The 56736-nt window shown below is 62.9% G+C and carries 51 protein-coding genes and 1 tRNA gene (2 of these 52 running past the window's edge); 28 read left to right on the forward strand and 24 right to left on the reverse strand.

Features of this window, described 5'->3' with window-relative positions:
- From ACFOW7_RS12245 to ACFOW7_RS12265, 5 genes are all read left to right on the forward strand, one after another.
- On the forward strand, positions 1-269 hold the 3' end of the coding sequence (locus ACFOW7_RS12245) for a nucleotidyltransferase domain-containing protein (RefSeq protein ID WP_378164602.1). Its footprint begins 568 nt before the window's first position; 269 of the gene's 837 nt are visible here — the last part of the coding sequence; the start codon falls outside the window, past its left edge; its stop codon occupies positions 267-269.
- Entirely contained in the window at positions 263-1762 is a 1500-nt protein-coding gene (locus ACFOW7_RS12250) for a 3' terminal RNA ribose 2'-O-methyltransferase Hen1 (RefSeq protein ID WP_378164605.1), read from the forward strand. Before ACFOW7_RS12245 ends, ACFOW7_RS12250 begins: the two co-directional genes overlap by 7 nt.
- A 12-nt stretch (positions 1763-1774) precedes the next feature.
- Positions 1775-4321, forward strand: a complete 2547-nt coding sequence (locus ACFOW7_RS12255; protein ID WP_378164607.1) for a polynucleotide kinase-phosphatase — start codon at positions 1775-1777, stop codon at positions 4319-4321.
- Positions 4322-4626: 305 nt separating this feature from the next.
- Positions 4627-5658: an RNA 3'-terminal phosphate cyclase gene (gene rtcA / locus ACFOW7_RS12260; protein ID WP_378164609.1), complete on the forward strand. Its 1032-nt coding sequence runs from the start codon at positions 4627-4629 to the stop codon at positions 5656-5658.
- Between the two features lie 295 nt (positions 5659-5953).
- Positions 5954-7438 (forward strand): rhomboid family intramembrane serine protease, encoded by a 1485-nt coding sequence (locus tag ACFOW7_RS12265; protein WP_378164611.1) that lies wholly within the window; start codon positions 5954-5956, stop codon positions 7436-7438.
- Between the two features lie 209 nt (positions 7439-7647).
- Here the strand turns inward: ACFOW7_RS12265 and ACFOW7_RS12270 are convergent, their stop codons facing one another.
- Positions 7648-8925, reverse strand: a complete 1278-nt coding sequence (locus ACFOW7_RS12270; protein ID WP_378164613.1) for a tetratricopeptide repeat protein — start codon at positions 8923-8925, stop codon at positions 7648-7650.
- Between the two features lie 263 nt (positions 8926-9188).
- On the opposite strand from ACFOW7_RS12270, the gene ACFOW7_RS12275 reads away from it, so the two are divergent.
- The 8 genes from ACFOW7_RS12275 to ACFOW7_RS12310 all read left to right on the forward strand — a co-directional run bounded on the left by ACFOW7_RS12275 (position 9189) and on the right by ACFOW7_RS12310 (position 15934).
- The gene (locus ACFOW7_RS12275; protein ID WP_378164615.1) at positions 9189-10010 is read left to right on the forward strand and encodes a glycosyltransferase family A protein; all 822 of its coding nucleotides are present in this window, start codon (positions 9189-9191) and stop codon (positions 10008-10010) included.
- Positions 10011-10026: 16 nt separating this feature from the next.
- Complete coding sequence (locus ACFOW7_RS12280; protein WP_378164617.1) at positions 10027-11139, forward strand: DegT/DnrJ/EryC1/StrS family aminotransferase; 1113 nt, start codon at positions 10027-10029, stop codon at positions 11137-11139.
- Between the two features lie 61 nt (positions 11140-11200).
- On the forward strand, positions 11201-12208 hold the full coding sequence (locus ACFOW7_RS12285; RefSeq protein ID WP_378164619.1) for a 3-oxoacyl-ACP synthase III family protein: 1008 nt from the start codon (positions 11201-11203) through the stop codon (positions 12206-12208).
- A 15-nt stretch (positions 12209-12223) separates the two neighbouring features.
- Positions 12224-12442, forward strand: coding sequence for an acyl carrier protein (locus ACFOW7_RS12290; RefSeq protein WP_378164621.1), 219 nt, complete (start codon positions 12224-12226; stop codon positions 12440-12442).
- 9 nt (positions 12443-12451) lie between these two features.
- The gene (locus ACFOW7_RS12295) at positions 12452-13486 is read left to right on the forward strand and encodes a ketoacyl-ACP synthase III (RefSeq protein WP_378164623.1); all 1035 of its coding nucleotides are present in this window, start codon (positions 12452-12454) and stop codon (positions 13484-13486) included.
- A gap of 8 nt (positions 13487-13494) precedes the next feature.
- Complete coding sequence (locus ACFOW7_RS12300) at positions 13495-14256, forward strand: SDR family NAD(P)-dependent oxidoreductase (RefSeq protein ID WP_378164626.1); 762 nt, start codon at positions 13495-13497, stop codon at positions 14254-14256.
- Entirely contained in the window at positions 14253-14903 is a 651-nt protein-coding gene (locus tag ACFOW7_RS12305) for an acetyltransferase (protein ID WP_378164628.1), read from the forward strand. The genes ACFOW7_RS12300 and ACFOW7_RS12305 overlap by 4 nt, the downstream gene beginning before the upstream one ends.
- Positions 14904-14911: 8 nt before the next feature.
- Positions 14912-15934 (forward strand): aromatic ring-hydroxylating oxygenase subunit alpha, encoded by a 1023-nt coding sequence (locus ACFOW7_RS12310; protein ID WP_378164630.1) that lies wholly within the window; start codon positions 14912-14914, stop codon positions 15932-15934.
- A 289-nt stretch (positions 15935-16223) separates the two neighbouring features.
- Here the strand turns inward: ACFOW7_RS12310 and ACFOW7_RS12315 are convergent, their stop codons facing one another.
- Positions 16224-16424, reverse strand: coding sequence for a hypothetical protein (locus ACFOW7_RS12315; RefSeq protein ID WP_378164632.1), 201 nt, complete (start codon positions 16422-16424; stop codon positions 16224-16226).
- A gap of 491 nt (positions 16425-16915) precedes the next feature.
- On the opposite strand from ACFOW7_RS12315, the gene ACFOW7_RS12320 reads away from it, so the two are divergent.
- A complete protein-coding gene (locus ACFOW7_RS12320; protein WP_378164634.1) occupies positions 16916-19621 on the forward strand; it encodes a protein kinase domain-containing protein in 2706 nt (901 codons plus the stop codon).
- Positions 19622-20092: 471 nt separating this feature from the next.
- On the opposite strand, the gene ACFOW7_RS12325 is transcribed toward ACFOW7_RS12320, so the two are convergent.
- The 6 genes from ACFOW7_RS12325 to ACFOW7_RS12350 all read right to left on the reverse strand — a co-directional run bounded on the left by ACFOW7_RS12325 (position 20093) and on the right by ACFOW7_RS12350 (position 28894).
- A tRNA-Phe gene (locus ACFOW7_RS12325) sits at positions 20093-20168 on the reverse strand.
- Between the two features lie 123 nt (positions 20169-20291).
- Positions 20292-20762 carry a hypothetical protein gene (locus tag ACFOW7_RS12330; protein ID WP_378164636.1) on the reverse strand — a complete coding sequence of 157 codons (471 nt, stop codon included), beginning with the start codon at positions 20760-20762 and terminating at the stop codon, positions 20292-20294.
- Positions 20759-22207, reverse strand: coding sequence for a hypothetical protein (locus ACFOW7_RS12335; RefSeq protein ID WP_378164638.1), 1449 nt, complete (start codon positions 22205-22207; stop codon positions 20759-20761). The genes ACFOW7_RS12330 and ACFOW7_RS12335 overlap by 4 nt, the downstream gene beginning before the upstream one ends.
- A gap of 9 nt (positions 22208-22216) precedes the next feature.
- On the reverse strand, positions 22217-23377 hold the full coding sequence (locus tag ACFOW7_RS12340) for a type II secretion system F family protein (protein ID WP_378164640.1): 1161 nt from the start codon (positions 23375-23377) through the stop codon (positions 22217-22219).
- Between the two features lie 254 nt (positions 23378-23631).
- Entirely contained in the window at positions 23632-26013 is a 2382-nt protein-coding gene (locus tag ACFOW7_RS12345; protein ID WP_378164642.1) for an HzsA-related protein, read from the reverse strand.
- 1318 nt (positions 26014-27331) lie between these two features.
- The gene (locus ACFOW7_RS12350; protein WP_378164644.1) at positions 27332-28894 is read right to left on the reverse strand and encodes a TROVE domain-containing protein; all 1563 of its coding nucleotides are present in this window, start codon (positions 28892-28894) and stop codon (positions 27332-27334) included.
- A 222-nt stretch (positions 28895-29116) separates the two neighbouring features.
- On the opposite strand from ACFOW7_RS12350, the gene rtcR reads away from it, so the two are divergent.
- A complete protein-coding gene (rtcR, locus tag ACFOW7_RS12355) occupies positions 29117-30718 on the forward strand; it encodes an RNA repair transcriptional activator RtcR (protein ID WP_378164646.1) in 1602 nt (533 codons plus the stop codon).
- Between the two features lie 359 nt (positions 30719-31077).
- Here the strand turns inward: rtcR and ACFOW7_RS12360 are convergent, their stop codons facing one another.
- The 9 genes from ACFOW7_RS12360 to ACFOW7_RS12400 form a co-directional block, all read right to left on the reverse strand.
- A complete protein-coding gene (locus tag ACFOW7_RS12360; protein ID WP_378164648.1) occupies positions 31078-31458 on the reverse strand; it encodes a Rid family detoxifying hydrolase in 381 nt (126 codons plus the stop codon).
- Between the two features lie 79 nt (positions 31459-31537).
- Positions 31538-32713, reverse strand: a complete 1176-nt coding sequence (gene hemW, locus ACFOW7_RS12365; protein WP_378164650.1) for a radical SAM family heme chaperone HemW — start codon at positions 32711-32713, stop codon at positions 31538-31540.
- The gene (locus ACFOW7_RS12370; protein ID WP_378164652.1) at positions 32710-32925 is read right to left on the reverse strand and encodes a hypothetical protein; all 216 of its coding nucleotides are present in this window, start codon (positions 32923-32925) and stop codon (positions 32710-32712) included. Before ACFOW7_RS12370 ends, hemW begins: the two co-directional genes overlap by 4 nt.
- A complete protein-coding gene (gene rdgB, locus ACFOW7_RS12375) occupies positions 32922-33515 on the reverse strand; it encodes an RdgB/HAM1 family non-canonical purine NTP pyrophosphatase (RefSeq protein ID WP_378164654.1) in 594 nt (197 codons plus the stop codon). The genes ACFOW7_RS12370 and rdgB overlap by 4 nt, the downstream gene beginning before the upstream one ends.
- The gene (locus ACFOW7_RS12380; protein ID WP_378164656.1) at positions 33512-33970 is read right to left on the reverse strand and encodes a hypothetical protein; all 459 of its coding nucleotides are present in this window, start codon (positions 33968-33970) and stop codon (positions 33512-33514) included. The genes rdgB and ACFOW7_RS12380 overlap by 4 nt, the downstream gene beginning before the upstream one ends.
- A 4-nt stretch (positions 33971-33974) precedes the next feature.
- On the reverse strand, positions 33975-34967 hold the full coding sequence (dusA, locus tag ACFOW7_RS12385; protein ID WP_378164658.1) for a tRNA dihydrouridine(20/20a) synthase DusA: 993 nt from the start codon (positions 34965-34967) through the stop codon (positions 33975-33977).
- Between the two features lie 59 nt (positions 34968-35026).
- Positions 35027-35743, reverse strand: a complete 717-nt coding sequence (rph, locus tag ACFOW7_RS12390) for a ribonuclease PH (RefSeq protein WP_378164660.1) — start codon at positions 35741-35743, stop codon at positions 35027-35029.
- Between the two features lie 75 nt (positions 35744-35818).
- Positions 35819-36736, reverse strand: a complete 918-nt coding sequence (locus tag ACFOW7_RS12395; RefSeq protein ID WP_378164662.1) for a PP2C family protein-serine/threonine phosphatase — start codon at positions 36734-36736, stop codon at positions 35819-35821.
- A complete protein-coding gene (locus ACFOW7_RS12400; protein ID WP_378164664.1) occupies positions 36733-37707 on the reverse strand; it encodes a serine/threonine protein kinase in 975 nt (324 codons plus the stop codon). The genes ACFOW7_RS12395 and ACFOW7_RS12400 overlap by 4 nt, the downstream gene beginning before the upstream one ends.
- A gap of 195 nt (positions 37708-37902) precedes the next feature.
- Between ACFOW7_RS12400 and ACFOW7_RS12405 the strand changes: the two genes are divergently transcribed.
- The 12 genes from ACFOW7_RS12405 (at position 37903) to trpS (ending at position 49416) form a co-directional block, all read left to right on the forward strand.
- A complete protein-coding gene (locus tag ACFOW7_RS12405; protein WP_378164666.1) occupies positions 37903-38769 on the forward strand; it encodes a YicC/YloC family endoribonuclease in 867 nt (288 codons plus the stop codon).
- 90 nt (positions 38770-38859) lie between these two features.
- Positions 38860-39486: a LysE family translocator gene (locus ACFOW7_RS12410; protein WP_378164668.1), complete on the forward strand. Its 627-nt coding sequence runs from the start codon at positions 38860-38862 to the stop codon at positions 39484-39486.
- A gap of 90 nt (positions 39487-39576) precedes the next feature.
- Positions 39577-40194, forward strand: a complete 618-nt coding sequence (gene gmk / locus ACFOW7_RS12415; RefSeq protein WP_449252229.1) for a guanylate kinase — start codon at positions 39577-39579, stop codon at positions 40192-40194.
- Between the two features lie 24 nt (positions 40195-40218).
- Positions 40219-40428, forward strand: coding sequence for a DNA-directed RNA polymerase subunit omega (gene rpoZ / locus ACFOW7_RS12420; RefSeq protein WP_378164670.1), 210 nt, complete (start codon positions 40219-40221; stop codon positions 40426-40428).
- A gap of 55 nt (positions 40429-40483) precedes the next feature.
- Entirely contained in the window at positions 40484-42664 is a 2181-nt protein-coding gene (locus ACFOW7_RS12425; RefSeq protein ID WP_449252230.1) for a RelA/SpoT family protein, read from the forward strand.
- A gap of 626 nt (positions 42665-43290) precedes the next feature.
- Positions 43291-43755 (forward strand): type III secretion system chaperone, encoded by a 465-nt coding sequence (locus ACFOW7_RS12430; protein ID WP_378164672.1) that lies wholly within the window; start codon positions 43291-43293, stop codon positions 43753-43755.
- A 13-nt stretch (positions 43756-43768) separates the two neighbouring features.
- Positions 43769-44917 (forward strand): hypothetical protein, encoded by a 1149-nt coding sequence (locus ACFOW7_RS12435; protein WP_378164674.1) that lies wholly within the window; start codon positions 43769-43771, stop codon positions 44915-44917.
- Positions 44918-45266: 349 nt separating this feature from the next.
- Complete coding sequence (thiS, locus tag ACFOW7_RS12440; protein ID WP_378164675.1) at positions 45267-45512, forward strand: sulfur carrier protein ThiS; 246 nt, start codon at positions 45267-45269, stop codon at positions 45510-45512.
- Between the two features lie 32 nt (positions 45513-45544).
- Positions 45545-46333 carry a thiazole synthase gene (locus ACFOW7_RS12445; RefSeq protein ID WP_378164676.1) on the forward strand — a complete coding sequence of 263 codons (789 nt, stop codon included), beginning with the start codon at positions 45545-45547 and terminating at the stop codon, positions 46331-46333.
- 66 nt (positions 46334-46399) lie between these two features.
- Positions 46400-47077, forward strand: a complete 678-nt coding sequence (trmB, locus tag ACFOW7_RS12450; protein WP_378164677.1) for a tRNA (guanosine(46)-N7)-methyltransferase TrmB — start codon at positions 46400-46402, stop codon at positions 47075-47077.
- A gap of 196 nt (positions 47078-47273) precedes the next feature.
- Positions 47274-48209, forward strand: a complete 936-nt coding sequence (locus tag ACFOW7_RS12455; RefSeq protein ID WP_378164678.1) for a class I SAM-dependent methyltransferase — start codon at positions 47274-47276, stop codon at positions 48207-48209.
- Between the two features lie 199 nt (positions 48210-48408).
- Positions 48409-49416, forward strand: coding sequence for a tryptophan--tRNA ligase (gene trpS, locus ACFOW7_RS12460; RefSeq protein WP_378164679.1), 1008 nt, complete (start codon positions 48409-48411; stop codon positions 49414-49416).
- Between the two features lie 222 nt (positions 49417-49638).
- On the opposite strand, the gene ACFOW7_RS12465 is transcribed toward trpS, so the two are convergent.
- The 5 genes from ACFOW7_RS12465 to wrbA all read right to left on the reverse strand — a co-directional run bounded on the left by ACFOW7_RS12465 (position 49639) and on the right by wrbA (position 53267).
- Positions 49639-50325, reverse strand: coding sequence for an SPOR domain-containing protein (locus ACFOW7_RS12465; protein ID WP_378164681.1), 687 nt, complete (start codon positions 50323-50325; stop codon positions 49639-49641).
- Positions 50322-51068, reverse strand: coding sequence for a type III pantothenate kinase (locus ACFOW7_RS12470; RefSeq protein ID WP_378164683.1), 747 nt, complete (start codon positions 51066-51068; stop codon positions 50322-50324). The genes ACFOW7_RS12465 and ACFOW7_RS12470 overlap by 4 nt, the downstream gene beginning before the upstream one ends.
- 94 nt (positions 51069-51162) lie before the next feature.
- Entirely contained in the window at positions 51163-52128 is a 966-nt protein-coding gene (locus ACFOW7_RS12475; RefSeq protein WP_378164686.1) for a biotin--[acetyl-CoA-carboxylase] ligase, read from the reverse strand.
- Positions 52129-52317: 189 nt separating this feature from the next.
- Positions 52318-52671 (reverse strand): DUF2069 domain-containing protein, encoded by a 354-nt coding sequence (locus ACFOW7_RS12480; protein WP_378164688.1) that lies wholly within the window; start codon positions 52669-52671, stop codon positions 52318-52320.
- Entirely contained in the window at positions 52668-53267 is a 600-nt protein-coding gene (gene wrbA / locus ACFOW7_RS12485) for an NAD(P)H:quinone oxidoreductase (RefSeq protein ID WP_378164691.1), read from the reverse strand. Before wrbA ends, ACFOW7_RS12480 begins: the two co-directional genes overlap by 4 nt.
- Before the next feature lie 61 nt (positions 53268-53328).
- Between wrbA and ACFOW7_RS12490 the strand changes: the two genes are divergently transcribed.
- Positions 53329-54630 (forward strand): YihY family inner membrane protein, encoded by a 1302-nt coding sequence (locus tag ACFOW7_RS12490; protein ID WP_378164694.1) that lies wholly within the window; start codon positions 53329-53331, stop codon positions 54628-54630.
- Between the two features lie 62 nt (positions 54631-54692).
- Here ACFOW7_RS12490 and ACFOW7_RS12495 read toward each other — a convergent pair whose 3' ends face one another.
- Positions 54693-56288 carry a hypothetical protein gene (locus tag ACFOW7_RS12495; RefSeq protein ID WP_378164696.1) on the reverse strand — a complete coding sequence of 532 codons (1596 nt, stop codon included), beginning with the start codon at positions 56286-56288 and terminating at the stop codon, positions 54693-54695.
- A 52-nt stretch (positions 56289-56340) separates the two neighbouring features.
- Positions 56341-56736, reverse strand: partial view of an adenosylmethionine--8-amino-7-oxononanoate transaminase gene (gene bioA / locus ACFOW7_RS12500; protein WP_378164698.1) — the 3' portion only. The gene runs 915 nt beyond the window's last position; only the last 396 of its 1311 coding nucleotides appear in the window; its start codon lies off the right edge, out of view; the stop codon is at positions 56341-56343.

Genomic DNA, 56736 nt, shown 5'->3' on the forward strand with positions numbered 1-56736 from the left:
GTGGTGTGCCGCCGATGCGCTTTGCCGATCTGGCTGAGGCCATGCTCGATGACCAGGCGCTGCTGGCAGAAATCAACCGCCTGCTGGAAATCAAGATGCGCAGCGGCGAAGCCGAGTACGCCCCGCGCTTCGAGCGACTGCATGGTTTTATCCGACGCGAGCTGGAAGTCGCCGCCACCCGGGAAGCGCTCAGCGAGCGCCCCGATGGCGACCAGGGCCTGCTTGATCAATTGCTGTATCAGACCGTGCTGAGGACACAGCCATGCTGATCACCCTGTCCACCACCCATCAGCCGGCCAGCGATCTTGGCTATCTGCTGCACAAGCACCCGGCCAAGCTGCAACGGTTTGAACAGGCTTTCGGTACGGCGCTGGTGTTCTACCCCGAGGCCACGGAAACACGCTGTACCGCTGCACTGCTGGTCGATATCGATCCGGTGCGGCTGGTACGCGGCCGGGGGCAGCAGGAAGGGCTGCTCGAGCAATACGTCAACGACCGTCCCTATGCCGCTTCCTCGCTGTTGGCGGTTGCGCTGGGCGATGTGTTCCGCTCGGCGCTGGCCGGGCGCTGTCAGGAGCGGCCCGCGCTGGTCGACCAGCCTCTGCCGCTGACGGTCGAACTGCCCGTGGTGCCCTGTCGAGGCGACCGCGGCCTGCTCGAGGCGCTGTTCGAGCCGCTGGGTTATCAGATCGAGGCTCGGGCCCTGCCGTACGACCCAGCCTTTCCAGCCTGGGGCGACAGCCCGTATTTCTCCCTGACCCTGCATAGCCGCACCACGCTGCGCACGCTGTTGAGCCATCTGTATGTGCTGCTGCCCGTGCTCGACAACGATAAGCACTATTGGATCGGCGACGCCGAAGTGGACAAGCTGCTGCGTCACGGCAGCGACTGGCTCGGTGCCCATCCGCACAAAGCGCTGATCGCACGCCGCTATCTGAAGCACCAGGGTCGGCTGACCCGGCTTGCGCTGATGCGGCTGGTCGATGAGATGGCGGTGGAAGACAGTGAGCAGACGGCCGCCTCAGCCGATACCCCGGCATTCGAGGTATCCGCCCTCTCCACAGCGTCCGCCATCCCTACCCCTGCACCCGCCTCTGGACTCGCGTCCGAACCCACCACCGGCAGCATGGCTGAGCCCGCCCTCTCGCTCAACCAACGCCGGCTTGAGGCAGTCCGGACGTTGATTGCCGGGAGCGGTGCTTGCCATATCCTCGATGTAGGGTGTGGCGACGGTAAATTGCTGACCGAACTGGCACGGCACAGCCGTGCCGGGCAGCGGCTGGTCGGGCTCGATGCCTCAAGCCGGGCGCTGGAGATTGCGGCGGATCGCTTGTCCCGCCTGACGCCGGGTCAACGCGAGCGGGTCAGCCTGCTGCATGGTTCGTTGACCTATCGTGATGCGCGGATCGAAGGGTTTGATCTGGCGGCCTGTATCGAGGTGATCGAGCATCTCGACCCGGGCCGGGTAGCGATGCTGACCCGGGTGCTGTTCGGCCATGCCCGACCGCGTCGGGTGCTGCTGAGCACGCCCAACCGCGACTACAACGTGCGCTATCCGAACCTCCGGGCTGGCGCACTGCGTCATGCCGACCATCGCTTCGAATGGAGCCGTGCCGAATTCGCCGCCTGGGCTGCTGGCGTGGCCCGCGATCATGGCTATTCATATGAATTGGCCGGTATTGGCGAAGCCGATGCAGAGCTGGGCCATCCCACTCAAATAGCCATTTTCTGCATAGATGATGCAAGGGCCATTGGGGCATAAGGCGAAAAAATAATGAAACTGCAAATCCCTCAACTCGCCCTGGTGGTATTGGTCGGCGTCAGCGGCGCCGGCAAGAGCACGTTTGCGCGTCGCCATTTCCTGCCGACCGAGGTGATCTCTTCCGACGTCTGCCGTGGCTGGGTGTGCGATGACGAGAACGACCAGAGCGCCAGCCGCGATGCGTTCGACGTGCTGCATTACCTGGTCGACAAGCGACTCAAGAACGGCCGCCTTACCGTGGTGGACGCTACCAACGTCGATCCCAAGGCGCGCCAGTACTATATCGAGCTGGCCCGCCGTCACCATGTGTTTGCGGTGGCCATCGTGCTCGATCTGCCCGAGCGGCTCTGCCGCGACCGCAACGCCGAGCGACCCGACCGTCAGTTCGGCGAGCATGTGATCCGGTACCAGAGCAGCCAGCTGCGGCGCTCGATCGCCGACATCAGCCGCGAAGGCTTCCGCTACGTTCATGTGCTGCGCTCGAGCGAGGATATCGACCAGCTCGAACTCGAACGGGTCAGACTGTGGAACGACCGACGCGACCAAAGCGGGCCGTTCGACATCATCGGCGATATCCACGGCTGCTTCGACGAGCTAGTCGCCTTGCTGGGGCGGCTGGGCTATACGGTCGGCCTGCGCGAACACGACTACCCCATCGCGCACCGCGACGGCCGCCGCCTGATCTTTGTCGGCGACCTGGTCGACCGGGGTCCGCGCACGCCCGATGTACTGCGCCTGGTGATGCGCGCCGTGGCCGACGGCACGGCCCTGTGCGTGGCCGGCAACCACGACGCCAAGCTGGCACGAGCACTGGGCGGCCGTCAGGTCAAGACCACCCACGGTCTGCGCGAATCGCTCGATCAACTTGAATTGGAAGGCCAGGACTTCCGCCGCCGCGTCGAGCGCTTCCTCGACGGCCTGGTCAGCCACTATGTGCTCGATGCCGGCCGACTGGTGGTAGCCCATGCCGGGCTCAAGGAGTCGATGCATGGCCGCAGCAGCAACGGTGTGCGTGAATTCGCCCTCTACGGCGAGAGCACGGGCGAGATCGACGAATTCGGCCTGCCGATACGCTATCCCTGGGCCAACGACTATCGTGGCCGCGCCATGGTGGTCTACGGCCACACGCCGGTGCCGCAGGCCGAGTGGCTCAACAACACCATCTGCCTCGATACCGGCTGCGTATTCGGCGGCCGGCTGACGGCCTTGCGCTATCCGGAGAAGGAACTGGTCGATGTACCAGCAGCCCAGGTCTATTACGAGCCGATCCGGCCGCTGCATCTGCCGCCGCCGGCCACCCTGAGCGCCCAGCACCAGGCCGATAGCGTGCTCGATATCGCCGACGTCGTCGGTGCACGTCGTATCGAGACCCGTCTGGGCAAGCACGTCACCATCCGGGCGGAAAACGCCAGCGCGGCGCTCGAAGTGATGGCGCGCTTCAGTATCGATCCACGTTGGCTGGTCTATCTGCCGCCGACCATGGCACCGACCGAGACCAGCACCGAGCCAGGCTTTCTGGAGCATCCCACCCAGGCATTCGACCACTACCGCGCCCAGGGCGTCAGGCAGGTGGTCTGTCAGGAAAAACATATGGGCTCGCGGGCCATCGTGGTGATCTGCCGCGATGCCGAGGCCGCGCGGCGGCGCTTCGGGGTCGACGATGGCAGCAACGGCATCGTCTACACCCGTAGCGGCCGCCCATTCTTCAGCGACGAAGCCCTGGCCACCGCCTTCCTCGAGCGCCTGCGCAAGGCGCTAGACCGGGTGGATTTCTGGCAGGAACTGGCCAGCGACTGGTTCGTGTTCGACGCTGAATTGATGCCCTGGTCGGCCAAGGCACTGCAACTGGTGCGCGATCAGTACGCCGCCACCGGCAGTGCCGCCAAGACCATGCTCACAGCCGCCGCTCACCTGCTCGAACAGGCCCAGGCACGCGGCGTGGATGCTGGTGAGGAAGTCAGCCGCATCACCCAGCGTGCCGGCCTGGCTGATGACTATATCGCGGCCTATCAGCGCTACTGCTGGGAAGTGAACTCGCTCGACGACTACCGGCTGGCCCCGTTCCACCTGCTCGCCTGGGAAGGCCACACCGGCTTTGAGCGCAGCCATGGCTGGCATATGAGCACCCTGGCACGGCTGGCCACGGCCGATCCGGACTGGTTGCTGGCGACCACCCACCATATCGTCGATCTCGACGACACGGCGGCCGTCGAGGCGGCCACGCGCTGGTGGCTGGAACTCACCGCAGCGGGCGGCGAAGGCATGGTGGTCAAACCGTTCGACTTTATCGTCAGAAACCAGCAGGGACTGGTACAACCGGCGCTCAAATGCCGCGGCCGCGAATATCTGCGCATCATCTACGGCCCGGAATACACCCTGCAATTGGATACGCTGCGCCGACGCGGACTCAGCTTCAAGCGCAGCCTCGCCCTGCGCGAATTCATGCTCGGGGTCGAAGGACTGGCGCGCTTTGTGGCCCAAGAGCCGCTACGCCGGGTCCACGAATGCGCCTTTGGCGTGCTGGCGCTGGAAAGCGAACCGGTCGATCCCAGGCTTTGAGCCAAGGACAAGCCGCAAGCCCTACGGATGTCCGAAACGACGTCCAAGTCCGCAAGCAGACGGCCCCGGCACGCCGAGCCGCGCCAGTCCGCCACCGATGAAACGGTGAGTGAAGGCCGAGCGGTCTCAGCCACTCTACGATGGGCTGTCGTTACGGAGCGGGTAGGCAGGGATCGGAGGGAAACCTCGCGCCGGAGTCGGCAAATCTTCCGGGATAGAAAATTTTAGGAAAAATCTCCGCAAGAGACAGAGACATTAATAAACAAAAAATAAATTATTTAGCAATCAACAAGAAAGTCCGTACCATGAACGACCTGCATCTGATTGAACTCGATGGCGCCCACGGTGAAGGCGGAGGCCAGATTCTGCGCTCGGCGCTGACTCTGTCGATGATTACCGGCCAGCCGTTCCGTATTTCGCAAATCCGTGCCCGTCGCAGCAAACCCGGTCTGCTGCGCCAGCATCTGACGGCGGTTCAGGCCGCTCAGGCCATTTCGGGCGCCACGGTCGAAGGTGCCGACATCGGCTCCCAGACCCTGCTGTTCCAACCGGGCCCGCTGCGCCAGGGCGACTACCGCTTCGCCATCGGCACGGCCGGCAGTTGTACCCTGGTGCTGCAAACCGTGCTGCCGGCGCTGTGGTATGCCGCGGGCGAGAGCAGCGTCACCGTCTCGGGCGGCACCCATAACCGTACCGCGCCGCCGGCCGATTTCCTGATCGACAGCTGGCTGCCCCTGATGCAGAAGATGGGCGCCAAGACCGAACTCGAACTGCTGCGTCACGGCTTCTACCCGGCCGGTGGCGGCGAAATACGGGCCAAGGTGGCACCGAGCCGCCTGCAAGCGCTGACGCTGACCGAACGTGGCGCCCGGCTCGGTGTCGATGCCACTGCCGTGGTGGCCGCAGTGCCGGGCCATGTGGCCCAGCGCGAACTCGAACGCATCAGCGCCAAGCTGGGCCATCTGCTACGCAGCAGCCGCATCAATGCACTGCCGCCCAGCCATGGTCCGGGCAATGTGGTGATGATCCGGGTGGAACACGAACAGATCACCGAAACCTTCGTCGGCTTCGGCGAGCGTGGCCTGTCGGCCGAGGCCGTGGCCGAGCAGGCGGCTGGCGAAGCCTACGCCTACCTCAACAGTCAGGCGGCCGTCGGTGAGCATCTGGCCGACCAGTTGGCCCTGCCGATCGCGCTCGCAGGCGCGGGCCGCTTCACCACTTCGGTGGTGTCTGAGCATCTGCGCACCAATTTGCAGGTGATCGAGAAATTCCTGCCGGTCGAGACCTCGATCAGTGCCGTTGACCAGCACGGCTGGCTGGTCGAGATCAGCGCCTGATCAAGCCCCGTCTGCCAGCGGGTGTTGCCACACGGTAACGCCCGCTTTATCTTCGCCGCCGCTTCCAAGCGGCCTCCCAGCTTGTCTTTCCGCCCTGATGGCCGCGCAGCCTTCTTCATGACCGATGCTTTTTCTGCGCTCGATACAAAAAAACAATGCATTACTTCGTCATATCAATAGATAATAATTTCTTGTAGAAAAAACAAGCAGTCATATACGCGCAACCCACCTCGCGGCGTCACCAGGACCCGCCATGCGGTGTCGCCGCTGGCTGCACTTGCCATCGAAAACCGTCATGCTGCTATTACCTTTACCTGCCCGCCCCGACTGGCGCCGTCCGCCCATTGTCACGCTTGGCATCATCGTCGTTTGCACCGTGATCCTGTTGCTGTTCCAGTTCAAGGACGGCCCGAAGGAAGCGGCGGCGATGGCTTTCTATAATCAGTCGGTGCTGCCCGCCAAGGAAATTCCCCTCTATCTCGACGATCTGGCACGTCGCGGCAAAAAAGAAGAACTCAAGCAGGTACGAAGCGCACTCGACGACCCCGAGGTCGGCCCCGGCGCCGTGGCGGGCTTTATGCAGCTCGACAGCCGCTTTATCGCCCGGCTCCACGCTGGCCAGATCATCAAGCCCGACGACCCCGACTACGCCCGCTGGCGCCATGACCGCCGCGAATACGAGCGGCTGCATGAGCGGGTCTTTACCAACCGCTACAGCCTCAGGCCCGGCGACCCGACCATCGCCGGCCTGATCGGCCATATGTTCCTCCACGCCGACCCGATGCACCTTCTGGGCAATATGGTGGTGCTGTTCATCGTCGGCTACACCGTCGAGGCAGCCCTGGGTTCGCTGCTGTTTCTGGTCTTCTATCTGCTGGCGGGTTTCGGCGCCACCGCCACCGACCTGCTGCTGTACCGCGACCAGATCGGCCTGTCGCTCGGCGCCTCGGGTGCCATCGCCGGGGTGATGGCGATGTATGTGGTGCTGTATGGTCTGCGCAAGATCCGCTTTTTCTATTCATTACTGTTCTTTTTCAGCACCGCCGAACTGCCGGCCCTGCTGGTGCTGCCGATGTGGATAGGCAATGAACTGCTGCAACAGTACGTGTTCAACCCCGGCGACAACGTCAACTATCTGGCCCACTTCAGCGGCTTCGTCAGCGGCGCGCTGCTGACGGCGCTCTATCGCTGGCGCCGGGGCGGTCGCAGCGCAGACAAGGTCCACGCCGACGACCAGGCCCAGACCCTGGCCCACCAGATCGACGGCGCCGACCAGTTGGTGCAGAACCTACAGTTCGAGCGCGCGGCAGTGGCCTATCGGGCCATCGTGACCCTCAAACCCGACGACCCTTCGCTGATCGCCGAGTATTTCCGCCTGGCCAAGCTCGCGCCCAAGAGCGGTCAACTGCCGCATGCGATCGAACGACTGCTGGCCCTGTCGGCCGGCCGGCCCCATTCGGCCGACCCCACCATGATCGCCGACGCCCTGCGCGAGTCGACCAAGGCCGAATTGCCGCTGCCCAAGCTCACCTACAAAGCCTGGGCCACCCTGGTGCGGCTGCTGATCGACGGTCGCGAACTCGATGTGGCGGAAAAACTGGTACTGATGCTGTCACGCCGGCCGGGCGAACCGGGCGTATTGCCACCCTTGCTGTTCCGGCTGGCCCAGGCCTTTATCGACGACGGCAAAAGCGGCCGGGCAGAACGTTACCAGCGGCTGTTGATGCAGCTTCATCCCGATTCGGATGAGGCGCAGTGGCTCGAAGCCGCTCGCAAGTAACAGCTTGCTTCCGGGCTGTTCCAACCTGATGGACCGGAGAAGTTGGAACAAGGAAATAAATCTTTTAGGAAAATTAACTGCAAGATATATATGACAACAAGAAAGAAAAATATATTTATCTGCCCACAACAATACTGACGGACTCCAAGTATCCGACCAAAGAAAAAGGCGAAGCCAACTGGCTTCGCCTTTTGTCCGTTCCGGCCCGCTCAGGTGCCGGCCTGCAAGCGCTCGATCACCGTACTCAACTTTTCGGCTTCGACACTGGCCGGATGATCGGGAAAGCGCTGGCGGATATTGCTCAGGATAAGCAGCGCCTGGGCATCGTTACGCAGGTGTTCGCACAGAATGCGTGCCCCCAGCAGATAGATGCCCGGAATATCGCTGTGCTTGGGATGACGGCGATCGAAACCGCGCATCAGTTTCATCGCCACCTCGAAACGACGCTGCTCGAAGGCAGCAGTCGCCAGCGGCAGGACCTCGCGCGGCTGGGCGGGCTGGAAATCGGGCACGACCTCAAGCACCGATTCGATTACCCGTACGGCCATGCTGGCGCGCTGTTCACTCATCAACAAAGGCAGGAAGCGCTGGGCATGTTCGGCCAGTTGCGGCTGCCGATCGGGCAGGCGCCGCAGCAGCTGGTGGTAGCGCTCATGCACATCGATATCCATCGGATAGTCGCGGGTCGCCTGGCGGGTCTGTTCGAGCGCTTCGTCGATCCGGCCCGACTTGAGCAACTCGGCCAGTTCAGCGGCCTGCTGAGCCTTGGGATCGTTGACGTTCTGGCGATCGTCAAACTGAACCCGCACCTCCAGACCGATTTCGCGATGATATTGGTACATCACATAGCCCATCAGCCGGTAGCTGACGATAGCGAAGAAACCCGCCGCAAACAGCGAGACGAAGACCTGCGCGGCCTCGGGCAGCAGCGGGGCGAGCAGCATCTCGACTGCGCCGCCGCTCGACGTCAGCATGGTCAGGCAACCAACCATGCCGAAATACGGCAGACCGATCTCGCTGACCATCGGCCACAGATGGTTGGGGTTGAGCGCATCGATCAGACTGTTCGTCACCGCCAGCACCATGATGCTGGCCGGCAGCACCAGCAGCAGCACAAAACCGACCAGCAGGGCCGGCACCGGACCCAGCAGCGCGCCGAAGGCCGCCACCAGCACGATAAAGAACAAAATGATCAGAAACTGCTTGTAAGGCAGATAACGGCCACCATGGCCGGTCATGAATGCGCCGGAATCACTGTTGAGAAAGCCCAGCGCGGTCCGCTCCAGTACCCGGAAGCAGTAGCGGAACAATAGGAACATCCAGACCAGGGCAATCGGCTTGAGCGTGTAGAGCCCGAAAACACCGATCACCGACAGGACGACCAGGGTCAGCAGCGGTTCGAACGAGAAGGGATAGAGGAAGAACGAGGGGAAACGATTCCAATAGGGAGCGATCGTGCGATCGCTCTGACGTGGTATGACTGACATATCAATTAAGATTTTGATAAATAAAAAAACACAAGCGCGTAAGGGTCGGTCCTGGGCCAGAAGCTGTCAAGACTGGCGTGACCAACGACGAATGACGGGCTGTCTGAGGCGGTTTGCCATATATGCCAAAGACATTGCTCATCGCTGGCAAATCTCTATACTTCTCAGCAAACGCGGCGGAGCGGGCCGCCTGCCTCGCTCGGGCCGCAGCCGTTTTTCCTCTCAACGATGATGCTGCCCGGTCGGCACAAGGCTAGAGCACGATGAATCCTCAAGAGCAATTCACGGTCGCAGTCGCGATCTGTACCCTGATCCGCCCCTCGCTGCGACGCGCCGTCGAGTCGGTCTATGCCCAGGATGTCGAAGGCCGCATCCATCTGATCATCGGCATCGACAAGCTGATGGGCGATATGGCCCTGCTGGACCAGCTGATCGCCGAAGCGCCGCCGCATGTGCATGTCACCGTCATCAATCCTGGCTATTCCACCTCGGCCCGCCATGGCGGCATGTACGGCAACTTCTTCGGGGGCGTCCTGCCCACGGTGCTGATGTATCTGGCCAACAGCCGCTATCTGGCCTGGCTGGACGACGACAACTGGTTTGCCCCCAATCATCTGTCTTCGCTGCTCAAGGTCATCCCTGGTAAAGCCTGGGCCTATTCCTACCGCTGGTATGCCCACCCGACCGAAAACACCGGCGTGTGTATCGACCAGTGGGAATCGGTCGGACCGGGCAATGGTGTCTTCAAGGAAAAATTCGGCGGCTTCTGCGACCCCAGCACCCTGATGTACGACAAGGCTGCCGTCCATATGCTGTTCCCGCTGGCCGCGCTGTCGCTCGACACCAATGGCAATACCGCCGACCGTGTGCTGCTGAGCCATCTGTTCCAGGAGCAATACCCCTGTGCCTGTAGCGGTGAAGCCACCAGCTATTACACCATCGACCCGAGCGACGTGAACCATGGCATCCGGCTCAAGTGGATGAGCACCCAGGTGGCCGACCTGCCCGAGTGGAAGGATGACCCCAACAAGCTGCTGTCGCGCAGCGTGATCGAGAAGGGCGGCCAGGCCGTCGATTCACTCTAATCGCTCCCAACCGCCCATGACCAAAGCCGTTCCCCTGCTCGTACCGAAACTACCGGACGCCGATGCGCTGTTGCCCTATCTGCGTCAGATCGACCAGAACCGCTGGTACACCAACTTTGGCCCTCTGGCGCGTCTGCTGGAGGAACGGCTGGCCGGCATGTTTATGCGCGAGCCGGCGCCGGTCCAGGTGGTCTCCGTCTCCAGCGGCACAGCCGGCCTCGAGCTGGCGCTGGCCGCACTGCAACTCAAGCCTGGCTCGCGGATACTGGTGCCGGCGCTGACCTTCGTGGCCAGCGCCACCGCCATTCTCGGCGCCGGCCATGTGCCGCTGATCTGTGATATCGACCCGCACAGCTGGCTGCTGACGCCCGAGATTGCCCGTCAGGTGCTGAACGAAACCAGCTTCGACGCCGTGATGCCGGTCTCGACCTTCGGCGCTCCGCAGCCAGTCGGCGGCTGGGATGCCTTTACCGCCGAAACCGGTATTCCGGTGGTGATCGACGCCGCCGGCGCCTTTGGCAACCAGACGGTCGGCCTGACCACCCGGGTGGTGTTCAGCCTCCATGCCACCAAGGCCCTGGCCTCGGGGGAAGGTGGCATCGTGCTGACCCGGCAGTACAGCTTTGCCGAGAAGGTGCGGCAACTGTCGAATTTCGGTATCGACTTTTCCAGCGGCGGCCTGGTGTTCAATGCCGGCGAAAACGGCAAGCTCAGCGAATACCACGCCGCCGTCGGTCTCGCCTCGCTTGACCAGTGGGACCATATCCAGGCGGTCCGGCTTGATCTGCAACAACGCTATCAGGCGGCGCTTGCGCAATACTGCCCGCGCATCAGCCTGCAACAGCGGCCCGAACAGGGCATCTACCCGATTCTGGTGGTATGCCTGCCGCAGGGGCTGATGGCACGCGAGATCCAATCGAGCCTGCTCGACCATGGCATCGAAAGCCGTCAGTGGTACTGCCCGACCATCGATATGCACCCGGCCTTTGCGGCCTACCGGCATGGCGAACTCGGCGTATCGCATAATCTGTCGCGTCGTCTGCTTGGCCTGCCCTATTTCATCGATATGCAGGACGAGCAGATCGCCAAGGTCTGCCAGGCGCTGGGCGAGCTGACCAACAGCGTCTGAGGCGGGCGAGCGGCCGGACCGGCCGGTGCGCTTTATCGAGAGTCCTACCAGAGAACATCGCATGCCCTTTTGCCAAATCGCCGCGATTTCGTCCTATGTGCCGGAGCGGGTGCTGGATAACGACGCGCTGGCCGCCCTCTACCCCGAATGGAGCGCCGCCAAGATCTTCGAGAAAACTGGCATCCGCGAACGACGGATCGCCGACGAAGGGCAGACCTCACTCGATCTGGCCGAACGGGCGGCGCAAGCCTTATGGGCCGAACACGGCATCGACCCGGCCGAGATCGATTTCCTGCTGTTCTGCACCCAGACCCCCGACTATTTCCTGCCGACTTCGGCCTGTGTCTTGCAGCAACGGCTGGGCTTGCGCCGCAATTGCGGCGCGCTCGACATCAATCTGGGCTGCTCGGGCTTTGTCTATGGTCTGTCGCTGGCCAAGGCGCTGATCGAATCGGGCCAGGCCGGCAAGGTGCTGCTGCTGACGGCCGACACCTACAGCAAGCTGATCCACCCGCAGGATAAGAGCGTCCGCACCCTGTTCGGCGACGGCGCCAGCGCCACGCTGATCAGCACCAGTGCCAACGACGCGGCAGCGCTCGGACCCTTTGTGTTCGGCACCGACGGCAGCGGCGCCAACGAGCTGATTGTGCCGACCGGCGGCTTTCGCCGGCGCGAGGCCGCCGGCGAGAGCGAGGCCGAGGACGAATCGGGCAATATCCGGGGCCCGGCCAATCTGTATATGAACGGCCCGGCCATCATGGCGTTTACCTTGACCGAGGTGCCGGCAGCGATCCGTGCGCTGCTTGATCGGGCGGGACTGACGCTGGAGCAGATCGATTATTTCGTGTTCCACCAGGCCAACCGCTTTATCCTCGACGCCTTGCGCAAGAAACTGAAAATCCCCCCTGAAAAATTTGTGATCTGGATGGAGGACATCGGCAATACCGTCTCCTCGACCATCCCGATTGCCCTGTCCAAGACCAAGGACGCCTGGGAGCCAGGCCGCCGCGTGATGCTGGTCGGTTTTGGCGGCGGCTATTCCTGGTGCGCCGGCTTGGCGACGATTTAGTCCCTGGAGACAACGATGGAACGTTTTTACGAAGGTCTGGCGGAAATTTTCGAGATCGATACGGCCCAGGTAACACCTGAGCTGGTGCTGGCCGAAGTGGGTTGGGACTCGCTGGCCATCGTCTCGACGATTGCGCTGGTGGACGAGCTGTTCGACGTCATGCTCAACGGCAAGGCGCTGGCGCAGTGCAGCACCGTCGCAGATATCCAGGCCCTGATCGAAGCCAAGCGCTAGGAGCCCACCATGTCGCGCCACAAGAGCCAGAGCGGACTTGCCCTGTCGCTGCAAGGCGCCCGCATCACCGGCGTCGTGTCGGCCCTGCCACCGCGCCGGGTCGACAACAGTCATTTTTCTGCCATTTTCGGCGAAGATGTGGTGCGCGATGTAGTAAAAATGATTGGTGTTGAGCAACGCTACTGGACCGACGCTGCCACCACCACCGCCGATCTGTGCGAGCGTGCCGCACGGCGGCTGATGGAAGCGCTGGCCTGGTCGGCGGATGAGGTGGATGCCCTCATCCTGGTATCGCAGACGCCCGACTATGCGCTGCCGGCCAGCGCTTGCGTACTGCATGGCCGGCTCGGGCTCGCCCCGGCCTGTCTGGCTTTCGATGTCAATCTGGGTTGCTCGGGCTATACCTATGGACTGTGGCTGGCGCACAGCATGATCGCCAGCGGCAGTGCCGCCCGGGTGTTGCTGCTGGCCGGCGACACCATCAGCAAGACCGTGGCGCCCGAGGATCGGGCCACCGCCATGCTGTTTGGCGACGCCGGAACGGCCACGGCGATCGAGGCCGATCCGCAGGGTAAGGCGAGCTATATCCTTGGCACCGACGGCCAGGGCGCCAGCAGCCTGATCATGCCCGACAGCGCCTGGCGCCGTTCCGAGGCACCGGCACGCGAAGCGGCACTCCAGATGGATGGTGGCGCCGTCTTCAATTTCACCTTGCAAGCCGTACCGCCTCTGGTGGCCGAGTCGCTGGCGCTGGCGCAGACCTCGGTCGAGCAGGTCGATTACTTCCTGTTCCACCAGGCCAATCTGTTCATGCTGCGCCATCTGGCCAAGAAGGCCAAACTGCCGGCCGACAAGTGTCCGACCAATATCGCGGCCTACGGCAATACCAGCAGCGCCTCGATTCCATTACTGATGACCACCACGCTGGCCACGCCGCTGCGCGAACGCCGCCAACGGCTGGCCCTGTTCGGCTTCGGGGTCGGCTTCTCCTGGGGCTCGGCCGTGTTCGATACCGGTCCTCTGGCCTGCGTGGAAACGCTATAGGGACAGCGATGCAGCTTTTCCAATCGATTCTGCACGGCAAGACCGTGCTGGTAACGGGTGCCTCATCGGGCATCGGCCGCGCGACGGCAATCGAATTGTCCCGGGTGGGCGCCAGGCTGATCCTCAACGGGCGCGATCCGGAACGGCTGCAACAGACGCTGGCGCAACTGACCCCGAGCGAGCACCGGGTCGCGGCGTTTGCGCTCGACGATGCCGACGAGCTGTTTGAACGGATCAAGACCCTATGCGCCGAAACCGGGCCGCTCGATGGCCTGTTTCATGCCGCCGGCCAGGAACTGGTGCTGCCGGCCCGGATGACCAAGGCCGCCCAGACGGAAACGGTGTTCGCCAGCAGCACCTTTGCCGCCATCGGCCTGGGCCGCGCCGCCGCCTCCAAGGGGGTATTGCAGGACGGCGCCAGCCTGGTGTTTATGTCGTCGGCCGCTGCGCACAAGGGCCAGGCCGGGATGATCGCTTATTCGGCCGCCAAGGCGGCAATCGAGGGGATGGTGCGCTCGCTTGCCTGCGAACTGGCGCCACGCCGCATCCGGGTCAATGCCATCGCCGCCGGGGCGATCCGCTCGGAAATGCATGAGCGCCTGTCGACCCGCCTGTCGGCCGATGCCTTGCAAGACTACGAACAGCGCCACCTGCTGGGCTTTGGCGAGCCGCAGGATGTCGCCAATGCCGTTCTGTTCCTGTTGTCCGATGCAGCCAAATGGGTAACGGGTGCCACTTGGGCCATTGATGGGGGGTATACAGCAAGATGAAATCAGCTAGCCAATACATCATCGTCGGCGGGGGCGGCTTTGCCCGGGAACTGATCTGCTGGTTGCAGGACTGTCTGCGCAACGAGCCGCAGTCCTCGCTGCTCGGTTATCTCGACGACACCGGCGCCAGCACCATGGACGGCTATCGCTACGGCGTGCCCTGGCTTGGCCGCATCGACGACTTCATGCCGCAGCCGGGCCAGCGGCTGATCGTCGGCATCGGCGAGCCAGCCAGCAAACGGATCGTGGTCGAGAAGCTCAAGGCCAAAGGCGGGGTATTCGCTTCGCTGATACACCCGAGTGCCGTGATCGCCTCGAGCGCCCAGCTTGGCGAGGGCGTGGTGCTGTGCCCGCATGCGCTGGTGTCGGCCGATGCCCGCGTCGGCGATTTCGTCACCGTCAATGTGCTGTCCAGCGTCGGTCACGATGTGGCCATCGGCGAATTCACCACCCTCAGTTCCCATGTTGATCTGACCGGTTGGGTCAAGGTCGGGGCCGATGCCTTCTTCGGCAGCGGCGCCCGGGTGCTGCCCGAACTCAGCGTGGGCGATAAGGCCACCATCGGTGCCGGCGCCGTGGTGGTGCGTTCGGTCAAGCCGGGCCAGACGGTCTACGCCGCGCCGGCCAAGGCACTGCAATTGGAGTAAGTGGACGCATGCATAGTCCGCCGACCGATATCGCACTACGCGATCATTACTGGCATCTGTTGTGTCATCGCCAGGAAGTGGCGCAGCCCAACGACTTCTTCCGGCTCGCCTGGCTCGGCCAGGAAGTCGTGGTGGCCAACGACCAGGACAGGCTGGTGGTGTTCGACAATGTCTGCCCTCACCGTGGCGCGCGCTTCTTTCTCGATAGCGCGGGCAATGCCCCCATCGTCTGCAAATACCATGGCTGGAGCTACCGTAATGGCTCGCTCAATATCCCGGGCCGCGATCATTTCGAGCCATGCCAGCTCGATGGCGTCGATCTCAACCACTATCAGGTGAGCTGGTGCGGCGATTTCCTGTTCGCCTCACGCGCCCCGGCCACATCGCTCGATGAACAGTTGGGCGAGCTGTTTCCCTTGCTGGAAAGGATCAGCCGCTCGATCACCGGCCGGCAGGACCTCAACCAGACCGTCTATCCGTGCGACTGGAAAATCGCCCTGGAAAACGCGCTCGAGCCCTACCATGTCGCCCTGGTGCACCGGAAATCGCTGGGGCTGCTCGACCTGCAAGCCGGGGTAAACACTTTCCACGGCATCAATTCGGTATGGGAAGCGCCCATCGGCAATTCGCGCATGCGACGCCAGCTCTCCAGCATCCGGCGCTTTTTCGATATCGACTTCGAGTGCGAAGGCTATATCAGCCTGTATCTATTCCCGTTCACCATGTTGTCGTCAACGGCTGGCTATTCCTATTCGCTGCAGCACTTCCTGCCGACAGCCAAGCCGCATGAGACGGCCTTTACCAGCCGCCTGCTGGTTTCCCGGCTCGCCGCCGAGGTGCCGGCAGAAACGCTGGAGAGCTTTTTCAGCTCGACCGCCCAGATGAATCGGCAAGTTTTCGACGAGGACCGCGAAGTCTGTGCCCGGGTGGTGCAATGCGACGATTATATGAATCGCTTCAATATCCTTTCTTCGGCTGAAGAAAAGATCCGGCATTTCCGCTCGGTTTATCTACAGGCAGGCAAAACCTGAAAGCACCACCTTATGTGAGGTGCTCCAGCCAAGGCGATCGTCACGACGGTCGCCTTGTTTTTTGTGTCCCAGCAGCGCAAGGGCCTGAGCGCAGCACGCTGCGGCCGCGGCGTTCGGATGTGATGGCGGCGACCTGCAAAAAAAAGCCCCCGGGGGGCCGGAGGGCTGTAAAGGTGGACCGTCTACGTCCATCTCCAAGAATGCCTGTTATCGATGCCTTGCTCAATCGATTAGCAATTGAAAACAAAATGGGAATTCGAAAGCCATATATTTGAACCAGGCAATTGAATCATTTCTCCCACTGTGCTGCTTCCTGATCAGCAACAGGTGGTGTTTCTTGCGATTTATTCTTTTCTGGCTGCGCTGACGTCGATGGGGGAACAAGATCCTGAACCGCGTCTTTTTTAGCGGCTTGTCTGACATCATAGGTGACACCGACGCCGATCAAAGAGGCCACCAGCAAGGTGAGGGCAGGAAATAGCGTTACCAATTTATGAGTCTCCTATTGTTGAGCTTGGGCATAGCCTCCATTCAACTCATCGTCTTCCCAGGAAGGACGCTCTGGAACGGGAGAAAGAAAAGACCGCTAAACGGTTCTGGCCAATCGGGTGGTAAAGGCACTGATTTTTCTCTCTCCTGTTTGGAGAAATCGCCATAAGACGTTTCGTCCTGTCTCGCAAGCTGTTGCATGGAGGTGCGGCAGTGTCGGTCAATTCTCTCAGGCAGGCCAATAACCGCTGCCAGCGGCCACTAACCGAATACTAAGCGTGAGGTGAGCAGAAGCGGGAAGCCTGATGGAACCTGATGTTCAGGCGGATGAAGTGAGCGAGGAGAGGAATGGCTCCGTTGTGGTGGATAGCGGGGACCGAGCGGTCGGATTGGCTTCAGCGGGAGAAATCGGTTTATCAAACCGATCGTTTTCACCGGACGGACCGGGCACGGTAGAATCGCGCGCTTTCAGAGCGTTTCCTATCGGAATTCATGTCGCCATCCAATTTATATCGCTATCGCTTTGGCTCGTCGACGTTTGACGAATCAACCTGTGAATTGACCGTCAGCGGGCTGGTTGTCGATATTCAGCCGCAATCGCTGCGCATTCTCAGCCTATTGCTCAATCATCGTGGTGAAGTGATCTCCAGAAAGGAATTGGAGGAACAAGTCTGGCAAGGCCGTCATGTCGGCGAGAATGTATTGGCCAGCGCCATTACCCGCTTGCGCGCGGCATTGGGTGAATCCAATGCAGGCTTGATCGAGGCAATTCCACGAGTCGGCTACCGTATTACGGCCCCGGTGCAAAGAACGGCGATCGGCCAATATTTTTCCAGTCATCTGGCATTGCAGGTCGGGCAGGAAGCGCCGGAGCGGCCCGGTTATCAATTGGAGCGGATGTTGGGCCAATCAGGTGCAGGTGAAGTGTGGTTGGCGCGCTATGGCAAAACCCGGGCGGTCCGGGTCTATAAATATGCAGCCGATGCTTCCCAGCTCGCCAGACTGAAACGCGAAGCCACGCTGGCCCGGCTGCTGCACGAACAGCTTGGAGAGCGCCGCGATATCCTGCGCATCGTCGATTGGAATTTCGAGAACGCCCCGTTCTTCCTTGAAAGCGAATACGGCGGCGACAACCTGCTGACCTGGAGCCAGGCCGACAACCGGCTGGCGATGATGCCGCGCGAGGCGCGGCTGGCCGTGTTTCTCCAGATCGCCCGCGCGGTGGCGGCAGCGCATAGTGTCGGTGTCATCCACAAGGATCTGAAACCGGCCAATGTTCTGCTCGATGGAGCAGGGCAAGCGCGGCTGGTCGATTTTGGCAGCAGCCGTCTGACTGACCACCATCGTCTGGCCGAACTGGGTATCACCGATCTGGGCGTTGCCGGCGCGCCCACGCTCACCGACGATTCTGCGCGCGGCACGGTGCTATATATCGCGCCGGAAATCCTGCGTGAACATCCCTCTACCGAACGTAGCGATATCTACGCGCTTGGTGTGCTGCTGTACCAACTGGTCGTGGGCGATCTGCGCCGGCCCATGGTCCAGGGCTGGGAGCGCGACATCGACGATCCCTTGCTGTGCGAAGACATCGCCGCCGCAACCGATGGCGATATCGAGCGTCGTACCGCCAGCGTCAACGAACTGATCGTGGCCCTGAGCGACCTGCCGAGCCGCCGTCTGCGCCGCGAGCAGGAAGCTGCCGAACGCGCACAGGCCGAACGTGACCGGCTGCAAGCTCAACGCAGCCGAGAGCGCCGGCCCTGGCTGATTGGCCTCATGGCGACGCTGGCACTGGGCCTGGTCATCAGCGTGTATGCCTATCTTGAAGTGCGCCAGAGCGAGGCACGGCTGGTCCATCACAGCCAGAATATCCGCGCCCTCAACCAGTTCCTGGCACGCGAACTGATCGGGGAGGCCGATCCATCGCAATCGGGGCGTTCCAATGTTTCGGTGCAGGAGGCGGCGATTCTGGCGACCAAGAAGATCGATGCGCCCGGTTCCGGCTACAGTCCCGAAGTCCGCGCGCTGCTGCATGCCGCGATGCAACGCACCTTCGACGGCCTGGGTGACTTCAAACGCGCCCTGAGCGAAGGTGAAAAGGCGCTGGCGGCGTTGGCGCAGCAGACCGAGCCGGACCCGCTGCTACTCGACAACGTGCACGTGACCTACGCCAGTACCCTCAGAAGCCTGTCGCGCCTCGAAGAGGCCGAAGCACAGCTTGCCCTGGTCGAGAAGTCGCTGCCGCGCCTCAACGAGGCCCCCAACGAGACACTGGCGCGTTACTGGTACGTCAAGGCAAAGATCGCTTCGGTCAACTACGCCTGGCACGATGTCCTGCGCTACAACGCCAAGGCTGCCGAGGTCTTCGAGCGGCTGCCGGCGCCGAAGTCCAGCCTGGGTGGGCAGATCGACTACACCATGGCCCACGCCACCAAGATGGTGCGCGACTATCCGAAGGCGGAAGCGATGTACCGGGCGCTGTTGCAGAATTCCGAGGCGCGATATGGCCAGGTGCATTACCTGACCTGTATCGCAAAGCGGGGTTTGGGGGATGTGCTGTCAGTGCAATCGCGCAACCATGAGGCGATTCCGCTGATCGAGTCGGCCATCCGCTGCATCCAGCAGGCCGTCGGCGAGGACACCATCGAGATGGGCAATGGCATCTCCAGGCTGGCCAACGCCTACTTCAGCAACGATCAGTGGATCAAGGCAGCAGAAACCAATCTGCGGGCAGCCGCTATCCACGAGCGGATCAGCGGCCCCACCGGCAAGGCGAACCTGGTGGCACAGAGCAGCGCAGCCTGGGCGTTCACACTCGGCGGTTTCCCCGAGAAAGCCAAGCCCATCTTCGCGCGTACCCTGGCCCAGGCGCGTCAAGTCTTTCCGGAAAACCACCCCATCGTCCAGATCATCCGCTTCAACTACGCCGACTGTTTACTCGACACCAGGCAAATCCAGGGCGTGCGCGAGTTGCTTGATGGCCTGGACGCCAAAACCCTGGGCAGCATCAGGCCCGATCCAGTCTGGGAAGGTCTGCTCGCCTATCAACAGGGTCGGCTTGCCCTGCTCAATGGTGATCAACGCCAGGCCATGGAATGGCTTGAGTTTGCCGAGCGCGAAGTCGCGGCCAAGAATCCCGACAAGAGAACGATTTCCTTGGCGCGCATCCGCCAATACCTGGCCAAAGCCCGGACCTGATCAGCGGCAATCCAAGTCTGTGATCCCGCCAAGCGTGGCCAGGCGGGGGTATGGTCTCGGCTTGTCTTAAAACTCGGGAAATCTGTTTCACAGATGCCCAAGGCATCAAAGATTGTTCATTCTGTGCTGAAGTCGAAGGACCAGCAGCCTTTTGGAGCTGCGTTGGGATTGGCAGCTCTTCCAATTGTTGCTTTCAGTTCTTTCTCAAGGTAATCCGCCATACTTCGACCAAAGGGCTGCTTATTGCTGCGGGCTCAAATCACTTAAACCAGTCAGATTTAGCTGAAGTAAAATTTATATTTTAAAACGAATATATATCAGACCAAATCTAGAGGCGGTCTGTCTCAATATTTTTTATTGGGGATTCTGGGCTTCGGTTGAAAACCCGGCGGGGAAGAATCTGAACAGCGTCCTGAGAGAAGTACTGCAAAGCAAAAACGGCTTCCATCTCTGGAAGCCGTTTTCGGTATTTGGTGGCCAGGGGCAGAATCGAACTGCCGACACGCGGATTTTCAATCCGCTGCTCTACCAACTGAGCTACCTGGCCGTCGGTTGAGGATGCGAATTAAACCCTATAACCATGGTGGCGTCAAGCATCTTCTGCGATTTTCCAGCATTTTCCTGCAATTGATTACGTTGCAATCAGGTGAGTCCGATAGAAATCAGTTGCTTAGGCAACTTCGGCCCGCCAGATGAAATCGACCGCGCAACGCAGCCGCCAGGCTTCCGTCTCGCGTCGCAGTTGGCATTCGCGCGTGAGGGCACCGGGGTTGGCTTGGCGCAGCAAGGTCAGCAGCGATGTTGCCGCCTCGGGACTCGCCACCCGTGCATCTAGCTCGACCCGGCTGGCTCGCCATACGCCTGCCAGTGAACGCTGCGGCGCTACGGTAAGGCGCAAGTTGGGGTCGAGGCTCAGCAGACGGGCATAAAGGGTCAGATAAGCGCGGCGATCCTCCGGCGTTGCTTCCGAAGGGCCGGTCAATCCGGCCAGCCTCGGCCTTGGTAGTTCCGGTTGACTCAGTCGGACCAGCGCCTGCCAGCCGGCAGCTCGCCAATGCCAGGCCAAGGTCATCAGGATCAATGCAGCGGTCGGCAACAGCACCATCGTCAGCATCTCCACTCGACGCAGGCGAGTCTTCATGCCGGCCGCCATTCAAGCACCGCCTCCCCCGTGCTGCCCTCGCCCAACCGCAAGGTCGCGCCAGTGCGCAAAGGGACGGAGGATTCACGTAAAGCTACCGCCCCCAACTGCGCCAGTGCCGCCCGTAGGGACTCGACCGCTGCGGCAAAGCCCGCCGGGTCGGCTGGTCCCGCTCCACGCACAGTCAGCAGCAATACCGGCCCACTGGGCTCGCGGCGCCAATTCAGGTCATTGAGGCGCAGGCCAGGATGAGCTGCCTCGACACGCGCCAGACGAGCCCAGGCAGCGTCGATCGCCCAACCATCCGGGACCGGCGCAGGAAAGGTCGTGCGCTCCGCTTCACTCATCACAGCAGCCGGAGCCACCATCCGGGCCGCCTGCTGCCAGCTCCAGCCCTGTGCCCCCCAGGTGGCCGCCAGGGACAGCAATGTCAGCGACATCAGCCCGCCGCCGGCCGTCCAGTATGGCGACCATCCTGGCCGCCATTCGTCCGGCAGATAGTGGTCACAGCGCCGTGCAAGCGACTGACACAGCCAGTGCTCTGGCGTACCGGCCACTCTCTGCCAGCACAGACCAGGGAGCGTGGGCCAGACGCTCAGCAGGGCGTCCTCCCTCATCTCCGCAGCAATGGAGGACAGCCTTCCTGTCGCTGTGCGCTCCAGCCTTGTCGCCGGAGTCGTGACAAGAACGGGCGTCGGCAGTGCCTCCGGCCCCATTCCCCAAGCCGCTTCCGATGCTGAAGCGAGACAGGAGGCCGGATTCAAGGCGACCTTGGGAGCTGCCTCTACAGCCGCCTCCGACTCCACCACCCCCAGCAGCAACACCGGCAGGACAGTTTGACCCGACCAGTCCGGCAGACTGGCCAGATGGTCGCGGGTATGGCTGATCTCAAGCCAGGGTGGGTTGTTGCCTTCCACCCAGCGCGAATAGCGGATACCCCCCGCCTCGACCAGACTGTGCCGGTAGCCGCGCTCATGGCGATAAACCAGCAGGAAACGGTTTTCGCGCTGCTGCGCGGCAATCGCGCTCGCCAGCGTCAGCGCGGTGGAGCGGAGCGTCGCTGGCCGCAGGCCCGCTTCGGCCAGCAGATCGAGCCAGGCACGCAAGCCATAGGGGGCGGCCAGCGTAGCCAGTTGCCAGCCTCTGCCCGAGCCGAGCCGCCAACTGCGACCGAAGGGGGAACCGTCGCCCAGGCGATATAGACGCCGTGCCAGCAGACGGCCCCGGTCGCGCCAGTTAAGGCGTGGCAGTTCATTGAGAGCGAAGCGCTCTTCAGGCAGATCGAGCAGCAGTTCGAGCACCAGCCCGCGCCAGTCGGACGCCCAGGCGAGCAATGCCGCCCGGCCAATCGGGTCGGCCGCGAAACGGCCAAGCTGTTGCAGACCATCAGGCGTACGCCGCAGCAGATGCAGTGCAGCGGGATCGAGTCGGAGCAGCAGATCCATCGTCTCTCCCTAGCGCAACTGACCAATGCTGTCGTAAACCGGCCCCAGCACCGCCATCATCAGCAGGCCCAGCAGACCGCCCAGCGCGACCGTCAGCAGTGGTTCGGCCAGTTGGCGCAGACGGGCGAAACCGACTGAGCCCTGTTCGCCGTGATAACGCGCGACATAAGCCAGTGCCGCCTCAAGCCGACCGCTGCGCTCGCCGACCCGCAGCATGCGCAGGGCGGCCGGGGCAAATAGCTCCGCTTCCGCACACCCGTCGGCGATCCCACGCCCCGCCACCACCGCCGCACGACAGGCCGCCAAGCGACGCCGCCAGTTCCGGTCGGGCAATAGGGCGTCCAGCAGCGCCAGACTGTCGGGCACCGTCAGCCCCGCGCCATAGAGCAGCCCGAACTGCCGTGCCAGCCGCGCGCGCAGCAGATGGGTCCAGGCCGTGCCAACCAGCGGCAGCCAGGACCAGCAGCGCGTACCGAACCGACGCCAGAGGGGTAATCCCAGCGTGATCAGCAATGGCGGGCCTGCCAGCAGCAAGCCCCAGTGTTCGCGCAACACCGTACTGGCCGTCAGCAGGCAGCGCAGCGACCAGGTGGGCGGGCGCCGGATGGCATCGATAAAGCCGCCCAGCGCCGGGACCAGATAGAGCAGGATAAAGACCGTCACGGCCGCCCCCAGCAGCGCCACCACCGTTGGATAGAGCAGTGCCTGCCGCAGCCGCTGCGCTTCGGTCAATTCCTGCTGGGCAGACTCGGCCAGCTCGCCCAACACTTCCAGCAGCCGCCCGCTGCGCTCGCCGGCACGGACCAGGCCGACGGCGACCGGGTCGGTACCTTGGCGTGCCAGGGCTTCGGACAGGGGAATCCCGCCCTCCACCGCCTCGGCCAGCCTGCGTGCCAGACCACGCAGCGCCGGTGATTCGGCATCGCGGCCCAGATCGGCCAGGGCGTCGGCCAGCGCAATACCGGCTCCCAATAACTGCGCCAGCTCGCGCCACAGGGCGGCCCGCTCGTGCCGGCTGGGCGGTCGCCGTCGTTCAAGGTGCGGACGCAGCCGCAAAGGCTCGAACCCGGCCCGCACAAGGCCGCGTTCGGCAGCTAACGGGTCGGTCGCATCAATCCGACCGCAACGCAGGCGGCCGTTGCTGTCGATCGCTTCGTAGACGAATTCCATGCTTCCCCTCCTCGCGACAATGAGCTGAGGCCACGATAGGCGCAGTCATGGCCTCAGTTGGCGTGCGAGACGGCGTAAATGCATTACACCGGGAGAATTCTGAAAAATAAAAAATTTCAGGACAGGTAATTTCAAGAATAGAACTGCATTATATAGAAAATATAAATATTTATGCCTTAAAAATTCAGCCAACCCCATAAAACAAAAAGCCTGCGGGAGCCTTCCCGCAGGCTGGTGATTTGTTCTCGGATCGATCAGTAACCGGCAGAGCGGGCCTGATCGGCAAACAGCTTGAGTGCGCCGACATCGATCATCGGCGCGCCATTCTTGAGGTAGTAGACGCGGCCATCCTTGCTGCCCAGGTATTCGCCCGTGGCCGGATAGTGGCGGTAACGGATGCCGTCATAGGTCGCCGTGCTCGGCCGCTTGGGCTGGAAGTTGTCGGGGAACTGGCGCTCGGCCCAGTCGAACACCCGTTCCTCTTCGCCGCGCACCATGCCGTCCTTCCACATCCGCAGCAACTGGCGCAGACCTTCGGGCTTGTTCTGCGGCTCGGTCTGGCCGCCGTGGGCGGTCTTGTTGATACCGTGGCAGGAAGCACACACCCGCACTTCGCCCGGCTGGAAGGTCAGCCAATAGCGCTCACGCACCACAGGCTGCTGGGCGGCGTCGGTCAATTGCCAGGTCAGCGCCCGCCGGGCCGGCACGAAGGCAGCCGACGAGCCATCAGGCGCCACGGCCGTTGCATGCGGCACGCCGGAATAGGGGTTGTGGCCACCATCGCGCATCGGTTGCGCCAGCACACGGCGGCCCGGACGCGGCTTGGCCGTGCCGCCGATGCCGCGAATCTGGTCGGCCTGGAAGAACTGCAAGTGGGTCACGTCATAGACCTTGCCCGGCTTCGGCTGCACCGAAGCACCGCCCGGCACGCGCAGATTGAACGGCTGCTGGCGGTCGGAATGGTCGCGCAGCGTGACATTGCGTGTCACCACCAGCGCCATTTCCTTCTGTTTCAGATAGTTCTGGAAGGCGGTCGGATCGACGCCCTCTTCGGCAAACACCGCCGCTTCGGGCGCCGGCAGATGGGCCTTGGTCGGCGTGGGCCGCTGCCGGGGCCGCAGTTCGACCGGGTTGAGTTCCCACAGCTCGCCGTCGTAGTTGACCAGCACATCGGGGTTCCACCAGCTCACCGACTTCCGCAAGCCCGGCGTCAGCGCCTCACCGGCACGCCAGTAGCCATTGCCATCGGGCACCATCAGCTTGAGCCGGAAACCATAGCGCGAACGCGGCGCGGCCGTGCTGCCCTGGTTGCGGTCAGCCCGGGTCTCGGCCGTATGGACCGCCACCAGCTTGCCGTCGGACAAAGGCAGCGGCTCGCGGTAGAGGCCGGTATGGTCAGCGGGCGCGGTCTCGCTGTCATCGGTCGGGCTGGCGGTGGCGGGCGTGGTGATATGGTTCAGCACCATATCGTCGGCGTTGACGCCCGGAGCGCCCGTCATGCTGATCAATTGGCCGGCGGCATGGGTGCCGAACTCGGGGCTGCTGGTGCCGAAGTACAGACCCGGCCGGGTCGGGTCTTCGCGGATTTGCAGCATGATGTCGTTGAACATTCGCAGCCGCTTACCGCGTCCTTCGTAGCAGCAGTAGGTCAGATTGGGGTCGTCAAGGAAGCTCTGCGAGCCGTAGCCGCCGAAATCATGGCGGCCGACGTGGTTGAGGGTTTCCTCTTCGGTGCCGTCTTGATTGATCTGCCAGGGGAAGAACTGGTTGAAGCGATGACCCTCGACCTTGGCGTTGCCTTCGCGCGGCTCGGGAAAGATCTCGTCGCGCCGCTCGAGTCGGGTAGCGTTGGCCGATTCGTCGCTGTAGTTGAAGGTGCCGTAGTCAGCCCCGGCATTGTCGGCGTCGGCCTGCTGGTCGCGCTGCAGATGGTCCCAGCGGGTAAAGATCACCCGACCGAAGCTGTCGATGGTCGGCGTGAATGCACCCGAGGGGGAATGGTTGAGCATGAACAGATTGCCGGTATTGGGGTCCAGGCTCCACAGCCCGGTCACCGTCGGGGCCTCTTCATACTCGTCGAGCTGCGGGTAGAGATGGCGCTCGCCATTACGCGGCCGGTCGGAAGTGAAGATGATCCGGTCGTCGCTGCCGTAGATCGGGCTGACGTTGTTGAACTGCTCGGGCTGGTTGGGCACCTTGCGCAGTTGCGGCATCTCGTTGCGGCCAAGACCGCTGATCTCGTAGAGCTGCCAGTAGTAGGTCTGCACCTCGTATTGCTTGGTCGGCGCCCCAACCACGGCACTGAAGATGATCTTGTTGCCGTCCCAATGCGGCGACGGATCGCGCACCGCAACGGCCGTCGCGCCCAGCCGTCCCGGGCTGTTGAGCCCCACTGCCTCGGTCAGGTTTTTCAGGGTGCCGTCGGGGTAGCGTATCCACAGATCACCGCCACGGAAGGCCGAATCGAGCGCACCACGCTGATTGCCGAACACCGAGCCGATGGTGGTGAAATCGGCCGGCACGGGCACCTGGGTCACAAAAACGATGGGATGAGGCGTCGTAACCGCCGCAACGGCCGGCCACGACAGGGCAAGGGCTACAAATAGCCGGGATAGGGAGGCGAGCGGGCGCGACATGGAGGTCTCCTGCATTAGGAATGGCGACGATTTATGCCAATTGCATCGCCATCGTCAAGCCCTAATATTTCCAGTTTGGCAGGCCAGCTCAACAATAAAACCAAGGCTTTCCGAAAGGCTTTGAAGCCGCTTCAGAACTTGAAGACATTTGTCCTAAAGTTAATCAATTTCCCTGACCCGCCAAACTCTCCCGCTCCAAGCTCAGCAGTCAAGTGTCTCTTCCAATCCACCGGCTCCATAGAATGCCAGTCGGGGTACTGTCCGTAGCCCGCTCACTGCGCTTCCCTCCCTTACCGCCCCAGGACCGTCACTTCGCTGGCATGGGCTTGACACGAAAAGCGGCGGAAAGGCACTGGACACTTCCGCCGGGAAAAGGGGGCGCGGCAAGAAGATTGGCGAGAGATCATCCGGTGGTAGCCTTGCGGCCCCACGCCGGTTCCCTATGTACTCCCGCCGGGCATCCGCGCCCATAAACGATATGGCCAAACGGCAGAAGCGAACGGTCGCCTCCTCTGCTGCTAGCCGGCAGGCCGGATAATCCGATGACCATCCGCCCTGCTGGAGAAAGGTCCAGCGACAAGGCTCGGTGAAATGGAAGCACCTTAACTGGATGTAATTCCACCGATATTCGCCGGATAAAATGACTGCGCGACCAGAGTGATGAGATCCGTAGGTATTCCCATCGGACATTCGCGCCTTGCAACAGTCCGGCGACCAGAAGAGGATGGGACAACGGTTCTCTGTATGTAGTCCCATCAGCATTCGCCGGGTAAAGCTCAGTTCAATTCCAGCACTATCGGACAGGACTTCGGCCCTGCCCCGCCGTCTGCTGACGGCGAAAGTCATTTCACGCTATTCCGCTCGATATACGAGTCCGGCGACAACAATCAGACGGGACATCGAATCGTCAAAAGAGGTAGTCCCATCAGCATTCGCCGGGTAAAGCTCAGTTCAATTCCGCCATTATCAGACAGGGCTTCGGCCCTGCCCCGCCGTCTGCTGACGACGAAAGTCATTTCACGCTATTCCGCTCGATATACGAGTCCGGCGACAACAATCAGACGGGACATCGAATCGTCAAGAGAGGTAGTCCCATCAACATTCGCCGGGTAAAGCTCAGTTCAATTCCGCCATTATCAGACAGGGCTTCGGCCCTGCCCGCCGCCTTCTGACGACGAAAGTCATTTCACGCTATTGCGCTCGAGATAGAGGTCCGGCGACAAAAATTACTGGGACGTAGGATCTTCGGAGGATGTAGTCCCAGCCGCATTCGCCGGATAAACCGTTTTTATTGGACGCCGCCAAGCAACCTCCCTGTTCAGGCGGCCTTGGCCATCTGGGTCAATTCCACTGCTTCGATGGCGCGGACCCAGTGTTCGGCCCCGAATCCGCCGTTGGCAAACTCGGCCACCATCTCGAATACCGAGTCGCCGAAGCCACCGATATTGAGGATGTCGTCCTGGTCGGCCGCCTGGGTCGAGGCGCCCGGTTGCAGATCGATACACACCAGGCGGGCCTGCGGATTGCGCCGCTTCAGGATTTCCCACTGCGCCATGGTGGCGGTACGGTTGTGATAGCGTTGGTCGATCCACGATTCGTTATCCGACACGAAGATCACCAGATCGACCGGCTCGGACTGCTGGTTCAGCCAGGCCAGCGGCGCGCTGCACGAGGTGCCGCCCCCGCCGATTGCGGCCAGTTTCTGCGCATTGGTCATCACCGAGTCGCGCCGATTCAGGGTCAGATCGACCACCTTGTGCTCGAACGGCAGCACACGGGTAGCGGGATTGGTACGCAGCAAGGCTGCCGCCACCAACGCCGCCACATCGATGCAGCGCACCGAGCTGGTGCCGCCCTGACGCTGGCCGGTCACGGGGCTGGCCATCGAGCCGGACACGTCCGGACACACCACCACTCGGCCCGACAGTGCCGGCACATTGGCCAGCGCCAGATCCAGCGCATCCTGCAAGGCTTCGCGCACCACGGCCGGAACCTCGTCGCCTGCCATCTTGAACGCGCTCAGCAACTGGTACGGCAACACGCGCGAGCGTCGGATCAGATCGGGATCGGCCAGCCGACACGCCACCGTCTGCGCCACCCCCTTGATCTTGAAAGCACCGTTGCGAGCCAGGGTATTCAGATTCATCCGCAGCGCCTGCCAGCCCATCCGTTCGGCCAGCTCGCCCCACTGTGCGGCGCTCAGGGTTTCATTACTCAGCAGCAGGAAGGGCACATTGGGCAATTCCTCGTGGCGCTCGCGGAAGGCCAGCAGCGCCTGGGTCGCCGCCGGCAACGCCGAACGCTCGACCGGTCGGCCCAGTTGCCAGGCGAAGAAGGCTTCGCGCCACGGTTCAGCCGGTTTCGGGTGGACCATCTTCACCACATCGGCCAGCGAAGGCTGATTACCGACGGCGGCTTGCAGCAACTGTTGTTCATTGGCCTGGTTCAGCCAACCCTGTACCAGCCGCTTGGGCCGCGTACCCAGCGAGCGACGGCCGGTGGCACCGCTGCGCAGGATCTGCACCCAGGTACGCAGCATCTTGCCGTTATCGATCACCCGCTCGAACACCGGCGCCAGCCAGTCGGAGCGCTTGGCAGCCAGCACGGCCGTCAGCAGGGCTGCCATATCTTTCATATGGCCGCGTTCGCGGCAGTAGATCGCGGTCTTGGCGATAAACTCGGGATCGAGCGTTGCGCACAGCTTCAGCACCTGTTCAAGCTGGGTCTGGGCGTTCACATAAAAGGTACTGTTGAGGCAACCGGTCATCGCGTACTGCGCCAGTTGCTGCTTCGGACCACGCTGGTAAGCCGGGGCACCGGAAGCGTTGCGGGTATTGGTCACGGCCTTTTGCCGGCTATTGAACAGGTGCGGGTTGGCCATTCGGCGTCTCACTTTCTACGTTAGCGTTCTTCTTCGTTGGACCTCCTTATCGCAATGGCTGTGCCAGACACGCCGGCATGGTCGGCTGTCAAGCAGTAAGCATTTGTTGTATATACAAATTTGTCTGAATTCTGGTTTAATGCGCGACGCGCCGCCGTCCCGAGCAAGGCGCAATAAGCAATCCATACGGATAGCGATTTATCTGGATAGATAGGAAGCACAATGCGTAAGCAAGTGGTGTTCGGTTTTCTCGGCACTCAGCTCGACCAGGCCAGCCGGAGCATGGATCGCTGGACCCGTTGGCGGCCCACCGTGTCCTTATGTCAGCAGGAAGACCTGCTGGTCCATCGGCTCGAACTGCTGCATGACAGCCGCAGCCAGAGCCTAGCCGAGCTGGTCGCCGCCGATATCGGTGCCATTTCGACCGAAACCGAGGTCCGCCACCATGTGGTCAATCTGCGCGATCCATGGGACTTCGAAGAGGTCTACAGCGCCCTCCATGATCTGGCCGATGGCTACCCGTTCGATACCGACAACGAGGACTACTACGTCCATATCACCACCGGCACCCATGTGGCGCAGATCTGCTGGTTCCTGCTGACCGAGGCGCGCTATCTGCCAGCCCGCCTGCTGCAAACCTCGCCGCCCAATCGGCGCGACGAGCCGGAAAGCGCCGGCACCTATACGCTGATCGATCTCGATCTCTCGCGTTACAACAAGATCGCCAGCCGTTTCCAGCGCGAACAGGCCGATACGGTGTCCTTCCTCAAGTCGGGCATCGCCACCCGCAGCCCACGCTTCAACCGGATGATCGACCAGATCGAGCGGGTCGCCGCCCGCTCCAAGGCGCCGATGCTGCTGATCGGCCCGACCGGCGCCGGCAAGTCGTTTCTGGCCCGCCGGGTCTATGAACTCAAAAAGCAGCGCCATCTGATCCGTGGCCGCTTTGTCGAGATCAACTGCGCCACCCTGCGCGGCGACAGCGCCATGTCCACCCTGTTCGGTCACGTCAAGGGCGCCTTTACCGGTGCCCAGAACGAGCGCGCCGGCCTGCTGCGCAGTGCCGATGGCGGACTGCTGTTTCTCGATGAGATCGGGGAATTGGGGCTCGATGAGCAGGCCATGCTGCTCAAGGCCATTGAGGAGAAGCGCTTTTTCCCGTTTGGCGGCGACCGCGAGAGCGAAAGCGATTTCCAGCTGATCGCCGGCACCCACCGCGATCTGCGCCAGTGGGTGGCGCAGGGCCGGTTTCGTGAAGACCTGTATGCCCGGATCAATCTATGGACGTTCGAACTGCCGGGTCTGGCCGAACGCAGCGAAGATATCGAGCCCAACCTCGACTTCGAACTGGCCCGTTTCGCCCAGGAAAACGGCGAACAGGTCCGCTTCAATGTCGAAGCCAAGCGACGCTACCTGGCCTTCGCCACCTCACCGGGCGCCGCCTGGGCCGGTAACTTCCGCGAACTGTCGGCCAGCATCACCCGGATGGCCACGCTGGCCGAATCGGGCCGGATCACCGATGAGCTGGTCGAGGAGGAAATCGGCCGGCTGCGTAATACCTGGGCCGGCGAGGAAGAAGATACCTTGGGCGAACTGCTGGGCGCGGAAGCGCTGGAGAGCCTCGATCTGTTCGACCGGCTCCAGCTCCAGGCGGTCCTCAAAGCCTGCCACCGCGCCGCCAGCCTGTCGGAGGCCGGCCGGCTGCTATTCGATAAATCACGGCTGGAGAAGAAGCAGGCCAACGATGCCGACCGGCTGCGCAAATACCTGGCTCGCTTCGGCCTCGATTGGGCCATGCTCAAGGAATACGGCAACGGCGACTGAACGGCGTCGAGGCCCACCGTTCTCCCCCGCCAAGACTGCGCAAGCAGCGAAACAGGGGCACGCCGCCTGGCGGCTGATCAGACGACGGGTCATGGGGCTTAGGAAGCGGCAATGGTGCGGAACCCCTGGAGAGGCAAACGCCTCGCCGGCCTCTTCCACCCCATCAGACCAGCCGGGGTCGAGGTGCTCACTCAAGGTCGAGGACGAGCCGGCAATCCTGCTGGCCCCAGGTGTCCAGAAGCGTTGCCGGGCCAGCTCGAACGCTCAGTGATTAGCTAAATCAACGGGGGCGACAGCGACCGAGGCAGTGGGCGTCGGTTGCTGTCGCCCCGGTCTGGCGAAGCGGGCAGCGCTGCCGATCAGGCGGGCAGCACCATCACCGCATCGGCCTCGACCAGCGCACCCTTGGGCAGCGCAGCAGCCTGGACGGCAGCGCGGGCCGGGTATGGGGCGTCGAAATACTGGCCCATGATTTCATTGAGCCGGGCGAAGTTGCCCAGATCGACCACGAACACCCCGAGCTTGACGATATCTTTCAGATCGCCGCCGGCCGCCTGGCACACGGCGCGCAGGTTCTGGAACACGCGATGGGTCTGGGCTTCGAAGCCCTCGGCCATCTCGCCGCTGACCGGATCGAGGCCGATCTGGCCCGATAGATAGACCGTGGCGCCGACCTTGACTGCCTGGGAATAGGTGCCCACTGCCTTCGGTGCGGCATCGCTGTGGATGATTTCCTTCATTTCCATTCCTTTCTGTTGTTGGGTCTAACAAGTATTTTGCACATTATTTTATTTTTACTGGATGACACCTTCTGCCCGTTCAATCGTCAGGCAGAAAAACCTGCATTAGACGATTGAGGAAGCGCCGCCCCAGCGGGGTTGGCCGCAGCCAGCGCGGATCGGCGTCAAGCAGCCCCTGGGCCACGGCGGACTCGATCTGGCGCGCAATCGTGCCGATGCCAAGGCCCGTGCGTTCGGTAAACAGCTCGGTCGGTACGCCTTCGGTCAGGCGCAGCGCGTTCAACATGAATTCGAACGGCAGCTCGGCCTCGCTGACCACGGTTTCGGTCTGGCTGGGCTGAGCGGCCGCCACGCCCTTGAGATAGGCGGCCGGCTGCTTGTAGCGCGCCTGGCGCACGATGCGGTCATGAAAGCTCAACTTGCCATGGGCACCGGCGCCGATGCCGAGATAGTCGCCGAACGCCCAGTAGTTGAGGTTATGGCGCGCCCGATGGCCGGGCTTGGCATAGGCCGAGGTTTCGTAATGGTCGAAACCGGCCCGGGCCAGGCGTGATTCGATCGCTTCCTGCATTTCGGCCGCCAGATCGTCATCGGGCAGCTCAGGCGGATAGCGTGAAAAATAGGTATTGGGTTCGAGCGTCAGGTGATAGCAGCTCAGATGGGTGGGCGCGAACGACAGCGCCGTCTCCACGTCCTCGATGGCCTCGGCCAGCGTCTGTCCGGGCAGTGCGAACATCAGGTCGAGGTTGAAGGTATCGAAGGTCTCGGCCGCCAGCTCGGCCGCCCGCCGCGCCTCGCCATCGTCATGGATGCGGCCGATGGCCTTGAGATGGCGCGGATTGAAGCTCTGGATGCCCAGCGACAGCCGGTTGACCCCGGCCGCGCGATAACCCTGGAACTTGGCCGCTTCGACCGTGCCCGGATTGGCCTCGAGCGTGATCTCGGCCTCGGGCAGCAGACGCAGCCGGGCGCGCAGCCCGGCCAGCAACCGGTCGATCGCCTCGGGCGAAAACAGGCTGGGCGTGCCACCGCCCATGAATACCGTGTGGACCGGCCGTCCCCAGATCAGCGGCAGCGCGCTTTCGAGGTCTGCAAGCAGCGCGTCGATATAGCCCGTCTCGTCAAAGCCGTTGCGCGCCTCGTGCGAGTTGAAGTCGCAATAGGGGCACTTGCGCACGCACCACGGAAAGTGGACATACAGAGACAGCGGCGGCAGAGCGCTCAGACCGGGGCGCTGCGACAACACGGGAATCATTGGCGCGACCGGTAAGGATTGAGCAACTGTTCCACCATCTCATGGAGGGCGGCGCGCAGTTGCTGCTCAGAGACTTCCATCAACAACCCGTCTTCGAAGGCGTCCTGCGCCAGTTGGCGCAGTTCGTCAAAGTTTTCCTGCATCACCTTGACCTTCTCGGTGCACGACACCACCGAGCCGTCGTCGCGGACCCATTTCGGCCAGTTGCTCATAGTGACTCCTCGGCCAGCCGGGCCAGCAGCGCAGCCAGTGCGCGACCCCGGTGGCTGATCGGGTTTTTCTGCTCAGGGGTAAGTTCAGCCGCCGTCTTGCCCAGTTGCGGCAGCCAGAACAGCGGATCGTAACCAAAGCCGCCTTCGCCGCGCGGCGCGTACAGCAGCACACCGTCGATCCGGCCTTCGGCGATCAGCGGTCGCGGATCGTCGGCCGAGCGGACCAGCACCAGCACGGCGTAATAGAAGGCGCGGCGGTCGGTCGATTGACCGAGTTCCGCCAGCAGTTTCTCGTTATTGCGGGCATCGGACTTCGGTTCGCCGCCATAGCGGGCCGAATAGACGCCGGGCGCACCGCCCAATGCCGGGACACACAGGCCCGAATCGTCGGCCAGTGCCGGCAGTCCGGTGGCCCGGCTGGCATGACGCGCCTTGGCCAGGGCGTTTTCGATAAAGGTACAGTGCGGCTCCTCGGCCTCGCTGACCCCAAGTTGACCCTGCGGCACCAGCTCGATATCGACCTGGGCAAACAGACGGGCGAATTCACGTAATTTGCCGGCGTTATTGCTGGCGAGCACCAGTTGTTTCATGGCTGTGCGATACCTCGGTTGATGGCGGCGGCCAGCCGTTCCGGCTCGTCGCTGCCCAGAAGGAAACTGCTGCCATCACGCCGCCGCACCAGCACGGCGTCGAGGCCGACGATATTGTAGAGCCAGCCGCGCCGGGTCAGCCGGATACCCCAGCCATCGATCCAGCGGGTGCGGGTGATGGTGGCGTCTTGCAGGTCGGCCAGTCGTGCCCGACGACGGAACCAGCCGCCGCCGAAGCGCCAGCGCAGTTCATGCTGGTCGATCTCGATGGTAAACGAGCTGAACGCCGCCACGATCAGCAGATTGACCGCGCACAGCCCGCCGAGCAACCAGACCAGCCCCGGCTCGCGCCGCGCCACCACGCTCATCAGCAGCAGGATCGCCAGCGTCAGGACCGCCATCAGACTCCACAACCAGCGGCCCGACTGACGATGATGGTAGTGCGTGTCCGTCATCGGCTCAGGCCGCCTCGCATTCGACTTCCGCCAGTGCCGCGTCGATCAGTTCCGGCCCGGCACCGGCCAGACGCTGACTGTCCGACAGCCAGCGCCGCCAGGTGCGCGCCCCCGGCCGACCTTGATAGAGGCCCAGCAAATGGCGGGCGATATGCTTGACCTGGGTACGGCCACCAGCCAGCCGGGCGCTGATATAGGGCTGCATGGCGCGCGCCACCTCGGCCCGGCTCAGAGCCGGATCGGCCGCGCCGTAGTAGCGCCGGTCGACTTCGGCAAAGCTGTAGGGATCGTGATAGGCGGCCCGGCCTATCATCACGCCGTCCACCTGGGCCAGATGCTGATCGACAGCGTCCCAATCGCTGATGCCGCCGTTGATCAGGATTTCCAACTGCGGCAGTTCGCGCTTGAGGCGGTAGACATAGTCGTATTTGAGCGGCGGAATTTCGCGGTTTTCCTTGGGGCTCAGCCCTTTCAGAATGGCGTTGCGGGCGTGGACGATAAAGGTGTCGCAGCCGGCCTCGGCCACCTGGGCCACGAAATCGCGCAGGTATTCGTAGTGCTCGACCTGATCGATGCCGATCCGATGCTTGACCGTCACCGGAATCGCCACCGCATCGCGCATGGCCTTGACGCAGTCGGCCACCAGACCCGGCTCCGCCATCAGACAGGCGCCGAACGCCCCTGACTGCACCCGCTCGCTCGGACAACCCACATTGAGATTGACCTCGTCGTAGCCCCAGCGCTCGGCCAGCCGGGCGCAATGGGCCAGATCGGCCGGGTCCGAGCCGCCCAGTTGCAGGGCCAGCGGATGCTCTGCCGGATCGAAATCGAGAAAGCGGCCAGGATCGCCATGGATCAGGGCACCCGTCGTCACCATTTCGGTGTAGAGCCAGGCATGACGGCTGATTTGACGCAGGAAATAACGGTAGTGGCGATCGGTCCAGTCGAGCATCGGGGCCACGGCGATCCGGCGCGACGGCAAGGCAGCAGGCTTCATAGGGTGGAACGGCTTACGGCAGGCCCCGGCTGAGCCGGGGCGGGGTGAATCGGGGCAATTCAGGCGGCCAGCGCCGCTTTTTGCAGCTCGATCAGGCGGCTGATGCCGCTCTGGGCCAGATCGGTCAGCAGGTCGAGCTGGGCGCGGCTGAACGGCTCGCCTTCGGCCGTGCCCTGAATCTCGACCAGACCGCCGCGACCGGTCATCACCACATTCATATCGGTGTCGCATCCGCTGTCTTCGGGATAGTCGAGATCGAGCACCGCCACGCCCTGATAGAGACCGACCGAAACGGCGGCAACATGGTCGCGGATCGGATTGACGCTCAGGCGACCGTCGGCCAGCAGGGTCGAGATGGCATCGTGCAGGGCAACGAAGGCACCGGTGATGCTGGCGCAGCGCGTGCCGCCATCGGCCTGGAGCACATCGCAATCAAGGGTGATCTGGCGCTCGCCCAGGGCCTTGAGATCGACCACGGCGCGCAGGCTGCGGCCGATCAGGCGCTGGATTTCCTGGGTGCGGCCCGATTGCTTGCCCTGGGCTGCCTCGCGCCGGCTGCGGGTATGGGTCGAGCGCGGCAGCATGCCGTATTCGGCGGTGATCCAGCCTTCGCCACGGCCCTTGAGGAAGGGCGGCACCGTCTCTTCGATACTGGCGGTACACAGCACCTTGGTATCGCCCATCTCGATCAGCACCGAACCTTCGGCATGGCGGGTATAGCGGCGGGTGATGCGCACCGGACGCAAGTCGGTGGCAGCGCGTTGGGAGGGACGCATCGGCGCTCCTGCAAGCTGTTGGATAACCGGCGATTTTACCCGATCCATGCCCGCCGCAGCTTATTTTTTAGGCGGCTACTTCGAGTATTTCTTGATGGCGTTCTGGATTTCATTGATGGCCGCTTCGATATCGGCCTCGGTGATTTCCTTGCTTTCCTTGAGCGACTTGTCGGAGGCCAGTGCATTGAGCCGGGTGGTGACCTCACCGGCGGTGAGCTTCTTGGTCGATAGGGCACCGGCGATCGCCTCGTCGTCCTCGTCGTGCCAGTTGATCGCCACCGCAGTCAGATTGTCGCCATGCGGACCGCCGCGCACCTCGGCACGGTCGAGCAGCTGCGGCAGGGCATACAGCACCGGGTAGGAACTGAGCAGTTGTTCGAGTTCGTCCTGGGTCACGCCGCCCCACAGGCCGTCGGTACACAGCAGCACGCAGTCGCCGTCATGGAGCGGCACCTTGCCGCCGGTCTCGACTTCGGGCGGAAACATACTGCCCAGGCAGTTATAGATCTTGTTCTTCTCGGGATGGCGTTCGGCCTGCTCGGCGGTGATCCGGCCCATCTCGACCATCTGCTGCACCTTGGAATGGTCCTTGGTGCGCAGATGCTGCTTGCCCTGGCGCAGCAGATAGAGGCGCGAATCGCCCACATGGGCCCAGTAGATCACCCCATCTTGGATGATCGAGGCCACGCAGGTGGTACGCGGAGTTTCCAGCAGGCTGTGGTTGGCCGCGTAGTTGAAGATGGCGTCATGACACTTCATAAAGCCATCGACCAGAAACTGGTGCGGGTTGGGGATGGTCGGCCGGGCCTTCTTCTGGAACAGTTCAGCGAGCAGCTCGACCGTGATCTGGGCCGCCACCTCGCCGTGCAGATGGCCACCCATACCGTCGGCCACCACCATCAACAGCGCGTCGCGGCTATAGGAGTAGCACATCCGGTCCTGGTTGTAGGGCCGGGCGCCACGCCGGGTTTCCTGGAAAATCGTGAACTTCATGTCTGTTTATCTCCCCTGCCGCCGAGCTTGATCTGCCCGAGGCGACCAATCGTGTCGCGCAGGCCGGTCAGCAGGCCGGGTTTTTGCTGTGGCTCGGTCGCGACCGAGACCAGGGCTTTCTGGATTTCGCGCACACTCTGCGGACGCGCCAAAGGATCGAGCATCAGGCACCAATCGACCAGTTCGAGCAGGCTGTCGGAATAGCGACCAGCCCAGGCCTTTCTGACCGACTGGTAGCGGTCCTCCTTGGCACGCTGGTCGGCGGCCTGCGGCGCCATGCCCGACATGCAGGCAAACAGGCTGGCGCCGACGCTATAGATATCGCTCCACGGCCCCAGATTTTCGCGGTCGTTGTAGTGTTCGGGCGCGGCGAAACCGGGGGTGTACATCGGGGTGAACTTGTTGACCTGGGGGCCGAGCGCCACCCGGGCCGAGCCGAAATCGAGCAGCACCGGGCTGCCGTCGCGGCGGATATAGATATTGGCCGGCTTGATGTCGAGATGGAGCAGCTTGTGCAGATGGACTTCACGCAGTCCGTTCATCAAGTGGGCGAAAACGTAGAGGATCACGTTCTCGCGCACCCCGCCGTCGGAGAGCTGGATCTCCTTTTGCAGCGTGCGGCCGCGCTCGTACTCCATGACCATATAGACGGTCTCGTTGGCGCGGAAGAAGTTGATCACCCGCACCACATTGGGGTGCGAGATCGCCGCCAGCGTCTTGCCTTCCTCGAAGAAGCACTTCATGCCATGGCGGAACAGGGCGAGCTTATCGGCCGAGGTGGCAACCACCAGGTCGCCCTCCTTGCGCAGCGCCAGCGCATTGGGCAGATACTCCTTGATCGCGACGGGATGGTCGCTCTCGTCATGCGCCAGGTAGACGATGGAAAAACCGCCGGCCGACAGCTGCTTCACAATGGTGTAGTTGAGCAGCTGGTAGCCGCGCGGCAGCGGTGCGTTGGAAGATGTCGCCATCGGGCTATCGTTTCGCCTGTGGTATAGTCGGCCGGCCCTCGATAGAGCGGCCCTTGCGTCCGTCGGGCGCGCCCGATCGGCGTCGCCCCCGCGCCGTCCGGCCTCCTGGCCGGAAAACGGCAAACTCGTTAACGAATTGTGGTTTTGCCGGGGCGCAAAGTCAAAGCCCCTTACGCAATTGTCATCGGAGCCAGCATGATCCTGAGCATGACAGGCTATGCCGTCGCCAGCCGCGAACTGGCTGGCGGTCTACTGAGCGTGGAACTCCGCGCCGTCAACCACCGCTATCTCGACCTGTCGCTGCGCCTGCCCGACGAACTGCGCCAGCTCGAAAACCAATTGCGCGAAAAACTGGCCGGCCGGGTCAGCCGCGGCAAGCTCGATTGCCGGATCGGCTTCTCGGCCCGGGCGGAACAACAACCCAAACTCCAGCTCAATACGGCGCTGCTGTCCGATCTGGTCCAGCTGGCCGGCCACGCCCGCACCATCGCGCCCGGTGCCGGCGAACTCAAGCTGGGTGAACTGCTGCGCTGGCCTGGCGTACTGATCACCGACTCGGTAACGCCGGAAACCATGCAGCAGACCGCACTCGAACTGCTCGATCTGGCCCTGGCCGACTTCGCCGCCACCCGCGGCCGTGAAGGCAGCAAGCTCGCCGCCATGCTGCTTGAGCGGATCGACCGGATGGAGACGCTGGTCACCGAAATCGCCCCGCGCCTGCCCACCATCGTCGCCGCCTACGACGAGAAGCTCAAGACCCGGCTGCTCGAAGCGCTGGGCAGCCTCGACGACGACCGGGTGCGCCAGGAAGTGGCGCTGTTCGCCCAGAAGATCGACGTGGCCGAAGAACTGTCGCGGCTCAGCACCCATCTGGCGGAAATCCGCCGCATCCTCAAACAGGGCGGCGCCGTCGGCAAGCGGCTCGATTTCCTGATGCAGGAACTGCATCGCGAGGCCAATACCCTCGGTTCGAAGTCGGTGGCGCTCGAAACCAGCCAGGTCGCGCTTGAACTCAAGGTGCTGATCGAGCAGATGCGCGAACAGGTCCAGAACATCGAATAACCGAGACCAAGTAGAATAATACTACTAATATGACAATGCCGCGCCAGATATATGGCCGGCATTTTATTTTTATCAAAAAACTTGACAGAGATGCTCGATACCTCCCTGCTTCCGCTGTTTCTGACTGCCGTCGCCGCCCTGGTGCTGGTACCGGGTCCGGATATGGCGCTGATCCTGTCGCAATCGGTCGCCCGTGGCAGTCGGGCCGGTCTGTGGTGTGCGTTCGGCATCGCGCTCGCGGGGCTGGTGCAGACCGTCCTGGTGGCGGCCGGCCTGGGCGCCTTGCTGCAGACACTGCCGGCATTGGCCGAAGCGGTGCGTTGGCTCGGAGTGATCTATCTCAGTTGGCTGGGCTATCAGGCGCTGCGCCGCCTCGGCCAGCCGGTCGAGGCCATCGTGGCGCCGGTACCGCTGCGCAAGCTGTGGCTGGGGGCGATGCTCAACAATCTGCTCAACCCCAAGGCCCTGCTGTTCTTCAGCCTGTTCCTGCCGCAGTTCACCCAGCCGGCGCTGGGCCATCTCACCTGGCAGCTGTTGACGCTGGGGCTGCTGCTGACCGGGATCGCCCTGTTGTGGAATATCGTGCTGGCGCTGCTGGCCGGTCAGCTGGCCAGACACCTGACCCGGCTCGGTTCGGGACGCTTTGGCGACAGCCTGCTTGGGGTGGTGTTTCTTGGACTGGCAGCACGACTTGCCTGGAGCGGACCGCTACGCTGAGGCCAGCGACGGCGCGTCCCGCCTGTTTTTTACGCAGGGCGGATGTGTTACGCTGGCAAGACGCCGACCACACCTAGATTTTCCATTCCGATGAGCAAAGGCAATATTTTCGTCGTCGTTGCGCCGTCCGGCGCCGGCAAGACCACCCTGGTGCTGGCCCTGCTGGCTGCCGAGCCGCAGGTGCAACTGTCGGTGTCCTATACCACGCGGGCGCCGCGCGAAGGCGAAGTCGAAGGGCGCGACTATCACTTCGTCAGCCGCGACGCCTTCCTCGCCATGATCAACCATGGCGATTTTCTCGAACACGCCGAGGTGCACGGCAATTTCTACGGCACCTCGCAAAGCTGGATCAACGATGCGCTGGCCACCGGCCGCGACATCCTGCTGGAAATCGACTGGCAGGGCGCGCAGCAGGTACGGCGCCATTTCCCTGAAGCGATCGGCATCTTTATCCTGCCGCCCTCGGCCGAGGTGCTGGAACAGCGCCTGCGCGGCCGTGGCAAGGACAGCGAAGAGGCCATCGCGCGCCGGCTCAAGAATGCCCGCGAAGAAATCAGTCATATCGACGAAGCCGATTATGTGATCGTCAACGAGCATATCGACGAAGCGGTCCGCGACATCATCGGCATCGTCCGCGCCGAACGGCTGCGTCTGACCCGTCAGTCGGTCCGTCACGGCGACCTGATCGCCCAGCTCAAGGGCGCCTGACGCCCTGTAACACCGGAGAACCCTATGGCCCGCATTACCGTTGAAGACTGTCTGCATCGCATCCCCAACCGTTTCGACCTGACGCTTGCCGCGACCTATCGCGCCCGCCAGATCGCCAACGGCTCGACCCCGCTGGTCGAAGCGCCTGGCCGTGACAAGCCCACCGTGCTCGCCCTGCGTGAAGTGGCGCTGGGCAAGGTCGGCATTGAAATGCTGAACCGAACCCGCACCTAAGTCCGGACAGCACCGAAGCGGGCCGCTGGCCCGCTTTTTTGCCCTCTTGCCGACCATGGTCCTGGCTGCCGCCGATGTTCCCGTCCTCGCTGAAACTGCCCCACATGTGGTGGAGCAGGCCAACGCGCTGCTGGAAAAAGTCGCGGTCTATCTCAAGCCCGAAGACCTGCCGCTATTGGTCGCCGCCTTCAAGTTCAGCGAACTGTCGCATCGCGGCCAGATCCGCAAAAGCGGCGAACCCTATATCACCCATCCGATCTCGGTCGCCGACATTCTGGCCGACTGGCACCTCGACGCCCAGGCACTCGCCGCAGCCCTGCTGCACGATGTGATGGAAGACACCGGGGTCAGCAAGCACGAGCTGACCGAACGTTTCGGCCGCACCGTGGCCGATCTGGTCGATGGCCTGTCCAAGCTCGAACGGCTCGAATTCCAAAGCAAGGAAGAAGCGCAGGCGGAAAACTTCCGCAAGATGCTGATGGCCATGGCACGCGACGTCCGCGTGATCTTGGTCAAGCTCGCCGACCGCCTGCACAATATGCGCACCCTCGAAGCGATGCGCGAGGACAAGCAAAAGCGCATCGCCTCCGAGACCCTGGAAATCTACGCCCCGATCGCCAACCGCATCGGCCTGCATTCGATCTACCAGGAACTCGAAGACCTCAGCTTCAAATACCTCCACCCGCTGCGCCACGAGGTGCTGGCCAAGGCGCTCAAGGCGGCGCGCGGCAACCGGCGCGAGGTGGTGGGCAAGATTCTCGACGCGCTGAAACAGAAGCTCAGCGACGCCGGCATCGAAACGGTGATCTCGGGCCGCGAAAAGCATCTGGCCAGCATCTACCGCAAGATGCAGGAAAAGCATCTGAGCTTTTCCCAGGTGCTCGACATCTACGGTTTCCGCGTGATCGTGCGCGATGTGCCGACCTGCTATCTGGCGCTGGGCGCCTTGCACGGGCTCTATAAACCGCTGCCCGGCAACTTCAAGGACTATATCGCCATCCCCAAGCCCAACGGCTATCAGAGCCTGCATACGGCCCTGTCCGGTCCCTATGGCACGCCGATCGAAATCCAGATCCGCACCCACGATATGCACAAGGTGGCCGAATCGGGCGTGGCTTCGCACTGGATGTACAAATCGGGCGACGAGAGCTTTGGCGATGTGCAGCAAAAAACCCATCAGTGGCTGCAATCGCTGCTGGAAATCCAATCGATGTCGGGCGACTCGATCGAGTTTCTCGAACACATCAAGGTCGATCTGTTCCCGGGTGAAGTCTATGTCTTCACGCCCAAAGGCAAGATCCTGACCCTGCCGCAAGGCTCGACCGCCGTCGATTTCGCCTATGCGGTGCATTCCGATATCGGCAACCGCTGCATCGCCGCCAAGATCAATTACGACCTGATGCCGCTGCGTACCGTGCTCAAGACCGGCGACCGGGTCGAAATCATCACCGCCGCGCTCGCCAAGCCCAATCCGAACTGGCTCAACTTTGTGGTGACGGGTAAGGCGCGCTCGCATATCCGCCATTTCATCAAGACCATGCGCTACGAGGAGTCGGTACAGATCGGCGACCGTATGCTCAAGCAGGCGCTGACTGCGCTCACCGCCACCAAGATCGAGCTGCCCGACGACGCCTGGGAGCGCTATCTACGCGAGAATGCGCCGTCGCGGCGCGAGGAAATCCTGTCCGACCTGGGCCTTGGCAAGCGCCTGCCCGTCGTGGTGGCACAGCGGCTGCTGGCCCTGGCCGGTCTGCTGACCGAGTCGGAGGCCAAGCCCGGACCGGTGCTGATCCACGGCACCGAAGGCGTGGCGGTGCAGTTGGCGCGCTGCTGCAATCCGATTCCGGGCGATCCGATTCTGGGCCAGATCAAGCAGGGCCAGGGCCTGGTGATCCATACCCACGACTGCCCGCAGATCGGCCGCTATGGCCGGCCGGACCCCGACAAGCTGCTGGAGGTCCAGTGGGACGCGCCGCAGGGCAAGCTGTTCGATGTGGCGATCAAGATTCTCGCCATGCACGAGCGCGGGGTGCTGGCGCAGATTGCGGCGGCGATTTCGGAAGCCGGCGCCAATATCGAAAACGTCCGGATGGAGGAAGAGGAATTCGGCGAAGACGATCGCTATACCGAGATCCGCTTTACCGTCCAGGTCGAAAACCGCAACCATCTGGCCCGGGTGATGCAGTCGCTGCGTCAGCTGGAAACGGTGGTACGGATTCACCGCCTTAAAGGCTGACCCTTCCCTTTTGACGATTTTTTCAGAAATCGTTATCTCCGGCTCTGTGTCTTGCAGAGCTTTTGCAGAAAAATTCCCTCTCGGCCATTTCCCCCTCTAGTTGCCCTTAATCTGTCGTCCAAGCGGACCGACCACATCAGGCAGGTCAACCAGCGACGGTCATCCAATCCCGTGTCCGACCCAAGCGAGCATAAGGACTAAAGCAGTGGTCCCTCACACCGCTTTGCGGCTAGAGCATTTCCTCGCTGCCAAACCTGGCGGGGCGCTGCACGCCGGCGCTTCGAGGTCTGGACACGCTGACTCCGAATTGGCTGCAAAGGCGCTGATGCACCCCACGGCTTGCAGGGAGGAAAGCTGCTTCTCAAAGGCGTCGGCATTGGCCGTTCTATGACGGCTTTTGCTTGTGCCTATTCACCAGCAAAAAGATGGAACTGCATGGCAACCAAGTAAGAGAGATAGTTTTTCTTTCATAAATTCCTATATTTGGCTCCTTTACTAGCACATTCATCGCACAAAAATATCCATCGGACAGCCAAACGCCGCATAACGCTGTTTTTCTCAATTGGAACCGCATTTTTCGCCTCGTCACTTACCGAGGGTCAGCGATCTCAATTGGGAGCCTCCAGATGGAATTCCACCCCCTCCTCGCCCAGCTCGGGCAGCGCCTCAACCTCAACGTAACGGGCCTTGATCCCGCCACCGATGTGGTCCAACTGACCCTTGGCGAGCGTCTGATCACCATCGAGCGGCAGGCCGAGCGTGGCGTGCTCAGCCTGTCGGCGCTGCTGTGTTTCTACCCCGAGCCGCAACAGATGGCCGAGCTGTGCGAGCTGCTGCTCGAAGCCCACGCCTTCGGCATCCTCACCAACGACGCCTGCTTTGCTTTGAGCCGGCATAACAGCCAGGTCCTGCTGTTTCGCAACCTACCGCTCGACGGCCTCGACCCGGACCATCTACTCGCCGCCCTTGAGCGCTTTATCGCCGTGCTCGATGTCTGGAAGGAAGCCCTCGATAGCGGCCGCCTGTTCCAGGTCCTGCAAACACCCTCTTCCAACCAAACCACTACGGCCGCTTCGGTGAGCTTCGCCTGAAAGGAATCCGACCATGACGACTTCTGTCCAGAATTTCCAAAACGTTCAATTCCAAGGCTTGCCGCAAGACGTGCAGGATGGCGGCCATCTCGCGCCGGCACCGCAGAATCAGGGCACCAACAGCCTCAGCAGCCAGCTCTACGACATCGCCAGCTACCTTGGCAACGGTGGACTGCAACTGGCCAGCCAGGGCCTCAACGGTGGTCTCCAGCTTGTCAACGGCGGGATCCAACTGGTCAGCAACGGGATCAATAGCGGCGTCCAGATGGCCAGCAACGGCATCAACAGCGGTATCCAGCTCGCCAGCGACGGTGCCCAACTGGTCAGCGATGGCATCAACAGCGGCGTCCAGATGGTCAGCGACGGCATCAACAGCGGCGTCCAGCTCGTCAGCGACGGCGCCCAGCTGGTCAGCAATGGGGTCAGCAGCGGCGTGCAGATGATCGGTAACGGTCTCAGCAGCGGCAAACAGATCGCCGTCAACCAGGGCACCAAGGCTTTCGAGAGCGGCTTTGGCACCACCTCGGCCCTGCTGAGCGGGGCACTGCGCCAGCTTCCCTATACCGATAGCCAAAGCTCGCTGGTCGGCCGTCTGCCCAACAATCCGGACTTCAACGGTGCCATCGCCAACCCCAACGGCCTGAGCGCGCAATTCACAGCCGTCAGCAACCAGAACAATCTGAGCGGCCACTCCTTGCAGATGCTGGAAAACGCCGTCACCGGCGGCAATAGCCTGCACCGGCACGGCCAACAGATTCAGCTCACGCCGCAGGAATTCCACGCCGCCCTGCTGCGCGGCGCCCATTTCGTGGTCGAGGATGGCGGCACGCTGACCGACAATCTGCAACAGCAAGGCGGCTTCACCGCCCGTGGCTCCAGCCATTACAAGGGTTCGCAGGACCAGCAGTATGGCCTCGACCTGCCCAATCACCTGGGCCATCTGCTGATCGGCAAGGACTTGCAGGGCCACAGCTTCTTCCAGCTTGAATCGCACGGCACCGGCAATGCCCAGCAAAGCCTGAGCGAGAAAATCTCCAGCGTGCTGGGCCATACCCAAGCCTATCTGCAACACGTCGGCTCCAGCCTGTCCTACGTCCAGATCGGCCCGCAAGGCTGTATCGAGGGCAGTGAGAAAGACAATAACCATGTGATCGTGCGCTAAGCTGCCCTCCTGGAATGGAGGCAGTTAATATCCTTTCTTATTCCATCCCGAACACAGCACAGTGGCCAAGCCAGAAACCCGTTCTCTAATGTTGGGGAGCGGGTTTTCTGGTTGGGGGCGGGAAGGTGGATGGTGGAGAGGCTTCAGCGTTCGGATACTGATGGATACCAGGACACAGTGGAGCTGAACCGCGGTTGGAATAGCCGTGGGCTGGGTTCTCTAGCGACGGTGGTGAGCGGGGCCGGGAGCGGTCGTCACATACGGAGATCTCTTATCCCAATAACAGGATAGATAGTGTGTCCATGGAACCGGCATTGCACCGTTCGACCCGATCCGCCCTGGCCGGTGCGTGGTAGAATCGCCGTCCGACCCGTCCACCCTGATTCCCGTCGTGATCGCCATCACCGTCAACGGCGAAGTTCGCCAGATTCCTGCCGGCCTCAGCATTGCCGGTCTGATCGACAGCCTGGGCCACCACGGCCGCCGCATTGCCGTCGAACGCAACGGCGAGATCGTGCCGCGCAGTGAGCATCCGCATACCGAGCTGGCGGCCGGCGACCGGCTGGAGGTCGTGGTCGCCGTCGGCGGCGGTTGAACCGCCGCCTCTACCCGTTCCCGGAGCCAGCCATGTCCCACCACGATCCTTTCGTCCTCGCCGGCCGCGAATACCGCTCGCGCCTGTTGGTCGGCACCGGTAAATACCGCGATTTCGACCAGACCCGCGCCGCCATCGAAGCGTCGGGTGCCGAAATCGTCACGGTGGCGATCCGTCGCGTCAATCTGGGCCAGAACCCCGATGAGCCCAATCTGCTCGACTATCTGCCGCCCGATCGCTTCACCATCCTGCCCAATACCGCCGGCTGCTACAGCGCCGACGATGCCATCCGCACCCTGCGCCTGGCGCGCGAACTGCTTGACGGCCACAAGCTGGTCAAGCTCGAAGTGCTGGGCGACCCGACCAATCTGTTCCCCAATGTGCGCGAAACCCTCAAGGCCGCTGAAGTGCTGGTCAAGGAAGGGTTCGATGTGATGGTCTACACCTCGGACGACCCGATCGTCGCCCGCGAACTCGAACAGATCGGCTGCTGCGCCGTGATGCCGCTGGCGAGCCTGATCGGCTCGGGGCTGGGCATTCTCAATCCGTGGAACCTCAAACTGATCATCGAAGCGGCCAAGGTGCCGGTCCTGGTCGACGCCGGCGTCGGCACGGCCTCGGACGCCGCCATCGCCATGGAACTGGGCTGCCACGGCGTGCTGATGAACACCGCGATTGCCGCCGCCCAAGACCCGGTGCTGATGGCCAGCGCCATGCGCAAGGCGGTCGAAGCGGGCCGCGAGGCTTTCCTGGCCGGCCGGATGCCGCGCAAGTTCTACGCAGCGACCCCAAGCTCGCCCACTACCGGCCTGATCGGCTGATCTTTCCCTGCCGACCCGGCCACGTGCCGGGCTCGGCCCGATTTTCTTCGACGTCTTACCCGCATCATGGACAATCCGCACCACCGCCATATCCGCAGCTTTGTGCTGCGCCAGGGCCATCTTTCCGACGCTCAGTCCCGCGCCCTGGAGGCGGGCCTGCCACGCTGGGGCATTGCCTACCAGCCCACCCCGCTCGATCTCGATGCCGCCTTCGGTCGCAGCGCGCCCAAAGTGCTCGAAATCGGTTTCGGCATGGGCGGCGCCACCGCCGACATCGCCGCGGCCCGGCCCGATACCGATTTTCTCGGCATCGAAGTGCATGGCCCGGGCGTGGGCAATCTGCTCAAGCTGATCGATGAAAAGCAGCTCAGCAATCTGCGGCTGATCCGCCACGACGCAGTCGAAGTCGTCGACCATATGCTGGCGCCAGACAGTCTCGACGGTTTCCATCTGTATTTTCCCGACCCCTGGCCCAAGAAGCGCCACCATAAGCGCCGGCTGGTCCAGCCTGCCTTTGTGGCCAAGATCGTCAGCCGCCTCAAGCCCGGTGCCTATATCCATATGGCCACCGACTGGGAGGACTACGCCATCCAGATGCTCGACGTGCTGAACGCGGAACCGGCGCTGCGCAATAGCGTGGATGGCTTCGCGCCGCGCCCCGACTGGCGGCCGCTGACCAAATTCGAGCAACGCGGCCTGCGGCTCGGCCATGGCGTGTGGGATCTGCTGTTCATTAAACGCTGAGTCGTGAGTCCGACCATGGTGTAAAAATCAGGACATATGTATGCAAGAATATCGGCGTTATATAGATAATAATTGTCTGTTTATGCCAACGCTTGTTTTTCCGCCACCAGACAGTGCGGCTTAACCTCACTTAACCTGGCAGCCGGAAAAATTGCGGTATGATGGCCGCCCGACTCACCCTTTATCCGGACTCGCGATGCCTGCTCTGAATATGCTGCTGGCGCGGCCTACCGCCTGGGGATTTCTCGACGAGCTCAATATCGACCCCAGTGGTCTGGTGCGTATCCACGGATGGTCGCAGGCGGCCGATGCCGCGTTGCGGCCGCCCCGTGTACTGGCCGACGACGACGAGGTGGGGCTGCTGCACCGCTACCGCTATGGCCGGGCCGATGTGCCGGGTGAGCAGCCTTTTACCGGTTTTGCCTTTGAATACCGTCTGCCGCAGCAGATCGCCACGCTGCATATCGATTTCGGCGACGGCTTTACCATCGATGCGCCGCAGGCGATGTCGTTCTACCGGCCCGACTACGAAGCGCTGTTCGGGCTGGAGCAGGTCGCCAAGCGCGAACATATCTACGGCAGCGGCCCGCCCGCCCAGGCCATCGACCCCGATGTGCAGCGCCTGATGGTGCTGATGCGCGGCCGCACGCTCGATTTCGGCTGTGGCGCCGGTCTGATGGTGTCGGCGCTGCGTCAGCGCGGCACCGAAGCGTTCGGGATCGAAATCGACCGTCCGGCGATCCGTGAAGGTCTGCTGCCCGATGCCGCGCCCTATATCACGCTGTATCAAGGCGGCCCGCTGCCGTTCGAGGACGACAGCTTCGACTGCGTCACCGCCTTCGAGGTGATCGAGCATATCGACGACTACCACAGCGCCTTGCGCGAAATCGCCCGTCTGGCGCCGATGGCGATCTTCAGCGTGCCCGATATCGGTGTGCTGCCGTTGTGCCATCGCCACAATGTCGTGCCGTGGCATCTGCTGGAATCGACCCACTTCAATTTCTTCACCGAAACCAGCCTCAAGGCTACGCTGGCGCCGTACTACAGCCGGATCGAATTCGGTCGGGTCTGTCCGATCACCATCAACGACACCCGTTACCATGTCAGCCTGACGGCGGTGTGCTACCGCTGATCCGACTTGGCAAGCGGCGTCGGCTCGCGTTAGCATGCCCGCCATGACGAATCCCGCTTACCGACCGCTCCGTGGCCACTCCTGGTGGCGCCGCCCCACTCCGGCGGCCTGAGCGCGTAGCTAAGCGACCCACAGCCGCCAACCTTGGCGGCTGTTCGCTTTGTAGGCTGTCCTGGTTGGCCCTCCACGGAGAAAAACCATGTCTCAATCCCCCATCGTACTGACTGGCGACCGCCCGACCGGTCCGCTCCATCTGGGCCATTACGTCGGCTCGCTGCGGCAGCGTGTGACCTTGCAGGAGCAATACCGCCAGTTCGTGATGATCGCCGATGCCCAGGCACTGACCGACAATATGGGCGACCTCAGCAAGGTGCGCCGCAATGTGATCGAAGTGGCGCTCGACTATCTGGCCGTCGGCCTCGACCCGGCCAAGTCAACCCTGTTTATCCAGTCGCAACTGACTGAACTAGCCGAATTGAGCTTCTATCTGCTCAATCTGGTGACGGTGGCGCGGCTTGAGCGCAATCCGACCGTCAAGGAAGAAATCCGCCTGCGCGGCATGGAGCGCGATATTCCGGCAGGCTTTCTGACCTACCCGGTCAGCCAGACCGCCGATATCACCGCCTTCAAGGCCGCACTGGTGCCGGTGGGCGCCGATCAGGCACCGATGATCGAGCAGTGCAACGAATTGGTGCGCCGCTTCAATAACTGCGTGGGGAAGGAAATCCTGGTCGAAGCCCAGGCGCTGATTCCCGACCACGGCCGTCTGGTCGGTGCCGACGGCGGCGCCAAGATGAGCAAATCGCTCGGCAATGCGCTCGCCCTGTCGGCCGACTCCGCCGCCATCGCCGCCTTCGTGCGCAGCATGTATACCGACCCCAACCATCTGCGCGTGTCCGACCCCGGTCAGGTCGAGGGCAATGTGGTGTTCACCTATCTCGATGTGTTCGATCCGGACAAGGCCGCGGTCGAAGAGCTCAAGGACCACTACCGTCGTGGCGGCCTGGGCGATACGGTGCTCAAGCGCCGGCTGACCGAGCATCTCGAAGCGCTGATCACCCCGATCCGCGAACGCCGCGCCCAGTTTGCCCAGGACCCGGCCGAGGTCATGAATATCCTGCGCCAGGGCACCGAACGCGCCCGCGAGGCCGCCGCCGCCACCATGAGCGAAGTCAAGGCCGCGCTGGGATTGAGCTACTGGAACTAGGCGCCGACTTTCCCTGACCGGGGCGTCCCCAACCACCCAGCCGCAGCAGAGGCGCTTTTGCCTCCTCCACCCTGTGCAGACGGACCCTGCGGATGCCCCCGAAAAGGAAACGGCAGCAAGAAAAAGAGCTATGCGTTAACGGCATAGCTCTTTTCTTTTATGCAAATCCAGATCTTGCAACCGATTCTGGAAGCTATGCAATTACTGCATAGCTCTCCTTACTCAGCACTTCACCTCGGCCAATTCGCTGCCCTTGAACGCATTGGGCAGCCGGCCAAGCTCGGCGCCGCGCTCGGCCGGAATGCCGCGCACAAAGATGGTCGCGGTATGCACGCCATCGCCACGCTCGCGCATGATGGCCGATTTGACGCCACGGTTTTTCAGATCGTCGAGCCGGCGCTGGCCGGCTTCTTCCGAGGAGTAGATGCCCAGCGACACGGCGTTCTGCCATTTGCCGTTGTCGTTCACCACATAGAAATCCTCGACACCCAGGCCCTTGAGCTCTTCGGCCTTGCGCACCGCATCGGCCCGGTCGGGGCGCGGCGGGATATAGACCCAGAAACGCACCGGACCGTCAGGCGCCTGAATCTGGGTATCGCCGCCCAGCTTGAGCGCAGCGAGACGGTTTTTAGCCCGGCTCAGCGTATTGGGGGCGATGCCGCTCCAGCGGTAGCAGGCCAGCGCGCCGCCATTGGCGGGCGTCGCCGGCTTGCTGGCTGGCATGGAAGCCGCCTGGTCGATGCGATTCGGCGCCTCAGCCGCCTCGGGTTGGGCACCCGAGACCAGTTTCATCTGATCGGCCTTGATCTCACGGCCATGCCAATCGACCGGTTTAGGCGGCTCGGCCAGCCGGATATAGGCGTAGGCCACGATATTGGCCAGTACAAGCAAGGCAAACAGCCACTTCATCGGGCAGTGTCCTCAGAAATCTCAACAGCCAGCCGGGCCAGACCGGCCAGCACCAGGTTATCGACGTGGCGAACTTTGCCAGCAAGCACGCTGGAGAGCAAAGTCAGCAGTCGCGGCGCGTCGCCGCCCGACAGCAATAAGCCGGGCGTGCCACCGGCTACCGCCGTCAGCCGGTCATGCATGACCAGCACCGCTCCCACCAGCGCAACTTCGGCGCCATTGACGATGGCTTCGCCGGTACTGCGTGGAAACGCGGTGCGCTCGCCATCGGGATGGCCCAGATCGGCCGTTCCTCGCGCCAGCGATTCGCGCATCAGCCGGTAGCCCGGCACGATGACGCCACCCAGGAAACGGCCGTTGCCATCGAGCGCATCCACCGTCAACGCCGTCCCGGCCATCGCCACCAGTGTTGGCTCATGAGTGATCGCCCGGGCGCCGATCAGGGCCGCCCAACGGTCGGTGCCCAACCGCTCGGGCTCGCGATAGCCGTTTTCAACCCCGGCCGCCTTGGCGCTGGAGCGCAGCCATTCGATGGCCAGATCAGGCAATAGGGCCGCCAGCACGGCCGCCCGCTCGGGACCGGCCACATTGCAGCCCAGCACCCGACCAAACGGCAGATCGGGCCAGGGCGGCACACTCAGACTGGCGTAATCGGCAATCCCGTCATGCCGGGTGCCCTGCTCGAGCACCGCCCATTTGAGTCGGGTATTGCCGGCGTCGAGCAGAAGAATCGGTGCGGACATCAGTCGCCATCCCGCCAAGAAAAATCACTAGATATTGAATAGGCCCGAGCAAAGCACGGCATCTGGGTCTCCACTCCCGCTGGCCCCACCTGCCTCAGGCCGCCCGCAGACTGACTTCGCCGGCATGGACCAGCACTTCGCCTTCTCCGGCGGCAAAGCGCAAGGCGCCGTCGGCACTGATGCCCAGCACCGTACCGTCGAGCGTGCTGCCATCGGGCCGCAACAGCCGGGCCGGCTGGCCGTGCAAGGCATGCCGGGCAGTCCAGTCATTGACGAAGGGCGCAAAACCATCGCGCTCGAAACGCGGCAACAGCTCGGCCAGTTGGGTCAGGATGGCTGCCAATAGCCGGTTTCGATCCCCCGGACAGCCAAGCTCGGTCAGATCGGCCGCCGCCTGATCGAGCGCAGCGCGCGCCAGGGCCGACAGCCGATGGTTGAGGCCGATGCCGATCACCACGGCCGACGGCCCCAGGCTGTCGCCCGCCACCTCGATCAGAATGCCGCCCAGCTTGCCCCGGGCACAGACGATGTCATTGGGCCATTTAAGCCGGGCCGACTCGACCCCCAAGGTCTCCAAAGCCCGCACCACGGCCAGTCCCACCGCCAGACTCAATCCGGACAGGGCGGCAACGCCGATATGAAAGCGCCACAGCAGCGAAAACATCAGCGTCGCCCCGAGTTCCCCCTGCCAGCGCCGGCCACGGCGACCTCGACCGGCACTCTGCCACTCGGCGGCATAGACCATCCCCGCCGGCGCCCCGGCCTGGGCCGCGCTCAGCAAGGCGCTGTTGGTCGAATCGATGCGATCGAACAGCTTCAGATCGAAAAACCGCGCCGCCGGCCCCAGCGCCCGCGCCACCGCAGCCTCGTCGAGCCAGTCAAGCGGCCGGCTCAGGCGATAACCGCGCCCTTTGACGCTATGCACCTCGACCCCGAACTCGGCCGCCTGCGCCAACGCCAGCGATACACTGGCCCGACTGACGCCCAGCCGCTCAGCCAGGTCCGGGCCGCAATGGAAGGCGCCATCGGCCAACAGGCGCAGCAGGGGAAACAAATCCATCGATGCTCGCTTCAGACTCCGCCGCCACCCAAGCGCCGGCTTCGCCTGCTCCCGTCACCTTGTCTGCCTGTGGAGGACAGGGAGAGCGAGGGGGCGCAGTGGGGGAAAGCGGAGAGGGAATTTTTGGAAAAATTTTTATTTATTTCTGTATTCTGCTCTACACCTTGCAGAGGTTTTGCAGATTAATTTCTATCGAGCAACACCACGGCTGAATCTGGCGTAGACCACCACACAGCTGAACACCACCACGCTCAAGGCGATCTCGACACCGGCCAGATACTGGCTGGCGCCGCGCTCGGACCAGGCGCGCATCACACCTTCGGTAAACCAGGCGAGGACGAACATGCTGGTCCATTGATAGGTGTAGCGATGACCACGGACCAGCCCAGGCAGCGGGCACAGCAAAGGCAGCGCCTTGAGCGCCAGCCACGAGCCGCCCGGGTGCAGCGGGGCGAGCCACAATTCCCAGGCCAGACACAGACTGAACAGCGCCAGCATGCCCGCCACCGCGCCATTGCGCGACCAACGCAGCATCGGGTTCATAAAGGCTGCACCAATTTAAGCGCCGTCTCGGCCAGACGTCGGCCCAACGCGATCGCCAGCAGCCGTTCATGCTCGTCGATGGCGCGTCGGCCATCCTTGCCCGAGACATGACTGGCGCCATAAGGCGTGCCGCCGCCCGCCGTCTCGCTCAGCGCCGCCTCGCTATAAGGCAGGCCGACCAGCACCATGCCGTGGTGCAGCAAGGGCAGCATCATGCTCAACAGGGTGGTCTCGTTGCCGCCGTGCTGGCTGGCGGTGCTGGTAAACACCGCAGCGGGCCGGCCGACCAGCGTGCCGGCCAGCCAGTCGGACGAGGTGGTATCGATGAAATACTTGAGCGGTGCCGCCATATTGCCAAAGCGGGTCGGACTGCCCAGCGCCAGGCCCACGCATTCCTCAAGGTCCGCCCGTTCGACATAGGGCGCGCCGTCATCGGGAATGCTGGCCGCGGTGGCTGCACAGATCGGCGAGACGGGCGGCACGGTACGCACCCGGGCGGTGGCGCCCGGCACCATCTCGATGCCGCGCGCAATCAACTGCGCCAACTGGCGCGTTGCGCCGTGGCGGCTGTAATAAAGGACAAGGATGTCGGCCATGGCAGGGTCAGTGGCTAAGGGTGGGGTATTATAGGGCTTTGCCCCGCCGACCGACCGCCGGATGAAAAACCTGTCGTCCTTCCGCAGCGCCTTGCAGCGCCATCCCATACCGGCACCGCTTGAATTCCTCCAATTCATCCTGCGACGCGTGCGCGAAGACCGCTGCATGGAAGCGGCCGGCAGCCTGACCTTCACCACCTTGCTCGCCCTGGTGCCGTTTTTCACCATTGCCCTGATGGTGGCCTCGGCTTTCCCGATGTTCGACGAGGTATCGACCCGCTTCAAAACCTTCCTGCTGACCAATCTGGTGCCTGAATCGGCCGGCCGCATCATTACCGTCTATATGCGCCAGTTCACCGACAATGCCGACCGGCTGACCTTGGTCGGCATGCTGTCGCTGGCCGGCACGGCGCTGGCCATGATGTTCACCATCGACAAGGCGTTCAACCGCATCTGGCGGGTGCGGCGCAGCCGGCCGATGGTGGTCAAGACCCTGATCTACTGGGCGGTGCTGACGCTCGGTCCGCTGCTGCTCGGCATCAGCCTGACCCTGACCTCGTGGCTCGCCAGCAAGAGCGGCGCAGGCGGCAGTGGGGTGGCGCTGCTGCTGAGCGGCAGCTCGTTTCTGCTGTCGGTCTGCGGCTTTGCCCTGCTCTACCGGGTGGTGCCCAACTGCCCGGTACCGGCGCGCCATGCCCTGGCCTCGGCGCTGTTCACTGCGCTGGCCTTTGAATTGATGAAGAAGCTGTTTGGCTGGTATGTGCAGCAGTTCGGCACCTTCAAGCTGATCTATGGCGCCTTTGCCAGCGTGCCGATTTTCCTGATCTGGCTGTATATCGCCTGGGTGATCGTGCTGTGCGGTGCCGTGCTTTCGGCCACCCTGTCCTACTGGCGCGGCCAGGCCTGGCGCCGGCGGCCCCATCCGGAGCGCCGGCTCAACGATGCGTTGCGGCTGCTGCTGCTGCTCGATATTGCCCACCAGCGCGGCGAAACCCATAGCCTTGGCCGTCTGCGCCGTACCCTGGGCGCCGGGCAGGATGAAATGCACGAGCTGCTGGAGCGGCTGGCCGATCGCGGCTGGGTCCAGGCCACCCGTAACGGACGCTGGGTGCTCAGCACGGCGCTGTCGGCCATCCGCGCCAAGGATGTCTATCATCTGCTGGTCGATCGCCAGGCGGCCCCGGCCCATAGCCACGACAGTGTGCAGACCCTGATCGAAGGTGCCTTTGCCCGGCTCGACAGCGAACTCGACCTCAGCCTCGCCGAGATTGCCGCCCGCAGCCGCAGCGGGCAGGACGAGCCTCCGCCGGCGCTGCTGCAGCCGCCTGTGGCCGAACCGGCGGCCCCGGCACAAATTAAATAAATAATGAAAATGACGCGCAAGACATGGCGCGCCATAGAAAAGAAATCTCAATAAACGAGAAATCAGGCTGGAGTGAACTCGAACAGATCGTAGCCGATCGACTGTTCGATCAGCTTGGTGGCCCTGACCCGCAATTCGCCATCGAACACGAAAACCGACAGCTCGCGCAGAGGCGAGAACGTGCCGCGTGCCGCCAGAATCATTGCCGGCTGCTGAATCGGCTGCACCTCGGGCAGCAGCAGCGCCGACTGGTAAAGCGAGCTGGGCGGCCCCAGCACCGGGCGCAGCATGGCCGGATCGGCACGCGGCGCCAGCACCTGCACCCCCATCTCGATCGCTTCGCCCTCGTCCACCGTCTGCATCCAGCGCACACAGGCCACCAGCCAGCCCTCGCCGCCCTGCGACAGCAGACCGACCACATCGCCGACCCGGTAGACACAATGCTGCGGAATCGGCGCCAGCCGTACCGCAAAGCCACCGGGACTCTCGTTGAGCACCAGCCACTGATCGGGACTGCCCATCGCCGGTCCGCTGACCGCCTGGGGCGAAGGCGTGTCGTTGCTGTCGCTGACTTCGATGCCCGATGGGGCGTCGATCAGCACCGGCTGCGTCTGCGGCTTCATGCCGTTGAAGCAGAAAGCGGTCATCCGCAGCCCGCCGGCGATCTCGACCTGGCTATTGGCGCGGATGCGCTGGAAGACCCGCTTGGGCGCAATGCTCCACTGCCTGGTGACCCGGCGCAGTAGATCGAGCCAAGCCAGTGCCTTGGCCTTGTCGGGCGCAGTCGGGGCTTTCTGCTCGACCGCTTGCAAGGCCTTGTGCAGCAGCTTGGCCATTTCGATGGTGTCGAGCAGGATGGCATTGGAAGGCTGCACATCGACCGGCCGCTGGCCCAGAAAGACCGGCGGCGTGTCGCTGTCGAGCCGGATCAGGAAGAAACCGGCCGGACTCGGCGTCGCCGTCAGCGGCTGGAACTGGGCAGCGCTGCCGTAGTTGCGGATCAGATCCTGGATCTTGTCGAGTTCGGCTGGGTGATAACGATAGGGGTCGGCCAGCGCCATCAGCAGCATCTGCTTGTAGAGGCCGCCGATGGTCTGCATCGGATTCTGCGCCTGGGCCGGCGCATCGATCATCTTGTGCTGGATGGCATAGCGAAACAGGGTATGGGCTTCGAGCCAGACCCCGGCCGGAATCTGGGCGTAGCTCTTGCAGCAGACCCAGACCAGCTTCTGATAGGTGCACATCAGACGCTGCGCCAGCTCAGGGATATGTTTATTGCCGAGGCTGAAACGCACATTGGCCCGCTCGGTCAGCACCAGCTTGTAGCCGTTGGCCAGTTCGAGCTGAAGATTGCGTGCCAGCGTGGCGGCCTGCTTGGTCTTGTCCTTGACCGGCACGGCGGCCGAGGTATAGGCAGCTTCGAGCGGCGCATCGAGCATATCGATGCTGACCTGGTAGTGTTCGAGCAGCCGCAGGCGCTCGTCGTCGGGCAGCCGCACCCGATTGAGCGAGGTCAGCGCATCGAAGATGGCGCGGGACGTCTCATGAAGATTGGCGTGCGGCAGCGAGACCAGCCACGCTTTGAGCGCCTTGGGATTGGTTTCGACCACCAGATTGCGGTTGGTCACAGGTTGCGGCACAGCGAGCGCGAGCGACATGGCTAGCCCAAACAGGTCGGTACAACTGTTTTATAAAGGGATTGCGCCGGTTTCACCAGTCAGCGGCGTCGAGCAGATCGGCCATGGTGGCGAAGCTCCAGCGCAGTTCCTCGACACTGATCACATAAGGCGGCATCAGGTAGACCGTATTGCCGACCGGCCGCAGCAGCAGTTCCCGCTCCAGCGCCGCCGCGAAGAAACGGCTGGCGAAACCCGGCTGCGCTCCCACCACATCGAAGGCCCAGATCATCCCGCAATGGCGGGCATGCGCCACCCGGGGATGGGCCGCCAGCCGGGCGAAATCGTCCGCCACCGCCGCGGCCTTGGCCTGGTTGTCGGCCAGCACATCGAGTTCATCGAAGATCGCCAGCACTTCCAGCGCCGCCCGGCACGCCAGCGCATTGCCGGTATAGGAATGCGAATGGAGGAAGCCACGGCTTACCTCGTC

The organism is Chitinimonas lacunae, assembly GCF_042650885.1.
Taxonomy (GTDB): domain Bacteria; phylum Pseudomonadota; class Gammaproteobacteria; order Burkholderiales; family Chitinimonadaceae; genus Chitinimonas_A; species Chitinimonas_A lacunae.

Excerpts from the sequence above, each read along its gene's own strand:
- ACFOW7_RS12250 (WP_378164605.1), top strand. The coding sequence starts at position 263 with ATGCTGATCACCCTGTCCACCACCCATCAGCCGGCCAGCGATCTTGGC.
- ACFOW7_RS12255 (WP_378164607.1), top strand. The coding sequence starts at position 1,775 with ATGAAACTGCAAATCCCTCAACTCGCCCTGGTGGTATTGGTCGGCGTC.
- rtcA (WP_378164609.1), top strand. The coding sequence starts at position 4,627 with ATGAACGACCTGCATCTGATTGAACTCGATGGCGCCCACGGTGAAGGC.
- ACFOW7_RS12265 (WP_378164611.1), top strand. The coding sequence starts at position 5,954 with ATGCTGCTATTACCTTTACCTGCCCGCCCCGACTGGCGCCGTCCGCCC.
- ACFOW7_RS12270 (WP_378164613.1), bottom strand. The coding sequence starts at position 8,925 with ATGTCAGTCATACCACGTCAGAGCGATCGCACGATCGCTCCCTATTGG.
- ACFOW7_RS12275 (WP_378164615.1), top strand. The coding sequence starts at position 9,189 with ATGAATCCTCAAGAGCAATTCACGGTCGCAGTCGCGATCTGTACCCTG.
- ACFOW7_RS12280 (WP_378164617.1), top strand. The coding sequence starts at position 10,027 with ATGACCAAAGCCGTTCCCCTGCTCGTACCGAAACTACCGGACGCCGAT.
- ACFOW7_RS12285 (WP_378164619.1), top strand. The coding sequence starts at position 11,201 with ATGCCCTTTTGCCAAATCGCCGCGATTTCGTCCTATGTGCCGGAGCGG.
- ACFOW7_RS12290 (WP_378164621.1), top strand. The coding sequence starts at position 12,224 with ATGGAACGTTTTTACGAAGGTCTGGCGGAAATTTTCGAGATCGATACG.
- ACFOW7_RS12295 (WP_378164623.1), top strand. The coding sequence starts at position 12,452 with ATGTCGCGCCACAAGAGCCAGAGCGGACTTGCCCTGTCGCTGCAAGGC.
- ACFOW7_RS12300 (WP_378164626.1), top strand. The coding sequence starts at position 13,495 with ATGCAGCTTTTCCAATCGATTCTGCACGGCAAGACCGTGCTGGTAACG.
- ACFOW7_RS12305 (WP_378164628.1), top strand. The coding sequence starts at position 14,253 with ATGAAATCAGCTAGCCAATACATCATCGTCGGCGGGGGCGGCTTTGCC.
- ACFOW7_RS12310 (WP_378164630.1), top strand. The coding sequence starts at position 14,912 with ATGCATAGTCCGCCGACCGATATCGCACTACGCGATCATTACTGGCAT.
- ACFOW7_RS12320 (WP_378164634.1), top strand. The coding sequence starts at position 16,916 with ATGTCGCCATCCAATTTATATCGCTATCGCTTTGGCTCGTCGACGTTT.
- ACFOW7_RS12330 (WP_378164636.1), bottom strand. The coding sequence starts at position 20,762 with ATGAAGACTCGCCTGCGTCGAGTGGAGATGCTGACGATGGTGCTGTTG.
- ACFOW7_RS12335 (WP_378164638.1), bottom strand. The coding sequence starts at position 22,207 with ATGGATCTGCTGCTCCGACTCGATCCCGCTGCACTGCATCTGCTGCGG.
- ACFOW7_RS12340 (WP_378164640.1), bottom strand. The coding sequence starts at position 23,377 with ATGGAATTCGTCTACGAAGCGATCGACAGCAACGGCCGCCTGCGTTGC.
- ACFOW7_RS12345 (WP_378164642.1), bottom strand. The coding sequence starts at position 26,013 with ATGTCGCGCCCGCTCGCCTCCCTATCCCGGCTATTTGTAGCCCTTGCC.
- ACFOW7_RS12350 (WP_378164644.1), bottom strand. The coding sequence starts at position 28,894 with ATGGCCAACCCGCACCTGTTCAATAGCCGGCAAAAGGCCGTGACCAAT.
- rtcR (WP_378164646.1), top strand. The coding sequence starts at position 29,117 with ATGCGTAAGCAAGTGGTGTTCGGTTTTCTCGGCACTCAGCTCGACCAG.
- ACFOW7_RS12360 (WP_378164648.1), bottom strand. The coding sequence starts at position 31,458 with ATGAAGGAAATCATCCACAGCGATGCCGCACCGAAGGCAGTGGGCACC.
- hemW (WP_378164650.1), bottom strand. The coding sequence starts at position 32,713 with ATGATTCCCGTGTTGTCGCAGCGCCCCGGTCTGAGCGCTCTGCCGCCG.
- ACFOW7_RS12370 (WP_378164652.1), bottom strand. The coding sequence starts at position 32,925 with ATGAGCAACTGGCCGAAATGGGTCCGCGACGACGGCTCGGTGGTGTCG.
- rdgB (WP_378164654.1), bottom strand. The coding sequence starts at position 33,515 with ATGAAACAACTGGTGCTCGCCAGCAATAACGCCGGCAAATTACGTGAA.
- ACFOW7_RS12380 (WP_378164656.1), bottom strand. The coding sequence starts at position 33,970 with ATGACGGACACGCACTACCATCATCGTCAGTCGGGCCGCTGGTTGTGG.
- dusA (WP_378164658.1), bottom strand. The coding sequence starts at position 34,967 with ATGAAGCCTGCTGCCTTGCCGTCGCGCCGGATCGCCGTGGCCCCGATG.
- rph (WP_378164660.1), bottom strand. The coding sequence starts at position 35,743 with ATGCGTCCCTCCCAACGCGCTGCCACCGACTTGCGTCCGGTGCGCATC.
- ACFOW7_RS12395 (WP_378164662.1), bottom strand. The coding sequence starts at position 36,736 with ATGAAGTTCACGATTTTCCAGGAAACCCGGCGTGGCGCCCGGCCCTAC.
- ACFOW7_RS12400 (WP_378164664.1), bottom strand. The coding sequence starts at position 37,707 with ATGGCGACATCTTCCAACGCACCGCTGCCGCGCGGCTACCAGCTGCTC.
- ACFOW7_RS12405 (WP_378164666.1), top strand. The coding sequence starts at position 37,903 with ATGATCCTGAGCATGACAGGCTATGCCGTCGCCAGCCGCGAACTGGCT.
- ACFOW7_RS12410 (WP_378164668.1), top strand. The coding sequence starts at position 38,860 with ATGCTCGATACCTCCCTGCTTCCGCTGTTTCTGACTGCCGTCGCCGCC.
- gmk (WP_449252229.1), top strand. The coding sequence starts at position 39,577 with ATGAGCAAAGGCAATATTTTCGTCGTCGTTGCGCCGTCCGGCGCCGGC.
- rpoZ (WP_378164670.1), top strand. The coding sequence starts at position 40,219 with ATGGCCCGCATTACCGTTGAAGACTGTCTGCATCGCATCCCCAACCGT.
- ACFOW7_RS12425 (WP_449252230.1), top strand. The coding sequence starts at position 40,484 with ATGGTCCTGGCTGCCGCCGATGTTCCCGTCCTCGCTGAAACTGCCCCA.
- ACFOW7_RS12430 (WP_378164672.1), top strand. The coding sequence starts at position 43,291 with ATGGAATTCCACCCCCTCCTCGCCCAGCTCGGGCAGCGCCTCAACCTC.
- ACFOW7_RS12435 (WP_378164674.1), top strand. The coding sequence starts at position 43,769 with ATGACGACTTCTGTCCAGAATTTCCAAAACGTTCAATTCCAAGGCTTG.
- ACFOW7_RS12445 (WP_378164676.1), top strand. The coding sequence starts at position 45,545 with ATGTCCCACCACGATCCTTTCGTCCTCGCCGGCCGCGAATACCGCTCG.
- trmB (WP_378164677.1), top strand. The coding sequence starts at position 46,400 with ATGGACAATCCGCACCACCGCCATATCCGCAGCTTTGTGCTGCGCCAG.
- ACFOW7_RS12455 (WP_378164678.1), top strand. The coding sequence starts at position 47,274 with ATGCCTGCTCTGAATATGCTGCTGGCGCGGCCTACCGCCTGGGGATTT.
- trpS (WP_378164679.1), top strand. The coding sequence starts at position 48,409 with ATGTCTCAATCCCCCATCGTACTGACTGGCGACCGCCCGACCGGTCCG.
- ACFOW7_RS12465 (WP_378164681.1), bottom strand. The coding sequence starts at position 50,325 with ATGAAGTGGCTGTTTGCCTTGCTTGTACTGGCCAATATCGTGGCCTAC.
- ACFOW7_RS12470 (WP_378164683.1), bottom strand. The coding sequence starts at position 51,068 with ATGTCCGCACCGATTCTTCTGCTCGACGCCGGCAATACCCGACTCAAA.
- ACFOW7_RS12475 (WP_378164686.1), bottom strand. The coding sequence starts at position 52,128 with ATGGATTTGTTTCCCCTGCTGCGCCTGTTGGCCGATGGCGCCTTCCAT.
- ACFOW7_RS12480 (WP_378164688.1), bottom strand. The coding sequence starts at position 52,671 with ATGAACCCGATGCTGCGTTGGTCGCGCAATGGCGCGGTGGCGGGCATG.
- wrbA (WP_378164691.1), bottom strand. The coding sequence starts at position 53,267 with ATGGCCGACATCCTTGTCCTTTATTACAGCCGCCACGGCGCAACGCGC.
- ACFOW7_RS12490 (WP_378164694.1), top strand. The coding sequence starts at position 53,329 with ATGAAAAACCTGTCGTCCTTCCGCAGCGCCTTGCAGCGCCATCCCATA.
- ACFOW7_RS12495 (WP_378164696.1), bottom strand. The coding sequence starts at position 56,288 with ATGTCGCTCGCGCTCGCTGTGCCGCAACCTGTGACCAACCGCAATCTG.